52 protein-coding genes and 1 riboswitch (2 of these 53 running past the window's edge) are annotated in these 56,275 nt (G+C 71.5%); of the genes, 31 read left to right on the top strand and 21 right to left on the bottom strand.

Going from position 1 to position 56,275, the window contains the following annotated elements; all coding sequences use genetic code 11:
• Both AC6H2I_RS11620 and AC6H2I_RS11615 read left to right on the top strand, forming a co-directional pair.
• On the top strand, positions 1-490 hold the 3' portion of the coding sequence (locus tag AC6H2I_RS11620) for a hypothetical protein (protein WP_497500792.1). It extends 1,004 nt beyond the left edge of the window; 490 of the gene's 1,494 nt are visible here — the last part of the coding sequence; the start codon falls outside the window, past its left edge; it ends in the stop codon at positions 488-490.
• A gap of 236 nt (positions 491-726) precedes the next feature.
• A complete protein-coding gene (locus AC6H2I_RS11615) occupies positions 727-900 on the top strand; it encodes a DUF1328 domain-containing protein (protein WP_497500791.1) in 174 nt (57 codons plus the stop codon).
• A gap of 85 nt (positions 901-985) precedes the next feature.
• Here the strand turns inward: AC6H2I_RS11615 and AC6H2I_RS11610 are convergent, their stop codons facing one another.
• A complete protein-coding gene (locus AC6H2I_RS11610) occupies positions 986-1,771 on the bottom strand; it encodes an alpha/beta fold hydrolase (RefSeq protein ID WP_497500790.1) in 786 nt (261 codons plus the stop codon).
• A gap of 266 nt (positions 1,772-2,037) precedes the next feature.
• Here AC6H2I_RS11610 and murJ point away from each other — a divergent pair, with 266 nt between their 5' ends.
• The 4 genes from murJ (at position 2,038) to AC6H2I_RS11590 (ending at position 6,796) form a co-directional block, all read left to right on the top strand.
• A complete protein-coding gene (gene murJ / locus AC6H2I_RS11605; protein ID WP_497500789.1) occupies positions 2,038-3,597 on the top strand; it encodes a murein biosynthesis integral membrane protein MurJ in 1,560 nt (519 codons plus the stop codon).
• Positions 3,598-3,694: 97 nt separating this feature from the next.
• Positions 3,695-3,997, top strand: a complete 303-nt coding sequence (gene fliN, locus AC6H2I_RS11600; protein WP_497500788.1) for a flagellar motor switch protein FliN — start codon at positions 3,695-3,697, stop codon at positions 3,995-3,997.
• A gap of 109 nt (positions 3,998-4,106) precedes the next feature.
• Positions 4,107-5,261, top strand: a complete 1,155-nt coding sequence (locus AC6H2I_RS11595; protein ID WP_497500787.1) for a hypothetical protein — start codon at positions 4,107-4,109, stop codon at positions 5,259-5,261.
• Positions 5,258-6,796 carry an ATP-binding cassette domain-containing protein gene (locus AC6H2I_RS11590; RefSeq protein WP_497500786.1) on the top strand — a complete coding sequence of 513 codons (1,539 nt, stop codon included), beginning with the start codon at positions 5,258-5,260 and terminating at the stop codon, positions 6,794-6,796. The genes AC6H2I_RS11595 and AC6H2I_RS11590 overlap by 4 nt, the downstream gene beginning before the upstream one ends.
• Positions 6,797-6,799: 3 nt before the next feature.
• On the opposite strand, the gene AC6H2I_RS11585 is transcribed toward AC6H2I_RS11590, so the two are convergent.
• Positions 6,800-7,477, bottom strand: a complete 678-nt coding sequence (locus AC6H2I_RS11585) for a septal ring lytic transglycosylase RlpA family protein (protein ID WP_497500785.1) — start codon at positions 7,475-7,477, stop codon at positions 6,800-6,802.
• A 147-nt stretch (positions 7,478-7,624) separates the two neighbouring features.
• On the bottom strand, positions 7,625-7,927 hold the full coding sequence (locus AC6H2I_RS11580) for a hypothetical protein (RefSeq protein ID WP_497500784.1): 303 nt from the start codon (positions 7,925-7,927) through the stop codon (positions 7,625-7,627).
• A gap of 229 nt (positions 7,928-8,156) precedes the next feature.
• Here AC6H2I_RS11580 and AC6H2I_RS11575 point away from each other — a divergent pair, with 229 nt between their 5' ends.
• From AC6H2I_RS11575 to AC6H2I_RS11565, 3 genes are read left to right on the top strand one after another with little or no spacing between them, the layout of a single operon-like run.
• Positions 8,157-8,441: an FAD assembly factor SdhE gene (locus AC6H2I_RS11575; RefSeq protein ID WP_497500783.1), complete on the top strand. Its 285-nt coding sequence runs from the start codon at positions 8,157-8,159 to the stop codon at positions 8,439-8,441.
• A 14-nt stretch (positions 8,442-8,455) separates the two neighbouring features.
• Positions 8,456-12,085 (top strand): transcription-repair coupling factor, encoded by a 3,630-nt coding sequence (mfd, locus tag AC6H2I_RS11570; RefSeq protein WP_497500782.1) that lies wholly within the window; start codon positions 8,456-8,458, stop codon positions 12,083-12,085.
• On the top strand, positions 12,082-13,032 hold the full coding sequence (locus tag AC6H2I_RS11565; protein ID WP_497500781.1) for an ACT domain-containing protein: 951 nt from the start codon (positions 12,082-12,084) through the stop codon (positions 13,030-13,032). The genes mfd and AC6H2I_RS11565 overlap by 4 nt, the downstream gene beginning before the upstream one ends.
• Positions 13,033-13,075: 43 nt before the next feature.
• On the opposite strand, the gene AC6H2I_RS11560 is transcribed toward AC6H2I_RS11565, so the two are convergent.
• A complete protein-coding gene (locus tag AC6H2I_RS11560; protein WP_497500780.1) occupies positions 13,076-13,624 on the bottom strand; it encodes a peptidylprolyl isomerase in 549 nt (182 codons plus the stop codon).
• A 167-nt stretch (positions 13,625-13,791) separates the two neighbouring features.
• Here AC6H2I_RS11560 and AC6H2I_RS11555 point away from each other — a divergent pair, with 167 nt between their 5' ends.
• The 5 genes from AC6H2I_RS11555 (at position 13,792) to AC6H2I_RS11535 (ending at position 18,981) form a co-directional block, all read left to right on the top strand.
• A complete protein-coding gene (locus AC6H2I_RS11555) occupies positions 13,792-15,831 on the top strand; it encodes an intermembrane phospholipid transport YdbH family protein (RefSeq protein ID WP_497500779.1) in 2,040 nt (679 codons plus the stop codon).
• A 7-nt stretch (positions 15,832-15,838) separates the two neighbouring features.
• On the top strand, positions 15,839-16,111 hold the full coding sequence (locus AC6H2I_RS11550; RefSeq protein WP_497500778.1) for a YnbE family lipoprotein: 273 nt from the start codon (positions 15,839-15,841) through the stop codon (positions 16,109-16,111).
• Positions 16,108-16,446: a YdbL family probable chaperone protein gene (locus tag AC6H2I_RS11545; protein ID WP_497500777.1), complete on the top strand. Its 339-nt coding sequence runs from the start codon at positions 16,108-16,110 to the stop codon at positions 16,444-16,446. Before AC6H2I_RS11550 ends, AC6H2I_RS11545 begins: the two co-directional genes overlap by 4 nt.
• A 20-nt stretch (positions 16,447-16,466) precedes the next feature.
• A complete protein-coding gene (locus AC6H2I_RS11540; protein ID WP_497500776.1) occupies positions 16,467-18,506 on the top strand; it encodes an O-linked N-acetylglucosamine transferase, SPINDLY family protein in 2,040 nt (679 codons plus the stop codon).
• Between the two features lie 82 nt (positions 18,507-18,588).
• On the top strand, positions 18,589-18,981 hold the full coding sequence (locus tag AC6H2I_RS11535; RefSeq protein ID WP_497500775.1) for a GFA family protein: 393 nt from the start codon (positions 18,589-18,591) through the stop codon (positions 18,979-18,981).
• A 16-nt stretch (positions 18,982-18,997) separates the two neighbouring features.
• Here the strand turns inward: AC6H2I_RS11535 and AC6H2I_RS11530 are convergent, their stop codons facing one another.
• On the bottom strand, positions 18,998-19,723 hold the full coding sequence (locus AC6H2I_RS11530; protein WP_497500774.1) for a hypothetical protein: 726 nt from the start codon (positions 19,721-19,723) through the stop codon (positions 18,998-19,000).
• 174 nt (positions 19,724-19,897) lie between these two features.
• Here AC6H2I_RS11530 and AC6H2I_RS11525 point away from each other — a divergent pair, with 174 nt between their 5' ends.
• Positions 19,898-20,437 (top strand): D-glycero-alpha-D-manno-heptose-1,7-bisphosphate 7-phosphatase, encoded by a 540-nt coding sequence (locus AC6H2I_RS11525; RefSeq protein ID WP_497500773.1) that lies wholly within the window; start codon positions 19,898-19,900, stop codon positions 20,435-20,437.
• Between the two features lie 42 nt (positions 20,438-20,479).
• Here the strand turns inward: AC6H2I_RS11525 and AC6H2I_RS11520 are convergent, their stop codons facing one another.
• The 9 genes from AC6H2I_RS11520 to AC6H2I_RS11480 all read right to left on the bottom strand — a co-directional run bounded on the left by AC6H2I_RS11520 (position 20,480) and on the right by AC6H2I_RS11480 (position 29,131).
• Complete coding sequence (locus AC6H2I_RS11520) at positions 20,480-20,929, bottom strand: type II toxin-antitoxin system RatA family toxin (RefSeq protein ID WP_497500772.1); 450 nt, start codon at positions 20,927-20,929, stop codon at positions 20,480-20,482.
• Between the two features lie 16 nt (positions 20,930-20,945).
• The gene (gene lipA / locus AC6H2I_RS11515; protein WP_497500771.1) at positions 20,946-21,929 is read right to left on the bottom strand and encodes a lipoyl synthase; all 984 of its coding nucleotides are present in this window, start codon (positions 21,927-21,929) and stop codon (positions 20,946-20,948) included.
• 63 nt (positions 21,930-21,992) lie between these two features.
• On the bottom strand, positions 21,993-22,478 hold the full coding sequence (locus AC6H2I_RS11510; RefSeq protein ID WP_497500770.1) for a DUF29 domain-containing protein: 486 nt from the start codon (positions 22,476-22,478) through the stop codon (positions 21,993-21,995).
• Between the two features lie 35 nt (positions 22,479-22,513).
• The gene (gene lpdA / locus AC6H2I_RS11505) at positions 22,514-23,911 is read right to left on the bottom strand and encodes a dihydrolipoyl dehydrogenase (protein WP_497500769.1); all 1,398 of its coding nucleotides are present in this window, start codon (positions 23,909-23,911) and stop codon (positions 22,514-22,516) included.
• A gap of 45 nt (positions 23,912-23,956) precedes the next feature.
• Positions 23,957-25,288: a pyruvate dehydrogenase complex dihydrolipoamide acetyltransferase gene (locus AC6H2I_RS11500; RefSeq protein ID WP_497500768.1), complete on the bottom strand. Its 1,332-nt coding sequence runs from the start codon at positions 25,286-25,288 to the stop codon at positions 23,957-23,959.
• A gap of 10 nt (positions 25,289-25,298) precedes the next feature.
• The gene (locus tag AC6H2I_RS11495) at positions 25,299-26,690 is read right to left on the bottom strand and encodes a pyruvate dehydrogenase complex E1 component subunit beta (RefSeq protein WP_497500767.1); all 1,392 of its coding nucleotides are present in this window, start codon (positions 26,688-26,690) and stop codon (positions 25,299-25,301) included.
• An 82-nt stretch (positions 26,691-26,772) separates the two neighbouring features.
• Complete coding sequence (gene pdhA, locus AC6H2I_RS11490) at positions 26,773-27,798, bottom strand: pyruvate dehydrogenase (acetyl-transferring) E1 component subunit alpha (RefSeq protein WP_497500766.1); 1,026 nt, start codon at positions 27,796-27,798, stop codon at positions 26,773-26,775.
• A 418-nt stretch (positions 27,799-28,216) separates the two neighbouring features.
• Complete coding sequence (locus tag AC6H2I_RS11485; RefSeq protein ID WP_497500765.1) at positions 28,217-28,609, bottom strand: FtsB family cell division protein; 393 nt, start codon at positions 28,607-28,609, stop codon at positions 28,217-28,219.
• Positions 28,610-28,720: 111 nt separating this feature from the next.
• The gene (locus AC6H2I_RS11480) at positions 28,721-29,131 is read right to left on the bottom strand and encodes an acyl-CoA thioesterase (RefSeq protein ID WP_497500764.1); all 411 of its coding nucleotides are present in this window, start codon (positions 29,129-29,131) and stop codon (positions 28,721-28,723) included.
• A 123-nt stretch (positions 29,132-29,254) separates the two neighbouring features.
• On the opposite strand from AC6H2I_RS11480, the gene parE reads away from it, so the two are divergent.
• Positions 29,255-31,243, top strand: coding sequence for a DNA topoisomerase IV subunit B (parE, locus tag AC6H2I_RS11475; protein WP_497500763.1), 1,989 nt, complete (start codon positions 29,255-29,257; stop codon positions 31,241-31,243).
• Positions 31,244-31,268: 25 nt separating this feature from the next.
• On the opposite strand, the gene bluB is transcribed toward parE, so the two are convergent.
• Both bluB and AC6H2I_RS11465 read right to left on the bottom strand, forming a co-directional pair.
• Complete coding sequence (gene bluB, locus AC6H2I_RS11470) at positions 31,269-32,000, bottom strand: 5,6-dimethylbenzimidazole synthase (protein ID WP_497500762.1); 732 nt, start codon at positions 31,998-32,000, stop codon at positions 31,269-31,271.
• A 61-nt stretch (positions 32,001-32,061) separates the two neighbouring features.
• A riboswitch (cobalamin riboswitch) is annotated at positions 32,062-32,213 on the bottom strand.
• 55 nt (positions 32,214-32,268) lie between these two features.
• Entirely contained in the window at positions 32,269-32,925 is a 657-nt protein-coding gene (locus AC6H2I_RS11465) for a DUF6134 family protein (RefSeq protein WP_497500761.1), read from the bottom strand.
• Positions 32,926-33,076: 151 nt separating this feature from the next.
• Here AC6H2I_RS11465 and AC6H2I_RS11460 point away from each other — a divergent pair, with 151 nt between their 5' ends.
• Positions 33,077-33,652 (top strand): hypothetical protein, encoded by a 576-nt coding sequence (locus AC6H2I_RS11460; protein WP_497500760.1) that lies wholly within the window; start codon positions 33,077-33,079, stop codon positions 33,650-33,652.
• A 28-nt stretch (positions 33,653-33,680) separates the two neighbouring features.
• Here AC6H2I_RS11460 and AC6H2I_RS11455 read toward each other — a convergent pair whose 3' ends face one another.
• Both AC6H2I_RS11455 and AC6H2I_RS11450 read right to left on the bottom strand, forming a co-directional pair.
• Complete coding sequence (locus AC6H2I_RS11455) at positions 33,681-34,382, bottom strand: alpha/beta fold hydrolase (protein ID WP_497500759.1); 702 nt, start codon at positions 34,380-34,382, stop codon at positions 33,681-33,683.
• Between the two features lie 22 nt (positions 34,383-34,404).
• On the bottom strand, positions 34,405-34,947 hold the full coding sequence (locus AC6H2I_RS11450) for a hydrolase (RefSeq protein ID WP_497500758.1): 543 nt from the start codon (positions 34,945-34,947) through the stop codon (positions 34,405-34,407).
• 246 nt (positions 34,948-35,193) lie between these two features.
• On the opposite strand from AC6H2I_RS11450, the gene AC6H2I_RS11445 reads away from it, so the two are divergent.
• From AC6H2I_RS11445 to AC6H2I_RS11435, 3 genes are all read left to right on the top strand, one after another.
• Positions 35,194-36,894: a DEAD/DEAH box helicase gene (locus tag AC6H2I_RS11445; RefSeq protein ID WP_497500757.1), complete on the top strand. Its 1,701-nt coding sequence runs from the start codon at positions 35,194-35,196 to the stop codon at positions 36,892-36,894.
• Positions 36,895-36,898: 4 nt separating this feature from the next.
• Complete coding sequence (locus AC6H2I_RS11440) at positions 36,899-37,141, top strand: Lrp/AsnC ligand binding domain-containing protein (protein WP_497500756.1); 243 nt, start codon at positions 36,899-36,901, stop codon at positions 37,139-37,141.
• Between the two features lie 163 nt (positions 37,142-37,304).
• On the top strand, positions 37,305-39,527 hold the full coding sequence (locus tag AC6H2I_RS11435; protein WP_497500755.1) for an LPS-assembly protein LptD: 2,223 nt from the start codon (positions 37,305-37,307) through the stop codon (positions 39,525-39,527).
• Positions 39,528-39,542: 15 nt separating this feature from the next.
• On the opposite strand, the gene AC6H2I_RS11430 is transcribed toward AC6H2I_RS11435, so the two are convergent.
• Both AC6H2I_RS11430 and AC6H2I_RS11425 read right to left on the bottom strand, forming a co-directional pair.
• Complete coding sequence (locus AC6H2I_RS11430) at positions 39,543-40,046, bottom strand: CinA family protein (protein ID WP_497500754.1); 504 nt, start codon at positions 40,044-40,046, stop codon at positions 39,543-39,545.
• 10 nt (positions 40,047-40,056) lie between these two features.
• On the bottom strand, positions 40,057-41,211 hold the full coding sequence (locus AC6H2I_RS11425) for a bifunctional 2-C-methyl-D-erythritol 4-phosphate cytidylyltransferase/2-C-methyl-D-erythritol 2,4-cyclodiphosphate synthase (protein ID WP_497500753.1): 1,155 nt from the start codon (positions 41,209-41,211) through the stop codon (positions 40,057-40,059).
• Between the two features lie 173 nt (positions 41,212-41,384).
• On the opposite strand from AC6H2I_RS11425, the gene AC6H2I_RS11420 reads away from it, so the two are divergent.
• The 6 genes from AC6H2I_RS11420 to ntrX all read left to right on the top strand — a co-directional run bounded on the left by AC6H2I_RS11420 (position 41,385) and on the right by ntrX (position 49,915).
• On the top strand, positions 41,385-42,194 hold the full coding sequence (locus AC6H2I_RS11420; RefSeq protein ID WP_497500752.1) for a cytochrome C assembly family protein: 810 nt from the start codon (positions 41,385-41,387) through the stop codon (positions 42,192-42,194).
• A 253-nt stretch (positions 42,195-42,447) separates the two neighbouring features.
• Entirely contained in the window at positions 42,448-43,434 is a 987-nt protein-coding gene (gene dusB, locus AC6H2I_RS11415) for a tRNA dihydrouridine synthase DusB (RefSeq protein WP_497500751.1), read from the top strand.
• Positions 43,434-44,612: a two-component system sensor histidine kinase NtrB gene (locus AC6H2I_RS11410; RefSeq protein WP_497500750.1), complete on the top strand. Its 1,179-nt coding sequence runs from the start codon at positions 43,434-43,436 to the stop codon at positions 44,610-44,612. Before dusB ends, AC6H2I_RS11410 begins: the two co-directional genes overlap by 1 nt.
• Entirely contained in the window at positions 44,609-46,054 is a 1,446-nt protein-coding gene (gene ntrC / locus AC6H2I_RS11405) for a nitrogen regulation protein NR(I) (protein ID WP_497500749.1), read from the top strand. Before AC6H2I_RS11410 ends, ntrC begins: the two co-directional genes overlap by 4 nt.
• A gap of 155 nt (positions 46,055-46,209) precedes the next feature.
• Positions 46,210-48,525, top strand: coding sequence for a sensor histidine kinase NtrY-like (locus AC6H2I_RS11400; protein ID WP_497500748.1), 2,316 nt, complete (start codon positions 46,210-46,212; stop codon positions 48,523-48,525).
• Complete coding sequence (gene ntrX / locus AC6H2I_RS11395) at positions 48,515-49,915, top strand: nitrogen assimilation response regulator NtrX (protein ID WP_497500747.1); 1,401 nt, start codon at positions 48,515-48,517, stop codon at positions 49,913-49,915. The genes AC6H2I_RS11400 and ntrX overlap by 11 nt, the downstream gene beginning before the upstream one ends.
• Positions 49,916-49,933: 18 nt before the next feature.
• Here the strand turns inward: ntrX and AC6H2I_RS11390 are convergent, their stop codons facing one another.
• Complete coding sequence (locus tag AC6H2I_RS11390; protein WP_497500746.1) at positions 49,934-50,272, bottom strand: hypothetical protein; 339 nt, start codon at positions 50,270-50,272, stop codon at positions 49,934-49,936.
• 717 nt (positions 50,273-50,989) lie between these two features.
• Between AC6H2I_RS11390 and AC6H2I_RS11385 the strand changes: the two genes are divergently transcribed.
• The 5 genes from AC6H2I_RS11385 to frr form a co-directional block, all read left to right on the top strand.
• Positions 50,990-52,684, top strand: coding sequence for a methyl-accepting chemotaxis protein (locus AC6H2I_RS11385; RefSeq protein WP_497500745.1), 1,695 nt, complete (start codon positions 50,990-50,992; stop codon positions 52,682-52,684).
• A 296-nt stretch (positions 52,685-52,980) separates the two neighbouring features.
• Positions 52,981-53,799 carry a 30S ribosomal protein S2 gene (gene rpsB / locus AC6H2I_RS11380; protein WP_497500744.1) on the top strand — a complete coding sequence of 273 codons (819 nt, stop codon included), beginning with the start codon at positions 52,981-52,983 and terminating at the stop codon, positions 53,797-53,799.
• 187 nt (positions 53,800-53,986) lie between these two features.
• Complete coding sequence (gene tsf, locus AC6H2I_RS11375; protein ID WP_497500743.1) at positions 53,987-54,919, top strand: translation elongation factor Ts; 933 nt, start codon at positions 53,987-53,989, stop codon at positions 54,917-54,919.
• Positions 54,920-55,012: 93 nt separating this feature from the next.
• A complete protein-coding gene (gene pyrH, locus AC6H2I_RS11370; RefSeq protein WP_497500742.1) occupies positions 55,013-55,768 on the top strand; it encodes a UMP kinase in 756 nt (251 codons plus the stop codon).
• Positions 55,769-55,771: 3 nt separating this feature from the next.
• Positions 55,772-56,275, top strand: partial view of a ribosome recycling factor gene (gene frr / locus AC6H2I_RS11365; RefSeq protein ID WP_497500741.1) — the 5' portion only. Its footprint extends 54 nt past the window's final position; 504 of the gene's 558 nt are visible here — the first part of the coding sequence; it begins with the start codon at positions 55,772-55,774; its stop codon lies off the right edge, out of view.

The raw sequence follows: 56,275 nt of genomic DNA, 5'->3' as shown, positions 1-56,275 counted from the left end.
GGAAGTGTCCGGCTTCGACTACTACGTCGGCGACGGCGAGCGGCTGACCTTCATGGTGCCGGTGACCGTCGATCTGGCGTCCCTGTCGACCGGCATGACCACGCTCGACCGCATCGCCACCATCGCCCCGCGGGCCAAGCGCGTGCTGGTGGAGAACGGGGTGTCCGGTCCGTTCAGCCAACTCGACGACAGCCAGTATGGCCGGCGCAAGGCCGAGCTGATGGAGCGGGAAGGGGTGCAGGTGCTGTCGATGCCGCCCTGCACCGCGCCGGCCTGGGCCCGCCTCACCGGCCATCGCCTCGACGAGGTGGCCCAGATGACCCGCGAGGACCTGGCCAAGCTCGGCATGACACCGCCGGTCGCGTCGCGCTCGCTGATCGTCATCCACGAGTGGCTGCGGACCATGCGCCAGGCGCTCGCACCCTATCTGGTCGACACGTTCCGCCAGACGCCGTCGGTGTCGGGCAAGTCGCCGACCCCGGCGCGCTGACCGGTCCGCAAAGGTCGTGAGAGACGGCGGGCCGACGGCCCGCCGTCGTCGTTTCGGGGCCGGCCCGCCGTCGTCGTTTCGGGGCCGCCCGGCCCATGACCGGGCCGGCCGGCCCGGTCTGCCAAAGCCGGGGGCCGACCGGCCTCCCGGCGATCGTGTGATGGAACGCCCATCGCGATCCCGCGTTCTCCGCAGGCAAGGCGTCGCCGCCGCCTTGGGCCAATGTGGAGTTCACCATGCTGAAATGGGCGTTGATTTTCTTTGTCGTTTCGCTGATCGCCGGCGCGCTCGGCTTCACGCGCGTGTCCTCGGCCGCCGGGGGCATCGCGAAAATCCTGTTCTGGATCTTCCTGATTGTTTTCGTCGTCTTCGTCATCCTGGCCTTGATGGCCGGCGAGGTGGTGTTCTAACCGCCGGGCCCGGACAGACGGTTCCCGTCGCGAACCGTCTGTCCGGTGACCGCGGCGGCACCCACCGGCGCACCCGGGGGCGTGGTCACACGAAGCCCTCGACCAGCGCGGTGAAGGCATCGGGCTGTTCGGCGTGCACCCAGTGGCCGGCGCCGGCCATCATCTCGGTGCGGGCGGCGGGGAAGGCTTCGGCGATCGCCGAAGCCTGCTCCCGGGTCACGTAATCGGAGCGCGTGCCGCCGATGAACAAGGCCGGGCCGGGGTAGCGGGCGCCCGCCACGTCCGGGAAGCCGATCAGGGCGTCCATTCCCGCGGCGATGGCCTCCAGGTTGATGCGCCAGCGGAAGCGGCCGTGCTCCTGCACCAGGTTCTGCATCAGGAAGGCGCGCAGCGACGCCTCGGGGACCGCGTCGGCGAGCTGTGCGTCGACCTCCGACCGCCGCGTGCAGCCGGCCAGGTCGGCCGCCCGCATCGCCGCGACGATGGGGGCATGGGTGTGGGTGTACGCCACCGGCGCGATGTCGACCACCACCAGCCGCTCGACCCGGTCGGGGTGGTGCAGGGCCAGGGCCATGGCCATGGCCGCCTTGCCGCCCATGCTGTGGCCGACCACGGCGGCGCGGGCGTAGCCGCGGTCGTCGAGGAAGCGCAGCAGGTCGGCGGCCATCTCCGGGTAGGTCATGCTGTCGGCCCAGGGCGACCCGCCGTGGTTGCGCAGGTCGAGGGCGTAGACGTGGCGCCGCTCGCCCAGCCGCCGGGCGATGGTCTGCCAGTTGCGCGCCGAGCCGAACAGCCCGTGCAGCACCAGAAGCGGCGTGCCGCCGACGCTCTCGCCGGCTTCGAGATAGGTGAGGGGAAGGCCCTGGGGCATGGCGTGGTCCGCGTGTCCGTTGTCGTGGTGCCACGACGATCCTACGCCGGTTTCACCGGATCGGGCCACCGGCCCGGCCCGGCGACACCCGCGGACGTCGTGGTGTTGCAGGCTGTCCGAGCCCGCCCATGGCTGGGCGGCGTTGGGAAACCCTGCTTGACAATGGTACAGGCCGGCCGGGTCGGCCATGCCCTCACGCCGCCCTGGCGGGCGCCGGAGCGCCGCCGTAGGATGCGCGCCGCTCGTCCTACCGGGGCCGCTCGACCGTGATCCGCAACATCCTGTCCGTCGGCGGCCTGACTCTGGCGAGCCGTGCCCTGGGCTTCGTGCGCGACATCCTCATGGCGGCACTGCTCGGCGCCGGGCCGGTGGCCGACGCGTTCTTCGTGGCGTTCCGCCTGCCGAACCATTTCCGCGCCCTGTTCGCGGAAGGGGCGTTCGCCGCCGCCTTCGTGCCCCTGTTCTCGCAGACGCTGGTCGGCGACGGGCCGGCGGCGGCGCGCCGCTTCGCCGAGCGGGTGATGGCGCTGCTGCTGGCGGTCCAGGGGGTGCTGCTGGTGGCCTTCCTCGCCGTCATGCCGTGGTTCATGGTGCTGTTCGCCCCCGGCTTCGCCGGCGACCCCGAACGGTTCGATCTGGCGGTGCTGTTCACCCGGATCACCTTTCCCTACCTGCTGTTCATGTCGCTGGAGTCGCTGCTCGGCGGCGTGCTCAACGGGCTCGGCCGCTTCGGGGCGGCGGCGGCGGCACCCATTCTCCTCAACCTGTGCCTGATCGCCGCGCTGCTGGCCGCGGCGCCGCTGCTGCCGACGGTCGGCCACGCCCTGGCGTGGGGGGTGTTCGCGGCCGGCGTCGCGCAATTCCTCTACCTCGCCTGGGCCGCCGGGCGCGCCGGCATGGGGCTGCGCCTGGTGGCGCCGCGCTGGACCGCCGACGTGCGGCGCTTCCTGGCGGTGCTCGGGCCGGCGGCGCTGGGCGCGGGGGTGGTGCAGATCAACCTGTTCGTTGACACCCTGATTGCCTCGCTGCTGCCGACCGGCGCGGTGTCGTACCTCTACTATGCGGACCGCCTGAACCAGCTGCCGCTGGGGGTGGTCGGCATCGCGGTGGGCACCGTGCTGCTGCCGGAGATGGCGCGCCGCATCAAGGGCGGCGACGCTGCGGGCGCGGTGGCGAGCCAGAACCGCGCCATCGAGCTGGCCCTGGGGCTGACCCTGCCGGCGGCGGCGGCGTTCCTGGCCGCCGGGCTGCCGCTGGTGAGCGTGCTGTTCCAGCACGGCCGGTTCGCCGCCGCCGATGCGGCGGCCGCGGCGGCCGTGCTGCAGGCCTACGCCCTGGGCCTTCCGGCGTTCGTGACCATCCGCAGCCTGGTCGCCGGCTTCCACGCGCGCCAGGACACGCTCACGCCGGTCCGCCTCGCCGTCGTCGCCATGGTCGTGAACGTCGCGCTGAAGGTCGCCCTGACGGGGCCGCTGGGGGTGGTCGGGCTGGCCCTGGCGACCTCCGCATCGGCCTGGGTCAACGCCGGGCTGCTGGTCTGGGCGCTGCGCCGGCGCGGCCTGTTCGCCGCCGACGCCCGGCTGCGCCGCCTCCTGCCGCGCATGGCCGCCGCCGCGCTCGGCACGGGCGCCGCGCTGTGGGCGGCCCAGGCGGCGCTGGCACCGTGGCTGTTCGCCGGCGGCCTGGCGGCGCGGGGCGGCGCGCTGGCGGCGCTGGTGGCCACGGGCCTGCTCGCCTACGCGGCGCTGGCGGTGGCGCTGGGGGTGGTCGGGCGCGCCGATGTCGCCCGCCTGCGGGGGTGGGGCGGCGGCGCGCGAAAGGGCTAACCGGCGATTGTCCCACGCCGCGCGGCCGGGAAACATTGCCGCAGGCGGCGCCGAAGGGTTACATCTTAGGGCAGGCACGGAAAACCGACGGCGTCCCATGGCCAACATCGACGATCTGCTGGGCTCCCGCAGCTCCAACTCCGACGAACCGGACCAGTTCGCCATCGGCGACGCGCCGGTCGAGATCAAGGTGGTCATCGGCACGGCCATGCTGCGGGTGCGCGACCTGCTGAAACTCGGCCGTGGTGCGGTGGTGGAATTGGACCGTCATCTCAAGGACCCCACCGACGTGTACGTCGAAGGGGTTCTGGTCGCCCGCGGCGAGGTGGTGATCGTCGATGACAAGATCGGTGTCACGCTGACCGACTTCATCAAATCCAGCCGCGAGTGGAAGCGCTGAACGGGCGCGCCGCGCCGCGTTTTCCCTGGACAGGAGTCGAGGGCTTCGCTTTCCTCTGCGGCGTTGTGCACTGCCCCCCAGCCAGCCTGGACCGACGGACGGAGATCCCGTGACCTTTTCGGCGCTGCTTCGGTTTGCCCGTTCCCGGCTCGCGGCCTTCGCCGCCGCCGCCCTCCTCCTCATCGCCTTCGGCGCCGCCGGGGCCTCGGTGTTTCCCTTCGCCACCGGGCTTCCCGACGCGTCCGTGGCCTACCGCGCGCCGGAGCCGGTGGCCGGCCTGCTGCCGGACAAGGGCATTCCCGTCTACGACCTGATCGGCGACGTGCGCACGCGGCGCAGCGGCATCGCCACCATGAACGCGGACGGCCTGATCCAGGTGGCGCGCTACGACGCGGTCGACGCCGTCGACAGCCGCACCGAGGCGGTGCTGCTGGCCGCCAACGTGCGCACCTTGTGGGTGCTGGCCACCGAGGGCGACCGCGCCGAGCTGCGCGACACCGCCGCGGAGTTCGTGGTTGCCGCGCGCGAGGCGATCGAGGGGGCGCTGAAGTCGCCGGTGTTCCTGCGCGAGTACAAGCCGGTTCTGGAGACGGCGGTGAGCGAGGCCTTCGCCGGGGCCTGGAAGGCGCCGGCCACCCAGGACGCCGCGGCCGCGGTGCTGCGGATCGGTCAGCCCATGTTCCGTGGCGTCGTCGCCGATGATCTGCGTCCGGCGCTGCTGGAGCGTCTGACCCCGGCGGTGTGGAAGGCCGCGCGCAGCAGCGCCGCCAACCTGCTCGACGTCTTCTCCGAGGGCTTCGCCATGGACCTGGCCCCCCTGGAGGAAGCGGTGGCGGGAGCCCTGACGGACGAACGGGTGCGCGAGGGCACGGCCCGGGCGGTCGCCGAGATCGCGGCGACTCCCCAGGTGCAGCATCTGGCCGAGGTCATGGCGACGGAGTTGATCCTGCGCCTGCGCGCCGACGACCGGTTCACCGGCACCTTGAGCGACCTGTTCGGCGACAGCCGTTTTTCCGCCTATCTCGCGCCCGTCGGCCCGCCAGCGCTGCAGCTCATGCGCGCCGCGCCCCGGACCCTCGCCCGGCTCGAGGAGAAGGCCGACCTCAACTCGCTCGCCGCCGACATCTTCAAGTCCCAGGCGCGCGGACTCAGCGGATATGTGATCATCTACATGACCCCCGACCAGCGCGACCGCATCGCCGCCATCGATCCCCTCGCCCCGGTGACCCTCGGCCGCACCGGCGCGGCCGGAGCCCGGTCGTGAGCGCCGTCGCCGCCGTGGAGGCCGCCGCCGCCGTCCCGCCCGAGCCGACCCTCGCGATCCGCGCCCTCACCATCACCGCACCCGGCGGCGCGGTGCTGGTGGAGGATGCCAGCTTCGACATCGGCCCCGGCGAGATCGTCGTGGTGGTCGGGCCGTCGGGCTCCGGCAAGACCACGATGATCAACCTGCTGAGCGGTCTGCCCGACGCCCTGTCCGGCGGCTGGCGGGTCACCGGCACCATGGTCTGCGCGGGCCGGACCTTCGACCTGTCCCGCGACCGCAGCGAGATCGGCGGTCTGGTGTTCCAGCAGAACGCGCTGTTCGACGACCTCAGCACCGGCGAGAACCTGCGCATCGCCGCCGACCACGCGCCGGAGACGGACGCCGCGCTGCAGGACTGCGCGGTGTCGCTGCTGCCCGACGTGGCGGCCGACAAGCTGGTCAGCGCGTGCAGCGGCGGCCAGCGCCAGCGCGTCGCCATCGCCCGCACGCTCCTGGCCAACCGCCCCGTGCTGTTTCTCGACGAGCCGAACTCGGGCCTCGACATCCGGTCCTCGCGGGCGTTGGCCAGCATGGTCCGCGACATCTGCCGGCGCATGGGCAAGCCGGCCGTGATCGTCGCCCACCATGTGGAGGACCTGCTCCCCATGGCCGATCGCGTGCTGCTGCTGGACACCCGCACGCGCAGCCTGCGCTCGGTCGCCCCCGACCTGGAGGTCATCGAGCGCGAGATGATGGGGCTGGCGCCGGGCGCCGCCCGCTCCGTGGCCGAAGGCGAGGTGGAGCCCGAGGGCAGTTGGGCCGGTCGGCTGCCGCGGGCCAGCGGCGCCCATTGGTTCGCCCGGTATTTCGCCGAGTATTTCTGGGTGCTCTGCGCCTCGCCGCTGATGCTGCTCTACGTCGCCCTGGGCGGGGCGATCGTCGGCTTCGTCGAGATCTGGTTCGGCTTCAACTATCACTCCTTCGGCGGATACCTGAAGTCGCTGCTGCACGACGAGACCCTGGTCGGGCTCGGCTTCATCCAGGTGACCGTGGCGGTGCCCCTGATCACCTCGATCCTGGTGGTGGCGCGCAACAACGCGATCATCGCCGCCGATCTCGGCAACCGGGTGCTGTCCAGCCAGTTCAAGGCGATGCACAACCTGCGCATCCCCGCCAACCTCTACCTGATCGGCTCGATCCTGCTGAACATGGTGCTGGGCTCGGTGGTGCTGATGGCGGTGGCCATGGCCACCGCCGGCTGGGCCTCGCTCCAGACCTGGCACCTGCTGTTCCCCGGCCAGGCGGCCGAGCTGTGGCAGGAGAACTTCTTCCGCACCTTCCTCTCCGGCGAGGCCCATGTCTGGAGGGACCTGGGCTACGTGGTCGTCAAGACCATGGTGAGCGCCGCCCTGGCCGGGCTGGTGGGGGTCTTCATCGGCCTGCGCAAGAAGGCCTCGGTGGTGGCGATCAACTACGCCATCGCCGAGTCCATCGTCGCCGGCGTGTCGATCACCCTGTTCGTTCACGCCGTGGTCGGCGTCGCCCAGTTCTGACGATCACGGCAGGGCCGGCGTCGGCGGCTCCTCCGTGGCCATGTCGTCCCCGGCCGCGTCGGCGTCGCGGTCCGGCGCGGGATCGGTCGGGGCCGCCTCGGGCGGCGTCTGCACGGGCGGCGTCTGCGCCACCAGCACCGGTGCGCGGACGGGAACCGGCGCCGGGTCGGGATCGGCGCCGACCAGGGCCGCCGGCAGAGCGTCGTTGTCGGCGATGACGACCCGCGGCTCGCCCACGACGTAGACCCGCACCGCGGTGATTCCCTCCTCGCGCATGTCGAGCTTCGCGGCGGCGCCGCGCGACAGGTCGATCACCCGGCCGTCGATGAACGGCCCGCGGTCGTTGATCGCCACCCGCACCGACCGCCCGTCATCGATGCGCACCACCCGCACCTCGGTGCCGAGCGGCAGGGTGCGGTGGGCCGCGGTCATCGCGTTCTGGTCGAACACCGCGCCGCTGGCCGTGCGCCGGCCGTGGAATCCGGGCCCGTACCACGAGGCGACACCGGTGTCGATGAAGGGCCGGACGTCGGCAGGGCACCCCTCGGCGGTGGTGCGGCAATCCCCGTCTACGAACGAACCGGCCCCGTCAACGAACGAACTGGCGCCCAAGGGGCCGGAACTCATCAACATCACCAATCCCGCAATCCCGGCCATCTCCGTGAGCACCCGCGTCGCCATGTTCCCTCCTTCGGCTTTGTGTGGAAGCAGACGGGGGTCGCAACACGATCGTCTGGGCATGGTTCCGCGTTCCTGCCCGCCCGACATAGGCCGCGGGGACGATCATCCACGAAAGCCAAAGGGGGGCAGGGGGCACGCCGGGCCGAGTCAGCCCGCTGCCGGCCCGGCCGGACGGACCCGCGCCGACTCGTCGAGCGCCGACTCGTCGAGCACCGGGCCGGGGAGCGCCGGGCCGGGGAGGGAGAGCAGCCAGCGCTCGACGCGCAGCAGCAGGATCCGCGCCTCCACATCCCCGGCCGCGCGGCTCAAGGCCCGGGCCGTCAGGATGGCGCGGCAGGTGGTGCAGGGCGTGCGCGGGCGGCATCGGGCGGGTGCCGGGGTCCGGATGGCGGGAGCGGCCTCCGGACACGCACCCGTCCCGCCGCCCCAGCCACGCTTGCCGCTGTCCAACACTGCTCCTGCCCCTCGGTGCCGCGCGGGAAGCCGCGACTATGCCAAAGCTCATAATACGTAAGTTGGATAACGCGGGGCAAGCGGAAAGGGGGAACGGCGCCGGCGACGAGCAACCGGCGCAAGCCGCGGCGCGCAGTCCGCGCCGGCCGTGCCGCCGGCCCTTGCCGGACGGGGGCGCCATGGGGTACCTCTCGCCGATCGGCCACGTCTGGCGGGGAGCAGGGGATTGGGCACCTCCACGGAGACCATCGAGGTGCGGCGCCGGCGGCTGCGCTTTCGCGCCTGGCACCGCGGCACGCGGGAGATGGACCTGCTGCTGGGCAGCTTCGCCGACGCCCATGTGGCGGATTTCGACACGCGCGGGCTCGACCGCTTCGAGGCGCTCCTGGAACTCGGCGATCCCGATCTCTATAACTGGATGACGGGCCGCGAGCCGGTGCCGGCCGAGCACGACACCGAGGTGATGCGCCTCTTCACCCAGTTCCGCTACACGCCCCGTCAGGGCTCCTGAGCCGCCGTACCACCTTGATCAAATTCGAACTTCAGCCCGGCCGCCCGGCCCGCCTCCTGGTCGGCGGCGCTCCCGAGGGGCATGACGCCCGTGTCGTCGCGGAGCTGGCGCGCCGCGCCGGCCCCGCCGGCGTGCTGCACGTGGCCCTCGACGACACCCGCACCGCGCGCCTGGCCGAGGCCCTGGCCTTCTTCGCGCCGGCTCTCGACGTGTTGACCTTTCCCGCCTGGGATTGCCTTCCCTACGACCGGGTGTCCCCCAACGGCGAGATCATCGCCCGGCGCATCGACACCCTGACCCGGCTGCTCGAGCGCCGGGACGGCGGCGCGCCGCTGGTGGTGATCACCACCGTCAACGCCCTGCTCCAGAAGGTGCCGGGCCGCGGCGCCTTCCGCCACGCCACCTTCGCGGCGCGGATCGGCGACCGCATCGATCTCGACCCGCTGCAGCGCTACCTCGCGCAGAACGGCTACACCCGCGCCCAGACGGTGCGGGAGCCCGGCGAGTTCGCCATCCGCGGCGGCATCATCGACCTGTTCCCGCCGGGCACCGAGGAGCCGCTGCGCCTCGACCTGTTCGGCGACGAGCTGGACGGCGTGCGCGCCTTCGACCCGATGACCCAGCGCACCACCGAGAAGCGCGACGGCGTGGTGCTCAAGCCGGTGTCGGAGGTGTTCCTAGACGAGCCGGCGATCGCGCGCTTCCGCTCCGGCTATCGCGAGTTGTTCGGGGCGGTCACCGACGACGACCCGCTCTACGAGGCGATCAGCGCCGGGCGCAAGTTCGGCGGCATGGAGCACTGGCTGCCCCTGTTCCACGAGGGGCTGGACAGCCTGCTGGCCTATCTGCCCAAGGCCCTGATCTCCCTCGACCACCAGGCCGAGGAGTCGCGCGACGCCCGTCTCGCCCAGATCGAGGACTTCCATTCCGCCCGCGCCACCATGGCGTCGGTGGAGAAGAAGGCGGGCCAGCCGGTCTACAAGCCGATCCCGCCTGGCCTCCTGTTCCTCGACCGCGCGCAGTGGGACGCGGCGCTCGGCGGGCACGGGGTGGTCCGGCTCCAGCCCTTCGCCACGCCGCCCGGGGTGATGGGCACCATGGATGCCGGCGGCCGCCGCGGCCACGATTTCGCCGAGGAGCGGGCGCGGCCCGACGTCAACGTGTTCGACGCGGTGCGCGACCACATCCAGCGCCTGCGCGCCGACGGCCGGCGGGTGCTGGTGGCCGGCTACTCCGCGGGGTCGCGCGACCGCCTGATGGCGGTGCTGGCCGACCACGGCATCGCCGGGCTGGAGCCGGCGGAGAGCGTGGAGGACGCCCGGCGTTTCGACCGCCACGTCACCGGCATGATGGTGCTGGGGATCGAGCACGGCTTCACCGCGCCCGACCTGGCGGTGATCACCGAGCAGGACATCCTCGGCGACCGCCTGGTCCGCCCCGCCGGCAAGCGCAAGCGCAAGGCCGCCAACTTCATCGCCGAGTACTCCGCCCTCAACGAGGGCGACCTGGTGGTCCACATGGACCACGGCATCGGCCGCTACGACGGGCTGGAGACCCTGACCGTCTCCGGCGCCCCGCACGACTGCCTGCGCCTGGTCTACGAGGGCGGCGACAAGCTCTACGTGCCGGTGGAGAACATCGAGGTGCTGACCCGCTACGGCAGCGAGGAGGCCGGCGGCCAGCTCGACAAGCTGGGCGGGGCGGGCTGGCAGGGCCGCAAGGCGCGGGTCAAGAAGCGCCTGAAGGACATGGCCGAAGCGCTTCTGAAGATCGCTGCGGAGCGCGAGCTGCGGCGTGCCGAGGCGGTCGACGCGCCCGAGGGTCTCTATCAGGAATTCGCCGCGCGCTTCCCCTTCCCGGAGACCGACGACCAGTTGAAGGCGATCGAGGAGGTGTTCACCGACCTCGGCTCCGGCCGGCCCATGGACCGCCTGGTGTGCGGCGACGTCGGCTTCGGCAAGACCGAGGTGGCGCTGCGCGCCGCCTTCGCCGTGGCGATGAGCGGCCGCCAGGTCGCGGTGGTGGTGCCGACGACGCTGCTGGCGCGCCAGCACCACAAGACCTTCGCCACCCGCTTCGCCGGGCTGCCCCTGCGCATCGTCCAGCTCTCGCGGATGGTGACCGCCAAGGACGCCACCCGGGTCAAGAAGGAGATCACCGAGGGCACCGCCGACATCGTCATCGGCACCCACGCCCTGCTCGGCAAGGGCGTCGATTTCAAGCGCCTGGGCATGGTGATCGTCGACGAGGAGCAGCATTTCGGCGTGAAGCAGAAGGAGCGCCTGAAGGAGCTGCGCGCCGACGTGCACGTGCTGACCCTGACGGCGACGCCGATCCCGCGCACCTTGCAGATGGCGCTGTCGGGGGTGCGCGAGCTGTCGCTGATCGCCACCCCGCCGGTCGACCGGCTGGCCGTGCGCACCTTCGTGCTGCCCTACGACCCCGTGGTCATCCGCGAGGCGATCCTGCGCGAGCATTACCGCGGCGGCCAGACCTTCTATGTCTGCCCGCGGCTGGAGGACCTGCCGAAGGTGGCGGAGCGGCTGCGCGAGCTGGTGCCGGAGGTGAAGGTCACCACCGCCCACGGCCAGATGGCCGCGTCGGAGCTGGAAGACGTGATGACCGCCTTCGACGAGGGCAAGTTCGAGGTGCTGCTGGCCACCAACATCATCGAGAGCGGCCTCGACATCCCCACCGCCAACACGATGATCGTCCACCGCGCCGACCTGTTCGGGCTGGCCCAGCTCTACCAGATCCGCGGCCGTGTCGGCCGCTCCAAGGTGCGTGGCTACGCCTATCTGACCTACACCCCCAACAAGCAGCTCACCGCCACGGCGCAGCAGCGCCTGCACGTGATCGAGACGCTGGACAGCCTCGGCGCCGGCTTTCAGCTCGCCAGCCATGACATGGACATCCGCGGTGCCGGCAACCTGCTGGGCGAGGAGCAGTCCGGCCACGTCAAGGAGGTCGGCGTCGAGCTCTACCAGCACATGCTGGAGGAGGCGGTGGCCAACGCCCGCGCCGGGCTGGGCCAGGACGGCGGCGGCGCCGAGGCGGCGGGCTGGACGCCGCAGATCAACCTGGGCACGCCGGTGTTGATCCCGGAGACCTACGTCACCGATCTCACGGTCCGTCTGACCCTGTACCGGCGCATCGCCGAGCTGGTGGACCGTCCGGAGGTCGAGGGGTTCGCCGCCGAACTGATCGACCGCTTCGGCCCGTTGCCGGCGGAGGTCGAGAACCTTCTGGACGTGGTCACCGTCAAGCAGCTCTGCCGCCAGGCGGGGGTCGAGCGGGTCGACGCCGGGCCCAAGGGCGCCGTGCTGACCTTCCACGGCAACAGCTTCGCCCGCCCCGACAAGCTGCTCGCCTACATCGCCGGGCAGGGTGGGTTGATGAAGCTGCGGCCCGACCACAAGCTGGTCCACACCCGGGTGTGGGACGACGCGGGCCTGCGCGTCGCCGGCGTGAAGCGCCTGATGAAGGACCTTGCCGACATGGCCGCCGGGGCCGACGTGAAGGGCGAGCCGCCGCCCCCGCCGCCCCCGCCGCCACCGCCACGCCCCTCCGCGCTGAAGGCCGGCTCCAAGTTCGGCCGGAACATTCCCGGGCGTCCGCCGCCGGGCCGGACCGGCCGTCGATGACCGGGCTGGCCGGGCGGCTGGTCCGTGGCGACCGCCGCCCGGACGGCGCCACGGCCTCGGTCGCCGACGCCGTGGCCGCGAAGCCGGTCCTGGCGGCGGAACTGGTCGACTGCCTGTTCCACCCGGATGCGCGGGTGCGCATGCGCGCCGCCGCGAGCCTGGAGCGGGTGAGCCGCAACGCGCCGCACGCCGTCGACCCCTTCGTCGACCGCCTGCTCGGCGAGGCGGCGCAGCTCGACCAGGCCGAGGTGCGCTGGCATCTCGCGCGGCTGCTGCCGCGCCTGACCCTCGACGAGGCGCGCCGCTGGCGCGCCGCCGCCCTGATGACCCAGTGGTTCGGGGCCACGGAAAGCCGCATCGTGCGCACCGCGGCGCTGCAGGCCATGGTCGACCTGGCCGAGGGCTACGGGCCGCTGCGCGACGTGGCGGCGGAGATGATGCGGCGCGCCCTGGATTCCGGCGTGTCCTCGCTGGCGGAGCGGGCGCGGCGCATCCTCAATCCGCTCCAGGTCGACCGGCGCATGCTGGACGCGGTGATGAAGCCGGCCGAACCGGCGGCCCCCCTGGTGCTGACCCTGATGGCGGGTGCCTTCGCCGTGTGTCGCCTGCCCCCCGAGGACGGGGTGCCCGGGTGGGTCGCGTGGGACGGTCCGCTGGTGGCGGTGACCCGCACCGCGGACGAGGTCTCGGTCGTGTGCGCCGACGGCGCGGTGCCGGAGGGGGTGCGGGCGGAACGCGACTGGCGGGCGTTCCGGGTCGAGGGTCCGCTGGACGTCGCGCTGACCGGCATCCTGGCCCGGCTGACGGCGGCCCTGGCGGAGGCGGCGATCCCGGTCTTCGCCCTGTCGACCTACGACACCGATTATCTGCTGGTGCGCGCGGCACTGGCCGACCCTGCGGCGGTGGCGCTGGCCGGCGTCGCCCGGGTGCGGCGGGACCCGGCGTGATCGCGTCCTCCCCCGGGGCGGGCCCGGGGGAGGACGCCGACGCTCACTTCGCGTCGGCGGCGACCTGCATCTTGATGATCTTGTCGGGGTCGCTGACCTGGCCGTTGCGGCTGGAGCTGCCCTTCTTGATCATGTCGACGAACTCCATGCCCTCGACCACCTTGCCCCAGGCCGTGTACTGGCCGTTGAGGTGCGGGGCGTCGTCGAAGACGATGAAGAACTGGCTGTCGGCGCTGTTGGGGTCCATGGCGCGGGCCATGGACAGCGTGCCGCGCACGTGCGGCTCCGCCGAGAACTCGGCCTTCAGCTTCTTGCCCGAGCCGCCGGTGCCGGTGCCGGTGGGATCGCCGGTCTGGGCCATGAAGCCGTCGATGACCCGGTGGAACACGACGCCGTCGTAGAAGCCCTCCCGGGTCAACTCCTTGATGCGGGCGACATGCGTCGGCGCCAGGTCGGGGCGCAGCTCGATGACGACGCGGCCGTCCTTGAGGTCGAGGTAAAGGGTGTTTTCCGGATCCAAGGCCAATGCCTCCCCTATGAAGAACAGGGCGCCGAGCAGCGCCATCATGGCAACGCGGGCAAACCGCAACATTCGAAGTGCTCCGATGTGTCGACTCCGCAAGGGCCGACCATAGGCGAAACGGGCGCCGATGCAAACCGGACCCTGCACCGGGACGGCGGCGGCGGCCGCGCTTTTTGCACTGTGGACCGGCCGGCCGGGGGCGCTACCCTGGGACCGGTCGAACGGGGAGGGATGGTGTGCGGCGCCTGGCGATCTGGCTGGCGATTCTCGTGGTGGCGGCGGGCGCCATGGCCCTGGCCTGGGCCGACCTGCTGGAGGCGGGGCTGACCCTGGCGCTGCGGCGCGCCGGCTTCGCCGACGCACGGGTGACCGTGGTGCGGGCGGGCGTGGACTGGAGCCGGGCGGCCGTCGCCCTGGGCGAGGGGCGGCGGCTGGGCACCGTCACCGTGCTTCATCCCTGGCGCGACCTGCTGGACGGCCGCGTCGCCCGCGTCGTGGTGGCGGGCGCGGACCTCGGCGTCGAGGTGGACGGGCGCGGGCGACTCCGCGTCGCCGGCATGGCCCTGCCGGTCGCCGCCGCCGGCGATGGGGGGGACGGCGGGGACGGGGATTGGCCGGCCCTGCCCGTCGCGGTGGCGGTGCAGGACAGCACGGTGCGGGTGGCGTGGCCGGGCGGTGCGGCGACCCTGCCGCTGTCACTGACGGTGGGCGCCGGTGCCGCGCCGGCGGTGCGCCTCGCGGTGGCGGCCGAGGATTTCGGGCTGACGCTCGAGCTGGACGGCCGGTTGGTCGCCGGGCGGCGCTTTGCCGCCACCGTCTCGGTGGCGGCCCACGACCTCGCCCGGCTCGGCGGTCCGGCCGGAGGGGGCACGGTGGCGGGGCGGGTGTCGGGGCGGCTGGCCACCGACGCCGTCGCGCTGGTCCTGGACGGGTGTCTGACGCTCACCACCGACGGCCTGGTCCTGGCCGGACACCGGGTGGAGCTGCCGGAGGGGGCGTGCATCGCCGGTCCCGACGACGGCCCCGCCGCCGGCCCCGCCGCCGTCGTGCCGCTGGACGGCGGCGCGCCTTCCCTGCGGCTCACCACCCGCGTGCCGCACCTTGCCATCCCCGATGCCGACCTCCGGGTGGAGGGGCTGCGGCTCGCCACGACGGTGGCGGACGGGCGCCTGGTCAGCGACGCCACGGCCGGGCGTGTGCTCAGCACCGCGCGCCCCGCGCCGTTCGCCCCGGTCGCGCTGTCGGCCCGGGCCGAGGGGCCGCTGGACGGCGAGCTCGCCCTGTCGGCGACGGTCGACGGCCCATCGGGCGTGCGTGTCCAGGCGTCGGGTCGCCACGGCCTCGCCAGCGGGGAGGGGCGGCTGGAGGTCCGTCTCCAGCCGGTGGTCTTCCATCCCGACGGGCTGCAGCCGGCCGCTCTGTCGCCGCTGGCCGGGGCGATGGCGCGCGCGGTCGCGGGAACGGTGGCCGCGCGTGGCGCCCTGGCATGGGGTGCCAAGGGGGTGGGCACGTCGGGCCGGCTGCTGCTGACCGATGTGGCCGCCGCCGCCGGGCCGGTGTCGGTCGCCGGCGTCAACGGCGTGGTCACTCTGTCCTCCCTGATGCCGCCGACCGTCCCGGCCGGGCAGGTGCTGGCCGTGAAGCGCCTTGATGTCGGGCTGCCGCTCACCGACGGCGTGCTGCGCTTCGGGCTCGACCGCCGGGCCGTCGTCGCCGTCGACGAGGCGGAATGGCACTGGGCCGGCGGCACGGTCCGGGCCCGGCCGTTCCGTCTCCCGCTCGCCGCGCCCGAAGGCCGGATCGAGCTGGAGGCGGTCGGCCTGGATCTCGGCGCCGTGCTCGACCTCGTGACGGTCGAGGGGCTGGCGGCGACGGGGCGCCTGGACGGGGTGATGCCGGTCTGGGTCGAGGGAGAGACCGTGCGAATCGACGGCGCCACGCTGTCCGCCCGCGACGGTGGCATCCTGCGTTACGACCCGGCCGAGCCGCCGTCCTTCCTGACCGAGGGCGAGCCGGGCAGCCCGACCGCTCTGCTGATGGGGGCGTTGACCGACTTCCGCTACGACAGTCTGGCCATGACCATCAACGGGGTGGCCGGGGGCGAGCTGGTGGTGGGGCTGTCGATCCGCGGGTCCAACCCCGAATTCTATGATGGCTATCCCGTCGCCCTTAATCTTAATGTGAGCGGCGCGCTCGACCGCATCCTGCGCCAAAGCCTCGACGCCTACCGCATCCCCGATGCGGTGCGCGACCGCATGTTGGAGTTCCAACAATAGGAGCACCATGGACGTCCCGACCTTGCGCCGCCCGGCGGCCGCCTTGGCGGCGGTGGCGGTGGGAACCGCCCTGGCGGTCACCGCCTGCGCCCCGACGGTGAAGCTCGAAGCGCCGGAGCGGCCGATCGAGATCAACCTCAACATCAGGATCGAACAGGAGGTGCGGGTGAAGGTCGAACGCGACCTCGAGAGGGCGATCCTCGACGACCCCGACCTGTTCGGCCTGCCGCCGGCGACCGACGGCGCGCCGGCGGGCACCACCAAGGGAGGCGCCTCATGATCCGGTTCCTGTCGATTGTCGCGCTGGCGCTGGTCCTGCTGGGCGGCGCGCCGGCGCCGGCGCCGGCCCAGGAGGCGCTGTCCGCGGCCAAGGCGGCGGGGCAGGTGGGCGAGCGGCCGGACGGGCTGGTGGGCGCGCTGCCCGGCGCCCCCGGCGACGTTCAGGCCCTGGTCCAGCAGGTCAACGCGCAGCGTCTCGCCCGCTACCGGCAGATCGCCCAGGGCAACGGCACCTCGGTCGACAAGGTCCAGGCCATCGCCGGGCAGGAGTTGATCCAGCGCACGCCCTCCGGCCAGTTCGTCATGACCGCCGGCGGGGCCTGGGCCCGCAAATAGGCGCTGGCGCGGTGGCGTCCGTGGCCGACCTCCTGGCGCAGGCCGACGCCGAGCGCCGCGCCGGCCGGCCCGACGCGGCGCTGGCGGCGTTTCGCCGCGCCCTGGCGCTGGCGCCGGGCGACACCGCCGCCCTGGCCGGGCTGTTCGCCACCCTCGACGCTCTCGGCCGCCCCGGCACGCCGGAGGAGGCCGTCGCCCGTTCAAACCTCGGCGAGGCGTTGCGCCGCGCCGGCCGGCTTGACGCGGCGGAGGCGGCCCACCGCGCCGCCGTGGCGTGGCTGCCGGGGTTCGGCGGCGTCCAGTTCAATTGGGGGGTGTTCCTCCAGGCCCGCGGGCGCACCGCCGAGGCGGCGGTCGCCTATGGCGAGGCGGCCCGGCTGATGCCCGATTTCGCCCCGGCCCACAGCAACCACGGGGCGTTGCTGCGCAGCCTGGGCCGCGCCGCCGCGGCCGAGGAGGCGCTGCGGACGGCGGTGCGTCTCGCCCCCGATCTGGCGGCCGCCCAGCTCAACCTGGGCGGCGTGTTGCGCCAGCGTGGCGCCGAGGACGAGGCGGCCCGGCGGTTCCGCATCGCCGTGGTGCTGGAGCCCGGCCGCGCCGAGGCCCACGCCAACCTCGCCCTGACCCTGAAGGACGCCGGCGCCGTCGCCGCGGCGGTGCCCGTGCTCACCCGCGCCCTGGCCGTCGGGTTGCCCGACGCCGGCGGCGTGCTGTCCCAGCTGGTCCAGGCGCACCGCCACCTGTGCCGGTGGCAGGGGCTGGAGGCCCTGTCGACCCGGTTGGTGGCGCTGGTGCGCGACGGCGCCACCGTCCAGGCCAACCCGTGGATCTTCCTGGGGGAGGACGCCGGGCCGGCGTTGGAGCGCCGCTGCGCCGAGCGCTACGCGGCGTGGCGCATGGCCGGCATCACCCCCCTGCCGCCGGCCGCGCCGCGCGCCGGCGGCGGTCCGGTGCGGGTCGGCTACCTCTCCGCCGATTTCCAGGAGCACGCCACGGCGGTGCTCATCGCCGAGCTGGTGGAGCGGCACGACCGGCGGGCGGTCGAGGTGATCGCCTATTCCTACGGCGCCGACGACGGCGGGGCGATGCGCGCCCGCCTGCGGCGCGGCGTCGACCGCTTCACCGACCTTGCCGGGGCCGATCACGCGGCCGCCGCCGACCGCATCCGCGGCGACGGCATCGATGTCCTGGTGGACCTGAAGGGCCACACCCAGGGGGCGCGGCCCGAGATCGTGGCGCGCCGCCCGGCACCGGTGCAGGCCCAGTGGCTGGGCTATCCCGGCACCCTGGGCAGCGGCGCCGTCGACTATGTCATCGCCGACCCGGTGGTGGCCCCGGCCGATCACCAGCCGTGGTATGCGGAGCGCATCGTCCACCTGCCGGTCTGCTACCAGCCCAACGACCGCTCCCGCCCGGTGGCGGCGGACACGCCGACGCGCGCCGCCTGCGGCCTGCCGGAGCGGGGGCTGGTGGTCTGCTGCTTCAACAGCGCCTACAAGATCACGCCGGCGGTGTTCGCGGTGTGGATGCGCCTGCTGGCCGCGCGGCCGGGCAGCGTTCTGTGGCTGCTGGAGGGGGCGGGCGAGGCCATGGCCAATCTGCGCCGCGCCGCCGTGGCCCATGGCGTCGATCCCGACCGGCTGGTGTTCGCGCCGCGCGCCCCGCTGCCGGCGCATCTGGCGCGCCACCGCTTGGCCGACCTGTTCCTCGACACCGCCCCCGTTGGCGCCCACACCACCGCCAGCGACGCCCTGTGGGCGGGTCTGCCGGTGCTCACCCTGTGCGGCCGGGCCTTCGCCGGGCGGGTGGGGGCGAGCCTGCTGCGCGCCGTCGGCCTGCCGGAGCTGGTCGCCCCGACCCTGGAGGCCTACGAGGCGCTGGCCCTGCGCCTGACGGCCGATCCCGCGGCGCTGGCCGACCTGCGCGGGCGGCTGGAGGCGGGCCGGGCGGCCGCACCTCTGTTCGACACCGATGGCCTGACGCGGGCGCTGGAGCGCGCGTTCGCGACAATGCGGGCGATCCACGCCGCCGGCGGCGTGCCGCGCCCCTTTGCCGTCTAGGCCGGCCCGGCGCCGATTGGCGGCGCCGGGCGTTCCCCCCTCTGTCACTGCACCGTTTCCTGACCAGGAAGGGAGTCCGATCATGGAGCGTGTCACCGGCGGCTGCCTGTGTGGCGCCGTGCGCGTCACGGCGGTGGGACCGCCCTACCGCGTCGGCCTGTGCCACTGCCTGGATTGCCGCAAGCACCATGGCGCCCTGTTCCACGCCTCCGCCATCTATCCCGCGGACGCGGTGACGGTGGACGGCGAGACGGCGTCCTACGCCGGCCGGCACTTCTGCCCGCGCTGCGGCTCGCCCGTCTTCGGGCGAAGCGCCGACGAGGTCGAGGTCAACCTCGGCGCCCTGGATGCCCCCGACCAGTTCCGGCCGACCTACGAGCTGTGGACGGTCCGCCGCGAGGCCTGGCTGCCGCCCTTCCCGCTGGCGCGGCGCTACGAGCGCGACCGGGACCCCACCCACCGCCACGAGGGGTAGCCCGCGGCCGCGCCGGTCAGGGGAACGGGCAGCGGTCGGCCGTCACCTCGACGAAGGAGCGGGGACCGGCGGCCACCGTGAAGCGGTGCTCGGTCTGGTCGATGACCACGGAGTGGTGCAGGGGAAGCAGCCCCGTGACCACCTCCTCCTCGCCGCCATGGGCGGTGATGCGGATGCTCACCGGCTCGGTCGGGTCGTACCAGGCTTCGGGCTGGCCCTGGCCGTTGCGGGCCGATGCGCCGTCGCCGGTCATCGTCACCGCGCCGTTGGCGAAGGAGGCGGAGCGGGCGCCCGACTTGACCAGCGGCGTCGACAGCACGAAGCGCTTGCTCTCCGGCGGCTGGCAGGCGCGTGGGTTCTGGGCGTTCTCGATGACGAAGCCCAGCCGCTTCGGTTCCAGCCCGTCGGACAGCCGCGCCCGCACCAGGTCGGTGAGCGTGGCGAGGTCGCCGGTCGGCACCTCGCTGGCGAGGCGGGATTCCAGGTCCTGCACGCGGGCTTCCGCGGCGCGGGCGGCGTGCTGCATCTGTCCCGCCAGCAGTTCCAGCTCCGCCTTCTGCTGCGACAGGCTGGCGACCTCCTCGCGCAGCGCCTTGTCCCGGCCCTTCAGCTGCTCGATGCCCATTTGGTACGCGAACAGCCCAGAGCCCAGCAGGATCAGGGCGAAGAACGCCAGTTTCCCGAAACCGCTCCAGAAGCGGCGTCGGTAGCGGCGGTCGTAATCGTAGTGTCCCAGGCCCATGGCGATGCGGTCGGCTTCTCGTTTCGTCCGGTCGGGTGGTGCGGCCGCGCGGCGGGGGGACGGGGGGGTGCGCGCGGCTGGGGTAATGGCTAGCGGGATCGCCCGCCGGTTTCAACCCCTCGCGGCCAACGGTCGTGATACCAAGGCGTGGCCATTTGATGACGGGGGACCTCCATGCCGGCCAAGGGCCTCTTGCTCGACCGCGACGGCGTCGTCAACCTCGACCACGGTTACGTGTGCAGCGTCGACCGCTTCGAGTTCGTGGACGGCGTCTTCGCCCTGGCCCGGCGCGCCGTCGACCTGGGCTACCGGATCGCGGTGATCACCAACCAGTCCGGAATCGCCCGCGGCTTCTACGGCGAGGAGGAGTTCGGCGCCCTGTCCGCCTGGATGGGCGAGGCCTTCGCCGCGCGCGGCGCGCCGCTGGCGGCCGTGCTCCACTGCCCCTACCACCGCGCCGGCACGGTGGCGCGCTACGCCCGCGACAGCTTCTGGCGCAAGCCCAACCCCGGCATGATCCTGGAGGCGCAGCGCCGGCTCGACCTGGACCTTGCCCGCTCGCTGATGGTCGGCGACCAGCCCACCGACATGGCGGCGGCGCGGGCGGCCGGCGTCGGCCGCTCCGTCCTGCTGGCGCCACCGGGGACGCCGACGGGCGCCGCCAGCCGGGTGGTGGCGCGACTGGCCGAGGTGGAGGCGCTGCTGCGGCCCTGAAGGGGCGGCCTCAGGCGCCGGCGGGCTCAGGCGCCGGCGGGCTCAGGCACCGGCGGTCTGGCCGCCGTAGAGTTGGTGGGCCCGGGTCTCGAACGCCTGGACCATGCGGCGCACCGCCTCGTTGAACAGAACTCCCATGATCTTCTGCAGCATCTTCGAGCGGAACTCGAAATCCACGTAGAAGTCGACGCAGGTGCCGCGCTCGTGGGGCAGGAAGATCCAGTGATTGTTCAGGTAGTGGAACGGGCCGTCGGTGTACTGCACGTCGATGCGGCACTGCGGCTCGTTCATCTCGACGCGCGAGGTGAAGCGCTCGCGGACCATCTTGAAGCCGATGACCAGATCGGCGAACAGAACATGTCCCTCGCGCCGACGCACGCGGGCGGCGAGGCACCAGGGCAGAAACTCCGGGTATCGCTCGACGTCGGCGACCAGAGCGTACATCTGCTGGGGCGAGTAGGGCAGGACCTTCTGCTCGGCGTGGGTGGGCATGCGCGCTGCGTCTCCGTCACTCGGCCGCGTGCTTGGCGGCGCGGGCGGCGCGCAGCTTGACGAAGTCCGACCCGGCATGGTGGGACGACCGGGTCAGGGGGGAGGCCGACACCATGAGGAAGCCCTTGGCGCGGGCCATGCGCGTGTAGGCCTCGAACTCCTCCGGCGTGACGAAGCGGTCGACCGCCACGTGCTTGGGCGTCGGCTGCAGGTACTGGCCGATGGTGATGAAGTCGACGTCGGCGGCGCGCATGTCGTCCATCACCTGGGCCACCTCCTCCTTGGTCTCGCCCAGCCCGACCATGATGCCGGATTTGGTGAACATGGTCGGATCGACCTCCTTGACCCGGGCCAGGAGCTGGAGCGAGGCGAAGTAGCGCGCGCCGGGGCGGATCGTCGGGTAGAGCCGCGGCACGGTCTCCAGGTTGTGGTTGAAGACGTCGGGGCGGGCGGCCACCACCGTCTCCAGCGCACCCCGCTTCTTCTGGAAGTCGGGGGTCAGCACCTCGATGGTGGTCGCCGGCGTCGCCGCGCGGATCGCCCGGATGGTGCGGGCGAAATGCTCGGCCCCGCCGTCGTCCAGGTCGTCGCGGTCGACCGAGGTGACCACCACATGGCTGAGCTGGAGGTGCGCCGTCGCCTCCGCCACGTTGTCCGGCTCGTGCGGGTCGAGCGTGTCGGGCCGCCCGGTCTGCACGTTGCAGAAGGCGCAGCCGCGGGTGCAGATGGCGCCCAGGATCATGAAGGTGGCGTGGCGGTGCTTCCAGCACTCCCCGATGTTGGGGCAGGCCGCCTCCTCGCACACGGTGTGGAGCTTGAGGCCGCGCATCAGCTTGCGGGTCTCGTGGTACTCCGGGCTCATCGGCGCCTTGACGCGCAGCCACGCGGGCTTGTTGCGCTGCACCGGGTTGTCGGGCCGGTGGGCCTTCTCCGGGTGGCGCAGCTTGTCGGCGGCGGGCACGTCGGTCGTGGCGACGTCGTTCGCGGGGGCGTCGGTCATGGCGTCAGCAACTCCCACCGGCGCGCCGCGACGCGGCCGCACCGGTCAATGGGCCGGCGGCGCTCACACGCGCCATTCCGGCGGAAACAGTTGGGCCGGATAGGCCGGATCCAGCGCCTGGTCAAGGGTGAAGGGCGGCTCGGCGGGAAAGCGCTCCTGGTCGACCTCGGCCTCGTCGGCCGCGCCGAGGCGCGCCTGTGCATAGAGCTCTCCGAACTCCGAGACCACGACCGGCCGCAGGCTCGGGCTTTGCTTCAGGCGTTTGCCCACCATCCGGCGCTGTTCGCGGATGGTGGCGCGCCAGCCGCGCTCGCACCGTTCATGGAGCTCCGGGCAATACAGCCATTTCAGCAGGTGAAGCAGAAGAACCGTCAAGCGGCTGTCGATCTCGCTCCACTCGCTGCGGCCCATGCTCTCGATCTCCTCCGCGACGTTCTCCCAGTCGACCGGGGCGTTGTTGCGGGCCGCGCCGGCACGACGCAACTCCGCCGCCTGGGATTGGGTCCAGGCGTAGAAGTCCTCGTCGTAGGCGGCGCTGGCTCGGCTCATCGGTCGACCGGGAGATGTCACATCGGATAGGCTCGTTAAAAATGGACCGCCCGGCCGTAGGCATCAAGGACGGACTCGTGCATCATCTCCGACAGGGTGGGGTGCGGGAAGACGGTGTGCATGAGTTCGGCCTCGGTGGTCTCCATGGTCTTGGCGACCGTGTAGCCCTGGATCAGCTCCGTCACTTCGGCGCCGATCATGTGGGCGCCCAGCAACTCGCCGGTCTTGGCGTCGAAGACCGTCTTGACCAGGCCCTCGGGCTCGCCCAGGGCGATGGCCTTGCCGTTGCCGATGAAGGGGAACCGGCCGACCTTGACCTGGTAGCCCTTCTCCTTGGCCTTGGCCTCGCTGAGGCCCACCGAGGCGATCTGCGGGTGCGAGTAGGTGCAGCCCGGGATCATCCGGACGTCCAGCGCGTGGGGGTGCTTGCCGGCGATGTGCTCGGCGACGATCACCCCCTCATGGCTGGCCTTGTGGGCCAGCCACGGCGCCCCGGTGACGTCGCCGATGGCGTAGACGCCGGGTTCGTCGGTCTGGCACATCGGGTTGGTGAGGATGTGACCGCGGTCCATCTTCACCTTGGTGTTCTCCAGGCCGAGGTTCTCGGTGTTGGGCGAGATGCCGACGGCGACGATGACCCGGTCGACGGTGATGTCCTCGGACTTGCCCTTGGCCTCCACCGCCACCGTGACGCTGTCGGCCGCCTTGCGCAGGTTGCCGGCCTTGGCCCCGGTGATGATCCGCATGCCCTGCTTCTCGAAGGCCTTGCGGGCGAGGCCGGAGATCTCCTCGTCCTCCACGGGGAGGATGCGGTCCATCACCTCCACCACCGTGACCTTGGAGCCCAGCGCGTTGTAGAAGCTGGCGAACTCGATGCCGATGGCGCCCGAGCCGATGACCAGCAGCGACGTCGGGAAGGCCTCCGGCGTCATCGCCTTCTTGTAGGTCCACACCAGCTTGCCGTCGTCCTCGAGGCCCGGCAGGGTGCGGGCCCGCGCGCCCGTGGCGATGATGATGTTCTTCGCCCCGAAGGTGCCGACCGGCGCACCGCCCTTGGTGACGGCCACTTGGCCCTTGCCGGCCAGCTTGCCCTCGCCGTCGATGACGGTGACCTTGTTCTTCTTCAGCAGGTGCTTGACGCCGCCGTTGAGCTGGCCGGCGATCTTGCGCGACCGCTCCACCACCTTGGCAAGATCGAAGTCCACGTCCTTGACGGACAAGCCGAAATCCGACGCGTGCTTGGCCAGGTGCATGACCTCGGCCGTGCGCAGCAGGGCCTTGGTGGGGATGCAGCCCCAGTTCAGGCAGATGCCGCCGAGGTGCTCGCGTTCCACCACCGCCGTGTGCAGGCCGAGCTGGGCGGCGCGGATCGCCGCCACGTAGCCGCCCGGACCGCCGCCGATGACGATGACGTCGTAGTTCATGTCGGCCATGAGAACAGCCTCCTAAAATCTTGATACGTCAACGCAATCGGCCGCTCAGAGCAGCATGCTCAGAGGGTCTTCGATGAGCTTCTTGAACACCGAAAGGAACTGGGCTCCGACGGCGCCGTCGGCGACGCGGTGGTCGACCGAGATGGTGCAGCTCATCACCGTGGCGATGGCCAGCGCGCCGTCCTTGACCACCGGGCGCTGCTCGCTGACGCCGACCGCCAGGATGGCGCCCTGGGGCGGGTTGATCAGCGCCTCGAACTGCTTGATCCCGAACATGCCGAGGTTGGAGATCGAGAAGGTGCCGCCCTGGTACTCCTCGGGCTTCAGCGCGCCCTCGCGGGCCCGCTTGGCGAGGTCCTTCATCTCCGCCGAGATCTCGGCCAGGCCCTTGCGGTCGGCGTTCTTGATGATCGGCGTGATGAGCCCGGTCGGCGTGGCGGCGGCGACGGAGATGTCGACGTTCTCGTACTCGAGCATCGCCTCGTCGGTCCAGGCGGCGTTCAGCACCGGCATCTTCTTCAGGGCCAGGGCGGAGGCGCGGATGACGAAGTCGTTGACCGACAGCTTGTAGGCGTCGGACCGGCCGTTGAGGTCGGCGCGCACCTTCAGCAGGTCGTCGATGATGCAGTCCACGGTGAGGTGGTACTGCGGGATGGTCTGCTGCCCCTCGGTGAGACGCCGCGAGATGGTCTTGCGCATCGAGCTGTTGGGCACCGCCTTGTAGCGCATGCCGAGCTTGTCGGAATACGCCTTGGCGTCGATGCCCGTGGACAGCTTGGGCGCTGCGGCCGGGGCGGCGGCCGGCGCCGCCGGAGCGGCGGAGGGCTGGGCGGCAGGAGCGGCGGACGGCACGCGCGGGGCGGCCTTGGCGGCCTCCACGTCGGCCTTCACGATGCGGCCGTTGGGGCCGGTGCCCTTGACCGTCGTCAGGTCGAGGCCGGCCTGCTCGGCCAGGCGCCGCGCCAGCGGGCTGGCGAACACCCGGCCGCCGGTGCCGGCCGGGGCCGGGGTCGGGGGCGCGGCCTTGGGAGCCTCCGGCGCCGCAGCGGTTTGGGGGGCGGTTTGGGGAGCCGGCTGGGCGGCGGGGGCGGCCGCCGGGGCGGCAGCGGCACCGGCCAGCGCGCTGGCGTCCTCGCCCTCCTCCAGGAGGATGGCGATGGGGGTGTTCACCGCGACGCCCTGGGAGCCGCCCTCGACGAGGATCTTGCCGAGCACCCCCTCGTCGACGGCCTCGACCTCCATGGTCGCCTTGTCGGTCTCGATCTCCGCCAGCACGTCGCCGGCCTTGACCTCGTCGCCTTCCTTCTTCAGCCACTTCGCGAGGTTGCCCTCGGTCATCGTGGGCGAGAGGGCGGGCATCAGGATCGGAATGGTCATGGTGCCCTCCTCAGCGATAGCAGACCTGCTTGGCCGCGGCCACGACGGCGTCGGGCTGCGGCAAAGCGAGCTTTTCCAGGTTGGCGGCGTAGGGCATCGGCACGTCGACGCCGGCCACCCGCACCACCGGCGCGTCGAGGAAATCGAAGGCGTGCTCCATCATCAGCGCCGACAGCTCGGAGCCGATGCCGCACACCGGCCAGCCCTCTTCCACGGACACCAGCCGGTTGGTCTTCTTGACGCTCTCGACGATGGTGTGGACGTCCAGGGGGCGGATGGTGCGCAGGTCGATGACCTCGGCCTCGATGCCCTCGCCGGCCAGCGTCTCGGCGGCGGCGAGCGCGTGGGCCACCATCAGCGAGTAGGCGACGATGGTGACGTCCTTGCCCTGGCGCAGCACCTTGGCCCGGCCGATCGGCACCGTGAAGTCCTCGCTCTCCGGCACCTCGAAGCTGTGGCCGTAGAGGATTTCGTTCTCCAGGAAGATCACCGGGTTGGGATCGCGGATGGCGGACTTCAGCAGACCCTTGAAGTCGGAGGCCGAGTAGGGGGCCACCACCTTGAGGCCCGGGCAGTGGGCGTACCAGGACGCGTAGTCCTGGGAGTGCTGGGCGGCGACCCGCGCCGCCGCGCCGTTGGGGCCGCGGAAGACGATGGGGCAGCCCATCTGCCCGCCCGACATGTACAAGGTCTTGGCGGCCGAGTTGACGATCTGGTCGATCGCCTGCATGGCGAAGTTGAAGGTCATGAACTCGACGATCGGCCGCAGCCCCTTGAAGGCGGCGCCGACGGCGAGGCCGCCGAAGCCGTGCTCGGTGATCGGCGTGTCGATGACGCGGTCCGGGCCGAACTCCTGCAGCAGGTTCTGCGACACCTTGTAGGCGCCCTGGTACTGGGCGACCTCCTCGCCCATCAGGAAGACGTTGGCGTCGCGCCGCATCTCCTCGGCCATGGCGTCGCGCAGCGCCTCGCGCACCGTCCTCTTGACGGTCTTGTCGAAGAAGCGGTCCTCGTCGGACGGCGGCGGGGCCGCCGGACCCTTGACCTGGGCCGGGGTCGGCAGGGTGGCCGCGGCCGGCGCCTCGCCGGCCGGGGCCGGGGCGGCGGCGGTCTTGGGCGTGCTCTCCTCCGCGGTCGCCAGGGCGGCGTCGGCGGATTCACCCTCCTCCAGCAGGATGGCGATGGGGGTGTTCACGGCGACGTTGTCGGTGCCCTCGGCCACCAGCAGCTTGCCGATCCGGCCCTCGTCGACGGCCTCGACCTCCATGGTCGCCTTGTCGGTCTCGATCTCGGCCAGCACGTCGCCGGACTTGACCGCGTCCCCTTCCTTCTTCAGCCATTTCGCCAGCTTGCCCTCGGTCATGGTGGGCGACAGCGCCGGCATCAGCACTTCGATCGGCATACCTTCCCTCCGCGTCCGCGCGCGTGCCCCGACCGGTCGTGCCGGACGGGTGCCGCGCCGCGGCTCCGCCATTGGTTTCGCGTCAGCTTGCGACGAGGACGTCCGTGTAGAGCTCGGACGGGTCCGGCTCCGGGCTCTGCTGCGAGAACTCCGCCGCCTCGGAGACCACCGCCTTCACCGCGCGGTCGATCTCCTTCAGCTTGTCCTCGTCGGCGACGCCCTTGTCGAGCAGGAGCTTCTTCATCTGGTCGATGGGATCGGATTCCGTCCGCATCTTCTCGACCTCCTCCTTCGTCCGGTACTTCGCGGGATCGGACATGGAGTGGCCGCGGTAGCGGTAGGTCTTCAGCTCGAGGATCACCGGGCCGTTGCCGTCGCGCACCCAGGGGATCCATTCGTCGGCCGCCGCCTTGACGTCCAGCACGTTCATGCCGTTGACCTGGTGGCCGGGGATGCCGTAGGAGGCGCCGCGCTGGTGCAGTTCGCCGGCCGAGGCGCGCTCCTGCGCCGTGCCCATGGCGTACTTGTTGTTCTCGATGACGTAGACCACCGGGAGCTTCCACAGGGCGGCCATGTTGAAGCTCTCGTAGACCTGGCCCTGGTTGATGGCGCCGTCGCCGAGATAGCACGTGCACACGCCGCCGTCCTTGGCGTACTTGTGCGCGAAGGCCAACCCGGTGCCCAGGGGGACCTGGGCGCCGACGATGCCGTGGCCGCCGTAGAAGTGCTTCTCGCGGCTGAACATGTGCATCGAGCCGCCCTTGCCCTTGGAGTAGCCGCCGCGCCGCCCCGTCAGTTCCGCCATGACGCCCTTGGGGTCCATGCCGCAGGCCAGCATGTGGCCGTGGTCGCGGTAGCTGGTGATGACGCTGTCGCCGTCCTTCAGCGCCGCCTGGATGCCCACCACCACGGCCTCCTGGCCGATGTAGAGGTGGCAGAAGCCGCCGATCAGGCCCATGCCGTAGAGCTGCCCGGCCTTCTCCTCGAAGCGGCGGATCTGCAGCATCTCGCGGTAGTAGTGCAGGAGTTCCTCGGGCGAGGCGCCCGCGGTGGTGTTGGACGGTGCGGACTCGGAAGGCGCCTTCGTCCGGCGTCGTGGCGCAGCCATGTATCCTCCCCTGGCGTTGACAGGACCGGCCGTTGCGGGAGCCCGTGCCGCCGGTCGTTGTGACATTCATAGCGCCCGATCCCGGCCCGGGCAAGGGCGGGCTCGGCAACCGGTTGATTTCACTTGAAAAAGACAGCATTAACCGCGATGAGGTTAATGTGCTGATTTCCGACCGCTTCCCCTTGCCGGCCGATCCTGCTGCGGCGTGCCGCGGGTGTGTTTTGCAAACCGGGCGGACCAACAACGCAACTTTCGACTCGGCCGGGCGGGCGCCGGCGGCGCGTCCGGTGCCTCCGCGTCTTCAGCGCCGCCCGACCCTAGCACCGGAACGGCCCGAGGGGCCATGCCCAACCCGGCCGCTATGCCGAAGGGCCAGCAGGGCGGGGCGGAGCAGGGCGGGGTCGGGAGGACGGGGCGGTCAGCGCAGCGGTGCGGGGAGGTCCGGATCCGGCAACGGCGGCAGGGTGCCCGCGGCGGGGGCGCGGGGCAGGACGACCTCGTTTGGGTGCGAGAGGTTGAGCATGGAGCGCGCCCGCTCGTCGAGCATGTCGAGATCGAGGTTGTCGGCGCGCAGCAGGTTGGCGCGCTTCTCCATGGTCATGCGTTCGGCCCGCACCTCGGCGAGCACGCGCTCGGCGGTGGCGATCTCGCCGCGCAGGCTCTTCAGCGCGATCAGGCCGCGGTCGCCCTGGACCGCGTAGTAGACGAAGTAGCCAACGACACACGCGCCGATCGCCGGCCCGATGACCTGACGCAGGGCGTTCCTGGCCGCGCGGGCTACCGCGTCCGCAATGTTATCCACCATCGACATCGCGCGATGGAATCATGGCCGAATCGGGGCGTCAAACGGAAAGCCGGGCGGCCCTCACGAACCGGCGGGGGTGCGTTCCCGCGGCCACACCATGGCACGGCTGCGACACCGTCAGGCGGCGGGCGGCACCGGGCGGGGCTGGCCGTCGTCGGCGATGGCGACGTAGGTGAACACCCCCTCGGTCACCTTGACCGCCTCGCCGCTGCGGAAGCGGGTGACCCAGGTGTCGATGCGCACCCGCATCGAGGTCCGTCCGACCCGCTCCACGGTGGCGAAGCAACTGACCTCGTCGCCGACGTAGACCGGCTTGTGGAAGGTCATCGCCTCCACGCCGACCGTGGCCACCCGGCCCTGGGCGCGGCGGACCGCGACGACGCCGCCCGCCAGATCCATCTGGGCCAGCAGCCAGCCGCCGAAGATGTCGCCGTTGGGGTTGGTGTCGCCGGGCATGGCGATGGTGCGCAGGGCGGGGCCGCGGGTGAGGTCGGCGGGCGCCTGCTGGGCCGGATTCGTGTCGTCCATGGAACCTCCGCTGCGGGGTGGTCCGCCGTCGGAAAAAAGGCGGAACCAGATCTTGTGCGCCTGCTATAGTGCGGCCACAGCATGCGCTTGCGCACCCCAGACGAAATTCCTATGGTCGCCGGCATGAGTGATCTCTTCGCGAACACGGCCCGCAAGGCCGAGACCTACTCCGCCCAGGACATCGAGGTTCTGGAGGGGCTGGAGCCGGTGCGCCGGCGTCCCGGCATGTACATCGGCGGCACCGACGAGCGGGCGCTCCACCACCTCGTCGCCGAGGTTCTGGACAACGCGATGGACGAGGCGGTGGCCGGGCACGCCACCCGCATCGACCTGGAGCTGGCGGCGGACGGCACCGTCACGGTGCGCGACAACGGCCGCGGCATTCCCGTCGACGAGCACCCGAAATACCCGGGCAAATCGGCGCTGGAGGTGATCCTCACCACGCTCCACTCCGGCGGCAAGTTCTCCAACAAGGTGTACGAGACCTCGGGCGGCCTGCACGGCGTCGGCCTGTCCGTGGTCAACGCCCTGACCGACCGGCTGCGGGTCGAGGTGGCGCGCGACCGCCAGCTCTACGTCCAGGATTATTGCCGCGGCGTGCCCCAGGGCCCCCTGGCCTGCCAGGGGGCGGTCAACCGGCGCGGCACCACCATTCGCTTTCACGTCGACGCCGAGATCTTCGGGGAGGCCGCCCGTTTCGAGCCGCACCGCCTCTACCGGATGGCGCGCTCCAAGGCCTACCTGTTCCGCGGGGTCGAAATCCGCTGGAGCTGCGAGGCCTCCCTGCTGGCTCCCGACAGCACCACCCCGGCCCAGGAGACCCTGCATTTTCCCGGCGGCCTGCTGGACTACCTGCACGGCGCGCTGAAGGAGCGCAGGACGCTGACGCCGACCCCGTTCTCCGGACAGGTGGAGTTCCCCAACGGCCAGGGGCGGGGGGAATGGGCGGTGGCCTGGCCGGAGGACGAGGACGGCTTCTCGCACACCTACTGCAACACCGTCCCCACCCCCCAGGGCGGCACCCACGAGGCCGGCCTGCGCGCGGCGCTGGTGCGCGGGCTGAAGGGCTATGGCGAGCTGACCAGCAACAAGCGCGCCGGTCAGATCGCCGCCGAGGACGTGATGGGCGAGGCCTGCATCCTGCTGTCGGTGTTCATCCGCGAGCCGCAGTTCCAGGGCCAGACCAAGGACAAGCTGGCGACGCCGGAGGCGCAGCGCCTGGTCGAGGCGGCGGTCAAGGACCACTTCGACCACTGGCTGTCGGGCGACCCCTCGGCCTCCAACGCCCTGCTGGAGCGCCTGATCGAGAAGGCCGAGGACCGCGCCAAGCGCCGCCAGAGCAAGGAGATGGCCCGCAAGAGCGCGACCCGCCGGCTGCGGCTGCCGGGCAAGCTCGCGGACTGCTCGCGCAACTCCCCGGACGGCACGGAGATTTTCCTGGTCGAGGGCGATTCCGCCGGCGGCTCGGCCAAGCAGGCGCGCAACCGCGAGACCCAGGCGATCCTGCCCCTGCGCGGCAAGATCCTCAACGTGGCCAGCGCGACCACCGACAAGATGCGCGCGAACCAGGAGCTGAACGATCTGGTCCAGGCGCTCGGCTGCGGTCTCGGCAGGGACTTCTCGGTCGACAAGCTGCGCTACGAGCGGGTCATCATCATGACCGACGCCGACGTCGACGGCGCCCACATCGCCTCGCTGCTGATGACCTTCTTCTACCGCGAGATGGCCGGGCTGATCCAGCAGGGCCACCTCTACCTGGCGATGCCGCCGCTCTACCGCATCAGCGCCGGCACCAAGTCCCTCTACGCCCGCGACGACGCCCACAAGGAGGAGCTGATGGGGCGTGAGTTCAAGGGCCGCAAGACCGAGATCAGCCGGTTCAAGGGCCTCGGCGAGATGATGCCGGCCCAGCTGCGGGAAACCACCATGGACCCGACCCGGCGCACCCTGCTGCGGGTCGTCGTGCCCAACGCCGCCGACCCGCTGGAGGAGGACGAGGCCGCGATGACCCGCGGCCTCGTGGAGAGCCTGATGGGGCGGCGTCCGGAGCTGCGCTTCCGCTACATCCAGGAGCACGCCAGGTTCGTGCAGGCCGACGACATCGACGTGTAGGGACGCGCGGGGCGCGACCGCCGCCTCACCGCAGGTGGTCGAGCAACGGATCGTCCTCGGCCGGGCCCCGCCACCGGTCGAACCAGACGACGTCGCGCAACGGCGTGCGCTCCTGCCAGCCGGCGCTTTCCAGCTCCGGCCGGTCGTGGAAATGGGAGACGCGGCCGACGCAGAGATAGGCGATCGGCCGGATCGCCGGCGGGATGCCCAGGGCCTCGCGCAGGTCGTCGGGGCGCAGGATGCTGACCCAGCCCACCCCGATGTTCTCGGCCCGCGCCGCCAGCCAGAGGTTCTGCACCGCGCACACCGCGCTGTAGAGGTCCATCTCCGGCTGGTGGGTGCGGCCCAGGACCACGGCGCCCCGGCGGTCGCGGTCGCAGGTGACGCAGATCCCCACCGGCGCCTCGACGATGCCCTGCAGCTTCAGGGCGCGGTAGCGCCGCTGCCGCTCCCCCTCGAAGAGGTCGGCGGCCTCGCCGTTGGCGCGATCGAAGGCGTCCTTCACCCGGGCCCGCACCGCCGGGTCGCGCACCACGATGAAGTCCCAGGGCTGCATGAACCCGACCGACGGGGCGTGGTGGGCGGCGGCGAGGATGCGGGCCAGCGCGTCGTCGGGGATGGGATCGGGCTGGAACTGGCCGCGGACGTCGCGGCGGCGGTGGATGCATTTGTAGACGGCGTCGCGCTCGGCCGCTGAGAACGCGTCGTCCGGCACCTCGTCGTCGGACCGGGTGCCGGTGGTGGAGCGGGCGTCCATGGTGTCCCCTTCCTGGAGGCAAAAGGGGCCGCCGCCTGTCCGGGGCGGGGCCCTGATGCGTCCAGGCCGGTCTTCTGACTGAGGATCGTCCCGTCCGGACGCCTTCCCGGCCGCTGGCCAGTGGCGCGTGTCCGGACGGTCCCCATCACAGCGTTGGGCACGTGGCGGATTCCCACCGCCTTCCCGATTCTCCCGCAAGCCGCGGGCACCTGGCGCGGCGCCATGGTGGCACGGGACGCCCGGCGGCGCCAGAGGCCGCCGCGACCGCTCACGCGGTGCGCCGGTATTCCACGGCGTGGCCCCGCTTGTCGAAGTCGGCGCGCAGCCACCGGCCGTCCGCGGCGTACCAGATGGTTCCATCCAGGAAGTTGTCGACGGCGTAGGCGGTGGCGGCGATCCGGCGGCCGTCCAGGGTGACCGGGTCGCGGCCGCGGCGGCGCACCGACTGCGTCACCACCGTGCCCTTCACCGGGTCGATCACCCGCGGGCTGTCGAGCACGCCCGGGTTCCAGAAGCTGGCCGGCATCACGCCGGCCGCGACCGGCCGGCCGTTCAGCAGGACGCCGTCCGCGGTGTTGCGGGCCTCGACCCGATAGGCGTCGCCGTTCTCCTCGCCGCTGCTGCGGTAGCGCACCCAGCGCCCACCCACCCAGCGCTCCTCGGTCTCCTGGGAGAAGCGGTAGGCGGTGATGAACGCCACCTTCACCCGGATCCGGGTGGAGCCCAGCGCATCGAAGCCGTCGGCGGTGGGGACGAACCGCAGCGTGTGGTGGCCGGCCTCGTCGCCGTTGACGCGGATGGCGAAGCGGAGCGGTCCGGCGGGCGGCATCGTCCCGCCCTGGGCCCACCCCCGTCCGAGGCCGCCGGCCAGGATGGTGGCGCCGGTCGCCCCGGCGAGCAGCGCCCGACGGTCCAGCGTCAGCATGGCCCTCTCCCTCGTGGCGGTTGGATCGACCCTCAACAGCGGGGCCGCCGGTTCGTCCCATCATCACGCGTCGCGCGGGCTGGGCCTTGCCGTGCGGCCGGCCCGGCACCATGCTTGCGGCGACGGCCACGCCAACCGAGGGGGACACGCCATGCCGAACCGTTCCGTTTGCCGGCTACACGCCCTGGCGGTCCTGGCGCTGTCCACCGCCCCGCTGGTCGGCTGCAGCGGCGGGCGCGTGGTCGCCGACGCGCCGCTCGGCGCCTACACCCGCGGCGAGGTGCGCTACGCGGCGTCCGGCCGTGACCTGAGGGTCGTCATCCACGGCGCGCCCGCCGGCGCCGACCGGGAGCGGCTGGAGGCCGCGGTGATCGAGGCCATGGACGGGCACATCATGGGGATCGACACCCGTTTCACCACGACGCCGGGGGAGTCGGCACGCCCGGACTACAAGGTGGTGTTCGCGTTCGATCCCGCGCCGCCGGTGATGCCCTCCGCGCTGTGCCGGGAGGGGCCGGTGCCGACCCAGCCGCGCACCAGCGGCGACATGATGGTGGAGGCGGCGTTCTGCCGCGGCGGGGCCTTGACCTCGGCCACGGGATGGCTGGCGACGCCGGTCGCGGTCGACAGCGCCGCCTTCGACAGCCTGGTCGGCGATCTGACCTTCGCGCTGTTCCCGCCGGAGGAGCGCGACGACAACGATCGCTGCTTCCTCGGCGGCTGCTGAGGAAGCAGGCCGCGGCAGGCGGCGGACGTCAGCCGTGGAGCAGCCACAGCCGCAGCAGCGCCGTCACGGCGACCGGCTGCTCCATGGCCGAGAGATGGCCGCAGTGCTCCACCACCGCCAGCCGCGCCCCGGGGATCAGGGCGGCCATCTCGGTGTGCACCGCGACCCCCGACAGGGCATCCTCACGGCCGCACACCACCAGGGCCGGACAGCGCACGGCGGCCAGGGAGTCCCGGCTGTCGGGGCGGCCGATGATCGCCTCCTGCTGGCGCGCGTAGGCCTCGGCACCCAGACGGTCGGCCTGGGCGAGCACGGAGTCGACCAAGGCGCGGTCCCCGAGGTGGTCGGGGTGCAGCAACTTTGGCAGGCTGGCGGTGACCACCTGGCGCAGCCGGCCGCCGCGCGCCAGCCCGACCGCGGCGCGGCGGTTGGCGCTCTGCTCCGCGGAGTCGGCGTGGGGGTTGGTGTCGAGCAGGGCGACCCGGGCGACGCGGTCCGGCGCGCGCCGCAGGATCTCCATGGCCACGTAGCCGCCCAGGGAAAGCCCGGCCAGCGCGAACCGAGGCGGCGCGGCGGCCAGCACGGCGTCGGCCAGCGCGGCCATGGAGTCGGCGCCGCCGAGGTCGCCGACGCGGACGTCCGCCACATCGGCGAGGTGCCGGGTCTGGTGGTCCCACAGCGCCCCGTCCAGGGGCATTCCGGGCAACAGGATCAGGGGCGGGCGGTCCAAGGGGCGGGCTCCACGGGGCGGGTCAGCGGATCAGGGGAAGCAGGGACTTGAAGGCCGGGGTGTCGCCGCGGCCGGCCCACTCGAACACCACCATCTCGGTGGCCACGGCGGTCACGCCGGCGCCGCGCAAGCGGGCCACCGCCAGGTCGGCGTTGCGCGGGTCGCGCGATCCCGTGGCGTCGGCGACGACGAACACCGCGTAGCCGAGCGCGGCCAGCGAGAGCGCGGTCTGGAGCACGCAGACGTGGGCCTCGGCCCCGGCGATCACCACCTGGCGGCGACCCAGGGCCGCCAGGCGCTCGGGGAATCCGGGCTCGCGGCCGCACGCGAAATGGATCTTCCCGACCACGCAGCCATCGGGCAGCCGCTGCCGCAGCTCCGGCACGGTGCGGCCCAGCCCGGCCGGGTAGTGCTCGCTCACCAGAACCGGCACGTCGAGCGCGCGGGCGGCGTCGAGCAGCACCGCGGCGTTGCGCACAATCGCGTCGGCGCCGTGCACGGCCGGCACCAGCCGCTCCTGGACGTCGACGACGAGGAGCACGGAGTCGGCGGCGGACATCAGCATGGCGTGGCGTCTCCCGGCAATCCTCCGCCGCACCCTAGCGCACCGGGGCCGCCACCGCCACCAACACCGCCACTCCCACCGCCAGGGACGCGGTCGCCTCGGCAACACGTCCGCGGGGAAAACGCAGCGATTTCACTCCAAACGTCAATGGTGTGTTGACACCGAGCTTTGACTTCATATTCTGCGGACCCATCTAAAGGCGGACCATGGGGTCGGCTTTTCGTTCTCAGAACAGAAACAATCTGGATGCTATTCTCGGAAATCGGGCTCGGACCTGACGTCCTGCGCGCCATCGAAGACAAGGGCTACACCCAGCCGACGCCCATTCAGGAGCAGGCCATTCCCTGGGTCCTGCAGGGCCGCGACGTGCTGGGCTGTGCGCAGACCGGCACCGGCAAGACGGCGTCGTTCACCCTGCCGATGATCGACATCCTCGCCGCTGGCCGGGCCCGGGCGCGCATGCCGCGCTCGCTGATCCTGGAGCCGACGCGCGAGCTGGCCGCCCAGGTGGCGGAGAGCTTCGAAACCTACGGCCGCTACCACAAGCTGAGCATGGCGCTGCTGATCGGCGGCGAGACCTTCACCGAGCAGGTGAAGCGCCTCGACCGCGGCGTCGACGTGCTGATCGCCACGCCGGGCCGGCTCCTCGACCTGTTCGAGCGCGGCAACATCATGTTGAGCGACATCAAGGTCTTCGTGATCGACGAGGCGGACCGGATGCTCGACATGGGGTTCATCCCCGACATCGAGCGCATCGTCTCGAAGCTGCCGAAGATCCGCCAGACCCTGTTCTTCTCGGCGACGATGCCGCCGGAGATCCGCCGTCTCGCCGACAGCTTCCTGCTGAACCCCAAGGAGGTCACGGTGGCCCCGCCGGCCTCGCTGTCGGCGACGGTGACCCAGGCCCTGTGCGTCGTCGAGCATGTCGACAAGCGCAAGGCGCTGCGCCACCTGCTGCGCACCGAGGACGTGAAGAACGCCTTCATCTTCTGCAACCGCAAGCGCGACATCGCCGTGCTGCAGAAGTCGCTGGAGAGCCATGGCTTCAACGCCGGCGCCCTGCACGGCGACATGGTGCAGTCCAAGCGCACCGAGACGCTCGAGGCGTTTAAGCAGGGCAACATCACCCTGCTGGTGTGCTCCGACGTGGCGGCCCGCGGCCTTGATGTTCAGGGCTTGAGCCACGTCTTCAATTTCGACGTGCCGATCAACGCCGAGGACTACGTCCACCGGATCGGCCGGACCGGCCGTGCCGGGCGCAGCGGGCGCGCCTTCACCATCGCCTGCCCGGACGACGGCAAGGCGGTGGCGGCCATCACCCGGCTGATCGGTCGTGAGATCCCGGTGATCGCCATCGACGGGCTGGACAACCCGGGCTTCGACGACGAGGAGACGGTGCGCAGCCGCCGCGGCCGTGGCCGCGGGCGGGGCGCCAAGGAGGAGCCTCGCGAGTCGCAGCACCCCGCCCGTGGCCGGGAGGCCGTCCGCGAACGGCCCGAACGCCCGGAACGGGAGCGGACCACCGAGCGTGACCGGCCCGAGCGGGTGGCCGAGCGGGACCGACCCGAGAAGGTCATCGAGCGGGATCGCCCGGAGCGGCCCGAACGCGAGCGGCCCGAACGCGAGCGGCCCGAGCGCGAGCGGCCCGAGCGCGAGCGGGTCGAGCGGGATCGTCCGGAACGGACGGAGCGGGATCGTCCGGAACGGACGGAGCGGGAGCGGGTCGAGCGGGAGCGGGCGGAGCGGGAGCGGCCGGAGGCCGAGACCGCCCTGCCGCCGCGCGCCGAGGGGCCGGTGCGGCGGGACCGCGACCGCCGCCGCCGCCGCGACGAGGACGAGGACGACGAGTCGCCGGTGGTCGGGTTCGGCGATCACCTGCCGGCCTTCATGCTCGCCCCCACCCGCCGCCGCGTGATGCCGGAGCCGGACCCGAGCCAGGAGGGCTGAGGCGATGCAGACCATCTTCGTCATGGTCAAATGCGACCTCGGCAAGGCGTACGACGTGGCCGACGCGGCGGTGCAGGGCATCGAGCAGGTGTCGGAGGTCCACTCGACCTCCGGCCAGTACGATCTGCTGATGAAATGCTATCTCGCCCAGGATTCCGACATCGGGCGATTCGTCACGGACAGCATCCAGACGCTTCCCGGAGTCCGCGACACCTTCACGCTGATCGCCTTCAAGGCCTTCGCCTGAGGCACGGGAGCCGCACCCGGCAGCCCGCGGAAGGGTTCCGGGTGCGAAACCGTTGACTTGCCGCCGGGGTTACCCCAAACGTTCGGGGATGCCACAGAACTTCCCGCGACATGCCCGTCCGCGCCGCCAGGGGCGCAGCAGGGCGACACGCTCCCCCCGGACCTTGGCCCTGCGCAGCGGGCTGATCGCCCTCACGGTCGCCGCCAGCGTCGCCGCGGCGGCGCCATCGAACGCCCAGGCGCCGACCCGCGACGACCAGCCGGTGCTGCTGGCCGCGGATCAGGTGACCTTCGACGAGGGCCAGGACGTGGTCACCGCGTCGGGCAACGTGGAGCTGTCGCAGGGGCTGCGCACCGTGCGCGCCGACACCATCGTCTACAACCGCCGCACCAGGGTGGTCACCGCCACCGGGAACATCCGGCTGGTCGAGCCGTCGGGCGACATCGTGTTCGCCGACTACGCCGAACTGACCGACGACATGCGCGACGCCTTCATCGACAACATCCGCGTGTTGATGACGGATGACGGGCGGATCGCCGGCACCGAGGCGGAGCGGCGGGGCGGCGTGCTGACCCGGGTCAACCGCGGCGTGTACAGCCCTTGCGAGCTGTGCGCCGAGGACCGCACCCGGCCGCCGCTGTGGCAGATCCGCGCCGTGCGGGTCGTCCACGACTCCGAGGAGAAGGAGATCCGCTACAAGGACGCGGTGCTGGAACTGTTCGGTGTGCCGGTGGCCTACACGCCGTACCTGTCGCACCCGGACCCCACGGTGGACCGCAAGTCCGGTTTCCTCGCGCCGAGCTTCGGCAACAGCTCCGACCTCGGGCTGTTCCTGCGGGGGCGCTACTACATCGACATCGCCCCGGACCAGGACGCCACCGTCGAGGTGGGCGCCTTCTCGGAGCAGGGGCTGCTGCTGGGCGGCGAGTACCGGAAGCGGTTCGAGAACGGCTCGCTGCAGCTCAACGCCAGCGTCGCCCGCGGCGAGCAGCCCGGCGTCGACCCCGCCGACAGCAACGAGGACACCTGGCGCGGTCACATCGCCGCCAAGGGCCTGTTCGAGGTGGACGAGACGTGGCGCTGGGGCTTCGACGTCAACCGCGCCAGCGACGAGACCTACCTGCGCCGCTACTACGACGTCACCGACGACTTCCTCACCAGCCGTGCCTTTGTCGAGGGGTTCCGCGGGCGCAACTACGCCGCCCTCAACGCCTACGCCTTCCAGGACCTGCGCTACGGCAACACCGTTGAGGAACCGCTGGTGCTGCCGCTGGCGCAGTACAGCGCGCTCGGCCAGCCCAACAGCCTGTGGGGCGGCCGGTGGTCGCTCGACGCCAACGTGCTCGGCGTCTACCGCGAGGACGGCCGCTCGACCCAGCGCCTGGCGGTGCGGCCGGGATGGCGGCGCGAGATCGTGTCGGGCTTCGGCCTGGTGACGACGCTGGACGCCGGGGTGCTCGCCGCCGGCTACAGCGCCCAGGACCGCAACCTCGCGCCCGACTACTACGCGGGCGGCGATTCGCAGAGCGAGTTCCGCTTCTTCCCGCAGGCCCAGGCCCAGTTCCGGTATCCCGTGGTGCGCTATGGCGAGCGCTCCAGCCAACTGGTCGAGCCGATGGTGGCGTTCACCGCCGCCCCCAACATCGACAACGACGACATCCCCAACGAGGACAGCCGCGACGTCGAGTTCGACGAGAGCATCCTGTTCCGGCCCAGCCGGTTCACCGGCATCGACCGGCTCGAAGGCGGATCGCGCATCACCTACGGCCTGAAGACGGGCATCTACGGCTACTCCAGCGGCCGGGCGACCCTGTTCGTCGGCCAGAGCTACCGGCTCACCGACGAGGCGGACTTCGCCGAGGGCTCGGGCCTGGAGGAGCGGATGTCCGACTACGTCGGCCGGCTCGACCTGACGCCCGCACCCTGGCTCGACGTCAACTACGGGTTCCGGCTCGACCAGGGATCGCTCAGCCCGCGGCGCCATTCGCTGACCGCCTCGGCCGGCGTGCCGGAGCTGCGCATCGGCACCTCCTACACCTATGTGGACCAGACCACCGACCGTTACGCGGTGCAGCGCGACGAGATCGAGCAGGCGACCTTCACGCTGGGCTCGCGCCTGTCGGCGCTGTGGTCGCTCAACGCCGCCTACGTCCAGGCCTACGCGCCCGATCCCGGGCCGCGCGCCGCGGCGCTGGTGCTGACCTATCAGGACGAGTGCTTCACCTTCCAGACCGTGGCGCGGCGCGACTTCACGGACGTGCCGGGCGACGACATCGAGGAGGGCACCTCGCTGCTGTTCCGGCTGGTGTTCAAGAACATCGGCGAGTTCACCTCGCCCGACATCGGCGGCAGCCTGTTCGGCGGCGGCGGCTCCGGCAACAGCTGACGCCGGGCCGCAGCGTCAGCGCTGGCCGGCCCGTGGCCGGGCGGCGCGCAGCCGCTCCAGGGCCGTTTCCACCGTCGCCATGCGCACGGCGTCGCGGTCGCCGGCGAAGGTGTACTCCTTGTGGGCGGCCGGGCCGCGGCGCACGGCGGTGGCGACGTAGACCCGCCCCACCGGCTTGGTGGCGGTGCCGCCGCCGGGGCCGGCCACGCCGGTGACGGCCACCGCCACGTCCGCCTTGGAGTGGTTGAGGGCGCCCACCGCCATGGCCACCGCCACCTCCGCGCTGACCGCGCCGTGGGCGTGGATCAGGCTGGGCGGCACCCCCAGCATGTCCGACTTGGCGACATTGGCGTAGGTCACGAAGCCGCGCTCGACCACCCGGGACGAGCCGGGGATCTCGGTCAGGGCGGCCGCGATCAGGCCGCCGGTGCAGGACTCCGCGGTCGCCACGGTGTAGCCGGCGGCGTCGTACTCGGCCAGGACGGCGGTGGCGAGGGTGCGGATGGCGTCGGGGAACATGGGGCCTCCCTTAGACGGGCAGACGGAGGGTGGCCACCGCCTGGGCGGCGATGCCCTCGCCGCGTCCGGTGAAGCCCAGCCGTTCGGTGGTGGTCGCCTTGACGCTGACCCGTGCCGGGTCGATGCCGAGGATCGCGGCGACCCGGGCGACCATGGCCGGCCGGTGCGGGCCGATCTTGGGGCGTTCGCACACCAGGGTGACGTCGACGTGGGCGATGCGCCCGCCGGCGGCGGCGACCAGACCGGCGGCGTGGTGCAGGAAGCGGGCGCTGTCGGCGCCCCGCCAGCGCGGGTCGGACGGCGGGAAGTGGCTGCCGATGTCGCCGGCGCCGAGCGCGCCGAGGATGGCGTCGGTCAGGGCGTGGAGGCCGACGTCGGCGTCGGAATGCCCCTCCAGCGTCTGCCCGTGGGGCACCGCGACGCCGCAGAGCATGGCGTGGTCGCCCGGGGCGAAGCGGTGGACGTCGAAGCCGAACCCGGTGCGCACGTCGCCCAGGCGGGCGTCGAGCAGCCGTTCGGCGCGCACCAGATCGTCGGTGGTGGTCACCTTGAAGTTCTCCTCGCGGCCGGGCACCAGGGCGATCGCCAGGCCGGCGCGCTCGGCCACGGCGGTGTCGTCGGTGAGGTCATCGCCGGCGGCCGCGCGGTGCGCGCCGAGGATGGCGGGAAAGCGGAACCCCTGGGGGGTCTGGGCCCGCCACAGGCCGGCCCGATCCACCGTGCCGGCGCTGAGCCGGCCGTCGCCGCGCTTCAGCGTGTCGGTCACCGGCACCGCGACGACGCATCCCGGGGCCTCGTCCAGGGCGGCCACCGCCGCCCCGATGGTGGCGGCGTCGACCAGCGGCCGGGCCGCGTCGTGGATCAGCACGCGGTCGGGCGGGCAGGCGGCCAGCCGTTCCAGCCCATTGGCCACCGAACGCTGGCGCGTGGCGCCGCCGGCCACCGGCTCGGGCAGGGGAAGCCCGGCGACCGCCGCGTCGTAGAGCGCACGGTGCGTCGGATCGATCACCACCAGGACCGCGTCGACCGCGGGGTGGTCGAGGAACGCCTGGACGGTGCGTCGGAGAATCGGTGCGCCGGCGAGATCATGGTATTGTTTGGGCCGCTCGGCGCCGAAGCGCCGTCCGTTTCCGGCCGCGACGATCAGGGCGGTGCAGGTGGGCATGGCGAAGGCGGCGGTCCGTCCATAGGTGATGGCGATGCATGGGGCTTGACGCCGATGCGCAGCAGCCTAGCCTGTCGGCGGTGCGGCGCCAAGGGCTAGCCGGTGGCGTTGCCGGGCCTGCGGGCGGATGCCCAGCGGGGCGGTTGGCGGTGGAGAGGCGCGGTCGTTCGGACATGACACAGAACATGATGTTCAGCCTGTCGGCGCTGGTGGCGCTGCTCCCGGCATCGCTGTTCCCCTACCGGCTGGTCGGGGCGCCGGGGCGGCGGAGCGTCGCCTATTGGGGGGCCCTGGGCCTGGCCGTGCTGGGCTCCGCGGCGGCGGCGGCGGCCCACGTGTCCGGCGGCTGGCACACCGGGTTGCCGAGCACGCTGTGGGTGACCATCGCCATGTGCATGGCGCTGTTCACGGTGCTGTGCGCGTCCACCAGCAACGGCTGGCGCCTGTCGCCGCTGCTGCTGCCCTATCTGCTGGTCATGGCGGCGCTGGCCACCCTGGCCCAGGGCACCGACGAGCCGCCGCTGCGCGGCGGGGCGCCGCCGGCGTGGATCCAGCTCCACATCGCGGTGTCGGTGGTCACCTACGCCCTGCTGACCCTGGCCGCGGTGGCCTCGCTGGCGGCCTTCCTGCAGGAGCGGGCGCTGAAGGCCAAGCGGCCGACGCCGCTGACCCGGTTCCTGCCCCCCGCGGCGGTGAGCGAACGGTTCCAGGTGCGCCTGCTCGCCGGCTCGGAGCTGGTGCTGGGCGCGGGGCTGGCGACCGGGATGGCGGTCCTCTACTACGAACAGGGGGCACCGCTGCGTTTCGATCACAAGATCTTGTTTTCCCTGGCGACCTTCCTGGTCATCGGCGGGCTCCTGCTGGCCCATGTGCGGACCGGGGTGCGGGGGCGGGCGGCGGCGCAGCTCGTGTTGATTGCCTATCTTTTACTCACTCTTGCGTACCCCGGTGTAAAGTTCGTCTCTGACGTGCTTCTTGGTTAGGCGAACTGCTTCATCCGCTGCCCAAACGGACGATTAGTGGACCTTGCGGCGCGCCAGCGCGCTGTGATAGCGTGCCCAAAATGGCAGCACGAACCGAACGTGCGCAAAAAATAGTCAACAACGCCGGCTGGGAAGCGGCAGGGGGCGGCAACCGGGCCGGGGACAGGCGCGCACAGCGTCGCGCCCCGGGCGCGGGTGTGCGGGCCGACCTGCGTCCGGTCCGGGCGTGAGCGTCGAAGGCACCAAGCGCCTCATGAGCATCCAGATCGGACCCATAACCCTGTCGGCCCCGGTGGTCCTGGCGCCCATGTCCGGTGTCACGGACCTGCCGTTCCGCCGGCTGGTGACCCGCATGGGCTGCGGCCTGGTGGTGTCGGAGATGATCGCCAGCCAGGCGATGATCCGGGAGAACCGGCAGACGCTGCGCATGGCCGACACCGTGCCGGAGGAGTTTCCGATGGCGGTCCAGCTCGCCGGCTGCGAACCCACGGTGATGGCGGAGGCGGCGAAGCTGAACGCCGACCGCGGCGCCGCCATCGTCGACATCAATTTCGGGTGCCCCGTGAAGAAGGTGGTCAACGGATTCGCGGGATCGGCGCTGATGCGCGACGAGGCGCTGGCCGGACGGATCATGGAGGCGACGGTGGCGGCGGTGCCGATCCCGGTCACCATGAAGACGCGCATGGGCTGGGACCACGACAGCCTGAACGCGCCGCGGCTGGCCCGCATCGCCGAAGCGTGCGGGGTGCGCATGATCACCATCCACGGCCGCACGCGTCAGCAGATGTACACCGGGACCGCGGACTGGGCCTTCGTGCGCCGGGTCAAGGAGGCGGTGTCCATCCCGGTGGTCGTCAACGGCGACATCCAGAGCCTGGAGGACGCCGACGCGGCGCTGCGCCTGTCCGGCGCCGACGGCGTGATGATCGGCCGGGGCGCCTGCGGGCGGCCCTGGTTCCCCGCCCAGGTCATGCATTTCCTGCGCACCGGGGAGCGCCTGCCGGACCCGCCGCTGGCGGACCAGCTGGCCACCCTGCTGGAGCATCTCGACGCCATGCTGGCCCAGTACGGCCGCCTGCCCGGCGTCCGGGTCGCCCGCAAGCACATCGCCTGGTACTCCAAGGGCCTGCCCGGCTCGGCGGAGTTCCGCGAGGCGATCAACCGCATCGACGACGCCGACGCCGTGCGCCGGCGGATCGTCGCCTTCTACACCCCCGAGATCGAAAGGTGGGCCGCCTGATGCCCCGTACCGCCATGCCGCTGTCCTCGCGGCGGTCGCCGCGGCCGCCGATCCGCGTCCCGGTGATCGATCCGATGGCCGTGCTCAACGCATTGCCCGACCCGGTGCTGGTGATCGACGCCGCCGCGGTGATCCGCTTCGTCAATCTGGAGGCGCAGGAGTTCTTCGATCTCGGCGCCGCCGCCATGGAGGGGATGGCGCTGACGGCGCTGCTGCCGTCGGACAGCCCGCTGATGGGCCTGATCGACCAGGTCCGCCGCGGCAGCCGCAGCGTCTCCCAGGAAGGGGTCAGCATCGACACCCCGCGCACCGGGCCGCACTTCGTGACGGTGCAGGTGGCCGGCATGGGGGACGGCTCCGACCAGATCCTGGTCACCCTGCACGAGCGCTCGATCGCGCGGAAGATCGCCAACACCCTGACCCACCGCCACGCCGCCCGCTCGGTCACGGCCATGGCGGCGATGCTGGCCCACGAGGTCAAGAACCCGCTGTCGGGCATCCGCGGCGCCGCCCAGCTGCTGGAGGAGTCCGCGTCCGAGGACGACCGCGTGCTGACACGCCTGATCTGCGACGAGGCCGACCGCATCGTCGCCCTGGTCAACCGGATGGAGGTGTTCTCCGACAAGCGGCCGCTGGAGCGCGGCCCGGTGAACATCCACGGCGTGCTCGAACACGTGCGCAAGGTGGCCCAGAGCGGCTTCGCCCGGCCCATCCGCTTCGTCGAGCGGTACGACCCGTCGCTTCCCCCGGTGTGGGGAAACCGCGATCAACTTGTGCAGGTGTTTCTGAACCTGGTCAAAAACGCGGCAGAGGCTGCCCCCGAATCGGGCGGTGAGATCGTTCTCTCCACCGCCTATCAACACGGGGTGCGCATCGCCCTGCCGGGTGGCGACAAGCGCGTCCATCTGCCGCTGCTGGTGTCGGTGCAGGACAATGGCGAAGGCATCCCCGAGGATCTTCGGGGGCACCTCTTCGACGCCTTCGTCACCACCAAGGTGAACGGGACTGGCCTTGGTCTTGCATTGGTGGCGAAGATCATCGGCGATCACGGTGGCGTCATCGAATACGACGGCCAGCCGCGCCGTACCGTCTTCAAGGTGTCGCTGCCCATGTACGATGAAGCGCAGGATGTGGGGACCAAGGACCCGGCCACCCGTGGCGGGAGGCCGCGCGGATGAGCGGAGCGACGATTCTCATCGCCGATGACGATCGGGCCATCCGGACGGTCCTGACCCAGGCGCTGGCCCGGCTCGGTCACGACGTGCGCACCACCGGCAACGCCTCCACCTTGTGGCGCTGGGTGGCGGACGGGCAGGGCGACCTCGTCATCACCGACGTGGTGATGCCCGACGAGAACGGCCTCGACCTGGTGCCGCGGATCAAGAAGATCCGCCCCGATCTGCGCATCGTGGTGATGAGCGCCCAGAACACCCTGATCACGGCGGTCAAGGCGGCGGAGCGGGGCGCCTTCGAGTATCTGCCCAAACCGTTCGACCTGAAGGAGCTGGTGTCGGTCGTCGAGCGCGCCCTGAACTCCCGCCAGCAGGCGCCGGTGTTGCCGGCCGACATGGCCGAGAGCGACGAGCAGCTGCCGCTCATCGGCCGCTCGCCGGCGATGCAGGAGATCTACCGGGTGCTCGCCCGGCTGATGGGCACCGACCTGACGGTGATGATCACCGGCGAATCCGGCACCGGCAAGGAGCTGGTGGCACGGGCCCTGCACGATTACGGCAAGCGCCGCAGCGGCCCCTTCGTCGCCATCAACATGGCGGCGATCCCGCGCGAGCTGATCGAGTCCGAGCTGTTCGGCCACGAGAAGGGGGCGTTCACCGGGGCCACCAACCGCTCCCAGGGGCGGTTCGAGCAGGCCCAGGGCGGCACGCTGTTCCTCGACGAGATCGGCGACATGCCCCTGGAGGCGCAGACCCGCCTGCTGCGCGTTCTCCAGGAGGGGGAGTACACCACGGTCGGCGGGCGTACGCCCATCAAGACCGACGTACGGATCATCGCCGCCACCCACCGCGACCTGCGCACGCTGATCCGCCAGGGCCTGTTCCGCGAGGATCTGTTCTACCGCCTCTGCGTCGTCCCCATCCGGCTGCCCCCGCTGCGCGAGCGCACCGAGGACGTCGCCCTGCTGGTCCGCCACTTCCTGAACCAGACGGTGGCCCAGGGCCTGCCGGCCAAGAGCATCGACCAGGCCGCGATGGACCGGCTGAAGCGCTACCGCTGGCCGGGCAACGTGCGCGAGCTGGAGAACCTGGTGCGCCGGCTCGCCGCCCTGTACTCCCAGGAGGTGATCGGCGTCGACGTCATCGAGGCCGAACTGGCCGACGCCCAGCCCGCGGCCCAGCCGGTCGAGGAGACCCAGAGCGAGGGCCTGTCCTCCGCGGTCGAGCGTCACCTCAAGGACTACTTCGCCGCCCACAAGGACGGCATGCCGTCGAACGGCCTGTACGACCGCGTCCTGCGGGAGATCGAGCGGCCGCTGATCTCGCTCAGCCTCTCGGCGACGCGGGGGAACCAGATCAAGGCGGCGCAGCTGCTGGGGCTGAATCGCAACACCCTGCGCAAGAAAATTCGCGACCTCGACATCCAAGTGGTCCGGGGTTTGAAATAAAATCGAAGGAATTTGTGTCATTCTCGCGACACATTTCCCCTCGTTGCCACATTCCCGCGGGCGTTGCCTCGGTCCGTTGACTAATTTTCCGTTACCGCTTGGCAATGCCGCAACAGCGGTGTATCTTTCCGGCAACATCCCCACGGCCGGATTCCATGTCGCCCACGACGCCCGAGACCGCCTCGACCCTGTGGCGCCAGCTTCTGTACTGGGCGGCACGCCTTCGGCTCGCCAAGCGGCTCGCGTTCGCGCTCAGCCTCGCCGCGATCGCCGCGGGGGTGGCGACCTACGCCGCCCTGACCGACGCGCCGCCGTTCGGCGAGAGCGACCCGGCCACGGTGACCCTGCTGCTCACCCTCGACCTGGTGCTGCTGCTGCTGCTGGGGGCGCTGGTCGCGCGGCGCATCGTGCAGCTCTGGATCGTCCGCCGCCGCGGCCAGGCGGGCTCGCAGCTGCACGTCCGGCTGGTCGCCATGTTCAGCGTTCTGGCGGTGGCGCCGGCGATCATCATGGCCGCCTTCGCCGCGGTCTTCTTCTACCTCGGCATCCAGTCCTGGTTCAGCGAGCGGGTGCGCACGGCGATCCATGAGTCTCTGGAGGTGGCGACGGCCTACCTCCACGAGCACCAGCAGAACATCCGCGCCGACGCCCTGGCCATGGCCAACGACCTCAACCAGGACTCCGCCCGCCTGGTCGGCGACCTCGACCGCTTCGAGCAGGTGGTGGCGACCCAGGCGATGCTCCGCGCGCTGTCCGAGGCGGTGGTGTTCAACGGCACCAACGGCCGCATCCTGGCCCGCTCCGGCTTCACCTTCACCCTGCAGTTCGACCCGATCCCCGATTCCGCGCTGGAGGAGGCGCGCAGCGGGGAGGTCGCGGTGATGACCAACGAGAGCGACGACCGGGTGCGCGCCCTCGTCCGACTCGACCGGTTCGTCGACACATACCTCTACGTCGGCCGGCTGGTGGAGCCGCGGGTGCTCGCCCACATGGAGGCGGCGCAAGGCGCGGCCACCCAGTACGCGGCCCTGGAGGGCGAGCGCGGCAGCCTGCAGATCACCTTCACCATGATCTTCGTGGTGGTGGCGCTGCTGCTTCTGCTGGCCGCGGTGTGGGCCGGCCTCCACTTCGCGACCCGCATGGCGCGTCCCATCTCGGCGCTGATCGGCGCGGCGGAGCGGGTGCGGGCCGGCGACCTCACGGTGCGGGTGGAGGAGCCGCCGGGCGAGGACGAGCTGGGGCTGCTGTCGCGCGCCTTCAACCGGATGACGACGGAGATCGCCACCCAGCGGCGCGAGTTGCTGAACGCGAACCGCCAGGTCGACCAACGCCGCCGCTTCATCGAAACGGTGCTGTCCGGCGTGTCGGCCGGAGTCATCGGCCTGGACGGGGAGGGCGTGGTCAACCTGCCCAATCTGTCGGCGGCGCGCCTGCTCGGGGTCGAGCAGCCGGAGTCGCTGGTCGGACTGCCGCTGACCCGGTTGTTGCCCGAGGTCGCCGGGCTGCTGGAACAGGCGCCGCGCCGGCCGGGCCGGGCCGTCCACGACCAGGTCCAGGTGCGCCGCCCCGGCCAACCGCCGCTGACCCTGCTGGTGCGGATCGTCGCGGAGGGGCTGCCCGACAGGGTGCGCGGCTACGTGGTGACGTTCGACGACATCACCGAGCTGGTGTCGGCCCAGCGCAAGGCGGCCTGGGCCGACGTGGCCCGCCGCATCGCCCACGAGATCAAGAACCCGCTCACCCCCATCCAGCTCTCGGCCGAGCGGCTGCGCCGCAAGTACCTGAAGCAGGTGCCGCCCGACGACACCGAGGTGTTCACCCTGTGCACCGACACCATCGTGCGCCAGGTCGACGACATCCGGCGCATGGTCGACGAGTTCTCCGCCTTCGCGCGGATGCCGCAGCCGGTGATGAAGCCGGTGAACCTGAACGATCTGGTGCGGCAGTCCGTGTTCCTGCAGTCGAGCGCCCACCACGGCACGGTGCGCTTCGACATGCAGCTGCCGCCCGGCCCGCTCACCGTGCCGGTGGACGGGCGGCAGATCTCCCAGGCCCTCACGAACCTGCTGCAGAACGCGGTGGACGCCATAGAGGGGCGCCCCACGCCGCCCGACGGCGGCGCGCTGCCGCCCGGCCGGGTGGCGGTGCGCATCGAGGAGGACGCCGAACGCGTCGTCCTGGCGGTCGAGGACAACGGCAGAGGCCTGCCCACCGACGAGGCGCGGCACCGCCTGACGGAACCCTACGTCACCACGCGGACCAAGGGCACCGGCCTTGGCCTCGCGATCGTCAAGAAGATCATGGAGGACCACAGCGGCACGCTGACGCTCGACGATGGCGGCGACGGCGGGGCGCGGGTCTGCCTGATCTTCCCGCGGGAAACCATGGCGGCGGCCGGAAACGGCGCCGGAACCGACAACCGTCCGGCCGGGGCCGGCGGCGAAGAGAGGCAACGAGCCCATGGCGCATGACATTCTGATCGTCGACGACGAAGCGGACATCCGGATGCTCATTGCCGGCATCCTCAACGACGAGGGCATGAAGACCCGCGAGGCGGGCGATGCCGACCAGGCCTTCGCCCAGGTGGCGGCGCGGCGCCCCAACCTGGTGGTGCTCGACATCTGGCTGCAGGGCAGCAAGCTGGACGGCCTGCAGATCCTGGAGCGGCTGATCCACGACCACCCCAACCTGCCGGTCATCATGATTTCCGGCCACGGCACCATCGAGACGGCGGTCGGCGCCATCAAGATGGGCGCCTATGACTTCATCGAGAAACCCTTCAAGGCCGACCGCCTGCTGCTGATGGTGGACCGCGCCATCGAGGCGGCGCGGCTGAAGCGCGAGAACCAGGAGCTGAAGCTGCGCGCCGGCGGCGAGATCGAGCTGATCGGCCGCTCCACGGCCATCAGCCAGGTCCGCCAGGCGATCGACAAGGTCGCCCCGACCGGCAGCCGGGTGCTGATCACCGGCCCCGCCGGCTCCGGCAAGGAGGTGGTGGCCCGGCTCATCCACGCCCGCTCGCGCCGCACCGGCGGGCCGTTCGTCGGCCTGAACTGCGCCACCATGCGGCCGGACCGCCTGGAGATGGAGCTGTTCGGCACCGAGATCGGGGTCGACGGGACGGGGCGCAAGACCGGGACGTTCGAGCAGGCCCACACCGGCACCCTGCTGCTCGACGAGGTGGCCGACATGCCGCTGGAGACCCAGGGCAAGATCGTGCGCGCCCTCCAGGAGCAGACCTTCGAGCGGGTCGGCGGCGGCCACCGGGTCGAGGTGGACGTCCGCGTGATCGCCACCTCCAACCGCGACCTGCAGGCCGAGATCGAGCAGGGGCGGTTCCGCCAGGACCTGTTCTATCGCCTGGCCGTCGTGCCGATCCGGGTCCCCTCGTTGGCCGAGCGCCGGGAGGACATCCCGCTGCTGGCCCGCCACTTCATGCTGCGCTCGGCCGAGGCGGCCGGCCTGCCGGCGCGCGAGTTCGGCGAGGATTCCATGGCCGCGCTCCAGGCCTATGACTGGCCCGGCAACGTGCGCCAGCTCCGCAACGTGGTGGACTGGCTGCTGATCATGGCCCAGGGCGATCCCAAGGAGGCGATCCGCGCGGACATGCTGCCGCCGGAGATCGGCGCCATCACCCCCACCGTGCTCAAGTGGGACAAGGGCGGCGAGATCATGGGCCTGCCGCTGCGCGACGCCCGCGAGGTGTTCGAGCGCGAGTACCTTCTGGCCCAGGTCACCCGCTTCGGCGGGAACATCTCGCGCACCGCCTCCTTCGTCGGCATGGAGCGCTCGGCCCTGCACCGCAAGCTGAAGTCGCTGGGCGTCCACGGCAACGACAAGGGCAAGCCGTTCCTGGAGTGAGGGACGCCGCAGCCGGGTTCAGCCGGCGAGATGGACGATGTCCACCAGGTCGGGATCGGACGCGACGTCGAAGGGATGGCCGGCTTCGCACAGCGCCGCCGGGATCGGCGCGCCCTGGCCGTGGAGTTCGGCCCGGCGGCGCGCCAGCATGCGATAGAGCAGAACCACCAGCCGGGCGCGGTCCGCCGGTGCGGGATCGAGCCCTTCGCGCAGGCGGTAGACCTCCAGCCCGTGGACCACGTTCAACAGCAGGGCCTCGTCGATCCGTTCCACCGGCCGGCGGTTTGGGGCGGGCTGTGCCGGTTCGGCGGCCTCCTCGCGCATCATCGGCCCGGTCCCGGTGGCGACCCAGTCCATTGACACACCCTTCGAGGCGCACAGCCGCGACACCGTGTCGAAGAATGGTCGGTTCAGGCCCTTGAGCTGACGGGCGAGCTGGTCTGTCGAAATGTTTGCGGCCTTTGCCGCGGCGGTCCGAGATGCATAGAGTGCAACGACCGCAGCCATGCGGTTGGTCACGCCGGCCGCGGCGTCGCGGTCCGTCATGTTCGCCTCGCCCGTCGCCTGCCGGACGCCGTTCTCCATTTGATATCACTCACTTCTTTGCGTTTTTGCCGCCAGCAAATGGTCGCCCGGAGCGGGGGTCTGCACCAGACCGAAAGTTTGCATTGACACCCGTATGTATTACGACTTACGGTTCGTAGACGAAGCAAGTAGGCGGCATCTCTGCATATATAAACCGCATGAATGACGTCTTGGGGTGGCAGGCCTCTCGCGGAGTCGCGGCGGGCCCCGTGCCCGGGACTCAACCGAATGACACCCTCGTGCACGGAATCCGCTTGCGCAGCGCGGGTCATTGGAGACGCATTGGCTGAGCTGTGGGGTCTCCAGCGCTCCGTCTGGAGACCCGGTCCACGCATACTTGCAGGTTATACGTCGATGGCGCGGCAATCGATGATCGAGTTGCCGCAAGGATAACGTCCCGGCGGGCGCGGGCCGCCGCATGTGGGCCGTCTCGCCGATCGAACGGCAAATCGGTCGCTCCCGGGAATTGGCGGAAAGGAACATCACTCCATGACGTTCAGCAATGTGCCGATTTCGGGCAAAATTCTATCGATCGTGGCGCTCCTCGGGCTGATCTCGGTGGCCATCGCCGGCGTCGGCATCGCGGGGCTGGGCAGTCTGAGCAGGGCGACCGACCGCATCGAGACCGCCGGCCTCCTTGCCGCCGAAGGCGCCCGGTTGAACCGGAACCTGATGGAGCTCAGCCGCAGCGAATATTACCTCGCGGCGAATCCGGCGAGCCTCGGCCGCATGGAACGGGAGATCGAGAGCCGCCGTGAGGCGGTGAACCGGCGCCTGTCCGAATCGCAAGCCGACGCGGACGCGACGCAGCGCCAGATGCTCGACGAAATCCGCGAGCTGTTCGCCGTTTATGACGCCAACCTCGACGCGACGATGGCGCTGGCGAAGCAGCACCAGGCGGCGCCGGTCGGCGAGGCGCAACAGCAGATGCTGGCGCAGATCGGCGGGATCAGCGGCACGCTCGACACCCTCAACCACAAGGTTCGCGAATACACCACCTACGGCGACACCAAGGCCAGCCGGATCTCCCGGGAAGCCTCGGACACCGCCGCCCAGGCGCAACGCATGATGATGGCCACCGCCGCCGTCGGCATCGTGCTCGGCGCCATCGCCGGTTTCCTGATCGCGCGCCGCGGCGTCGTCAATCCTGTCCGGGCGGTCGTCCGCTCCCTGCGGTCGCTGGCCGACGGCGACCTCACCGTCGACATCTTCGGTGTCGGCAGGAAGGACGAGATCGGCGACATCGCCAAGACCATGGTGGTGTTCAAGGACAACGCCCTGGAGCGGCACCGCCTCACCGAGGAGCAGGCGCAGGCGCAGCGGGCCCGGGAGGAGAGGGCCCGGGCGGTCGACGCCATGGTCCGGGAGTTCGACGGCCGGATCAGCGAGGTGCTGGGAGTCGTGACCTCGGCCGCGGCCGAGCTGGAGGCGACCGCCCAGGCCATGACGGCGTCGGCCATGCAGACCAGCCAGCAGACCACCGACATGGCTGGCGCCACCGCCCAGGCGTCGGCCAACGTGCAGACGGTCGCCGCCGCGACGGACCAGATGAACAGCTCCATCCAGGAGGTCGCCCGTCAAATGGCCGACGCGCGGAAGGTGGCGGAACAGGCCTCGACCCAGGCCTCGCGCGCCGAGGAGCTGGTGCGGGGGCTGGGCGGTGTCGGGCAGCAGATCGGTGACATCGTCGGTCTGATCTCCGGCATTGCCGGCCAGACCAACCTCTTGGCGCTCAACGCCACCATCGAGGCGGCGCGGGCCGGCGAGGCGGGCAAGGGCTTCGCCGTGGTGGCGTCCGAGGTCAAGGCCCTCGCCAACCAGACGGGGCGCGCCACCGAGGACATCCGGGGCCAGGTCAACGCGATGCAGACGAGCATCGAGGGCGCGGCGGAGGTCATCGCCGGCGTCGCCGCCGTGGTCTACCGGCTGAACGAGATGGCCACGATCGTGGCATCCGCGGTCGAGGAGCAGAGCGCCGCGACCTCGGAAATCGGCCGCAACGCGTCCGAGGCGGCCCAGGTGACCGAGCGGGTCAGCGCCAACGTCGTCCACGTCCAGCAGGCGGCCGAGTCGTCTGCGTCCGGGTCGGCCCAGGTGCTGAGCTGTTCAAAGGAGCTGGCCAAGCGGGCCGTGAGCCTGAAGGAGGACATCGACTCCTTCATCGACGGGGTGCGCGCCGCCTGACCGCGCCGAGCGTGCCCGTGCCGCCGCGGGCCGGCACGGGCATGCCGCCGCCGAAGGCCGGCGGGGACCTCCGGTCAGCACAAGGTCGTTGGAACGCGGCGCCACCCCCGCCCAGAACGGCGCCTCCCATCCCTGTTGCCAAACCGAGTTCGGCGGGCTATGAAAGCGCCGTCGTCAAAACCTCACGCGGGCTGGCGGACCCTCGGCTTGACCACCGATGGCCCGCTCCGGTGTTTGCGCCCCCGACGGGGCCGGACAACGCCCGCGGCGGAGCAACCGGAAAAGGACCGTTACCCATGCCTATGCCGACCTTTACCATGCGCCAGCTCCTCGAAGCCGGCGTCCACTTCGGCCACCACACCCGCCGGTGGAACCCGAAGATGCAGCCGTTCCTGTTCGGCGTGCGCAACGGCGTGCACATCATCGACCTGGAGCAGACGGTGCCGATGCTGCACCGCGCCATGCAGGCGGTGCGCGACGTCGTCGCCGGCGGCGGCCGCGTCCTGTTCGTCGGCACCAAGCGCCAGGCCCAGGAGAAGGTGGCCGAGGCGGCGTCGCGCTGCGGCCAGTACTACGTGAACCATCGCTGGCTCGGCGGCATGCTGACCAACTGGAAGACCATCTCCCAGTCGATCAAGCGCCTGCGCGAGATGGAGGAGCGGCTGTCGGGCGACACCGGTGGCCTGACCAAGCGCGAGATCCTGCAGCTGACCCGCGAGCGCGACAAGCTGGAGCGCGCGCTGGGCGGCATCAAGGAGATGGGCGGCCTGCCGGACGTGCTGTTCATCATCGACACCAACAAGGAGTCGATCGCCGTCAAGGAAGCCAACAAGCTGGGCATCCCGGTGGTCGCCATCATCGACAGCAATTCCGATCCCGACGGGGTGGCGTTCCCGGTCCCGGGCAACGACGACGCCCTGCGCGCGATCGACACCTACTGCGAGCTGATGGCCAGTTCGGTGCTCGACGGTCTGCAGGCCGAGATGGTGGCCGCCGGCATCGACGTCGGCAACCGTGAGGATGCCACCGAGGAGGCCCTGCCCGAGGACGAGCCGGCCGAGGCCGCCGCCGAGGCGCCCGCCGCCGAGGCCGAGCCGGTCGCGCCTCAGGCCTGAGGCCAAGCCCGCCGACCGGCGGGCCCGGGTTGACCAGCGCAATGCCGCGACCCTGCCGGGTGCGGCATTGCGCGACTCCGGCCGACCCGCCATCGTGCGGGGACGCCGGTGACGATCGCCGCGGCACCGGGTCGACCGCGCGATGCATGGATTCGTTTGGACCGCTTCGACAAAGAGGACTTTAACCATGGCCGAGATTTCCGCCGCGCTCGTCAAGGAACTGCGCGAGAAGACCGGTGCCGGCATGATGGACTGCAAGAAGGCGCTGAGCGAGACCAGCGGCGACCTTGAGGGCGCGGTCGACTGGCTGCGCAAGAAGGGCCTCGCCGCCGCCGCCAAGAAGTCGGGCCGCGTGGCGGCCGAGGGTCTTGTCGCCATCGCCACCTCGGGCACCGCGGGCGCCGTGGCCGAGGTGAACGCCGAGACCGACTTCGTGGCCCGCAACGACACCTTCCAGGGCTTCGCCGCCAAGGTCGCCGAGATCGCGCTGGGCACCAGCGGCGAGGTCGAGGTGGTGCGCCAGGCCGCCTATCCCGGCACCGGCCACACCGTCCAGGACGAGCTGACCAGCCTGATCGCCACCATCGGCGAGAACATGAACCTGCGCCGCTCCGCCAAGCTGGCGGTGTCCGCCGGCGTCGTCTCGGCCTACATCCACTCCGCCACGGCGCCCGGGCTGGGCAAGATCGGCGTGCTCGTCGCCCTGGAGTCGACCGGCGACCAGGAGAAGCTGAACGAGCTGGGCCGCCAGGTCGCGATGCACGTCGCCGCCGCCCGCCCCGAGGCGCTGGACGTCGCCGATGTCGACACCTCCGCCCTGGAGCGCGAGCGCAACGTGCTGGCCGAGCAGGCCCGGGCGTCGGGCAAGCCGGAGAGCATCATCGAGAAGATGGTCGAAGGCCGCCTGCGCAAGTACTACGAGGAGGTCTGCCTGCTGGAGCAGACCTACGTCATCGACGGCGAGACCAAGGTCCGCAAGATCGTCGAGGACGCCGCCAAGACGGTCGGCGCCCCGGTGAAGGTCACCGGCTTCGTCCGCTTCGCGCTGGGCGAGGGCATCGAGAAGCAGGAGCAGGACTTCGCCGCCGAGGTGGCCGCCGCTGCCGGCACGAAGGCCTGATGTCGACCGGCGCCCGCCGGCGGCCGGGGGCCGCCGGCGGGCGCCGTCCGTTCGTATCCGATGTCGTCGAAGCCACTTACCGGGAGCCGGTCCATGGGCCAAACCAGCGGGGCACCCGTGCCCGACACAGGCACCCGCTTCAAGCGGGTCCTCTTGAAGGTGTCGGGCGAGGCGTTGATGGGGCAACGCGACTACGGCCTCGAACCGGAGGTGGTCAACCGTGTCGCCGACGAGGTGAAGGCGACCATCGCGCTCGGTGTCCAGGTCTGCCTGGTCATCGGCGGCGGCAACATCTTCCGCGGCGTCAAGGGGGCGGCGTCGGGCATGGAGCGGGCGAGCGCCGACTACATGGGCATGCTCGCCACCGTGATCAACGCGCTGTCCATGCAGAGCGCCCTGGAGCGCAAGGGCGTGCACACGCGGGTCCAGTCGGCCATCCCCATGTCGTCGGTGTGCGAGCCCTACATCCGCCGCCGGGCGATCCGCCACATGGAGAAGGGGCGGGTGGTGATCTTCGCCGCCGGCACCGGAAACCCGTTCTTCACCACCGACACCGCCGCGGCGCTGCGGGCCTCGGAGATGGGCTGCGACGCGCTGCTCAAGGGCACCCAGGTGGACGGCGTCTACACCGCCGACCCCAAGAAGGACGCCGCCGCCACCCGCTACGAGCGGCTGACCTACCTGGAGGTGCTGTCGCGCGATCTCCAGGTGATGGACGCCACCGCGATCTCCTTGGCGCGCGAAAGCCATATCCCCATTCTCGTGTTCTCGATCCACACCCCCGGGTCCTTCGCCGAGGCCATGGCCGGGCGTGGCAAGTTCACGATCATCACCGAAGAAAGGGAGTGAACCGTGGCCGATCCCGATATCAACGATCTCACGCGGCGCATGGACGGGGCGATCGAGGCCTTCCGCAAGGAGCTCGCCGGCCTGCGCACCGGACGTGCGTCGGCCAGCCTGCTGGAGCCGGTGACGGTTGAGGCCTATGGTTCGCGCATGCACCTGAAGGAGGTCGGCACGGTGTCGGTTCCCGAACCGCGCCTGATCACCGTGCAGGTGTGGGACCGCGGCATGGTGAAGGCCGTCGAGAAGGGCATCCGGGAGTCGGGCCTCGGCCTCAACCCGCAGACCGAGGGGCAGACGATCCGCGTGCCGATCCCCGATCTCAACCAGGAGCGCCGCAAGGAGCTCGCCAAGGTCGCCAACAAGTACGCCGAGCAGGCCCGCGTCGCCGTGCGCAACGTGCGCCGCGACGGCATGGACATGCTGAAGAAGATGGAAAAGGCCAACGAACTGACCCAGGACGAGCACAAGACCTGGGCCGACGAAGTGCAGGGCCTGACCGACCAGCACATC

The organism is Azospirillum sp. NS33 (assembly GCF_059703765.1).
Note: the sequence above shows the minus strand (reverse complement) of the source record. Positions and strands in the feature narration are given on the sequence as shown.

Coding starts and splice junctions, on each gene's coding strand:
- AC6H2I_RS11615 (WP_497500791.1), top strand. CDS start 727: ATGCTGAAATGGGCGTTGATTTTCTTTGTCGTTTCGCTGATCGCCGGC.
- AC6H2I_RS11610 (WP_497500790.1), bottom strand. CDS start 1,771: ATGCCCCAGGGCCTTCCCCTCACCTATCTCGAAGCCGGCGAGAGCGTC.
- fliN (WP_497500788.1), top strand. CDS start 3,695: ATGGCCAACATCGACGATCTGCTGGGCTCCCGCAGCTCCAACTCCGAC.
- AC6H2I_RS11585 (WP_497500785.1), bottom strand. CDS start 7,477: ATGGCGACGCGGGTGCTCACGGAGATGGCCGGGATTGCGGGATTGGTG.
- AC6H2I_RS11565 (WP_497500781.1), top strand. CDS start 12,082: ATGACCGGGCTGGCCGGGCGGCTGGTCCGTGGCGACCGCCGCCCGGAC.
- AC6H2I_RS11560 (WP_497500780.1), bottom strand. CDS start 13,624: ATGTTGCGGTTTGCCCGCGTTGCCATGATGGCGCTGCTCGGCGCCCTG.
- AC6H2I_RS11550 (WP_497500778.1), top strand. CDS start 15,839: ATGGACGTCCCGACCTTGCGCCGCCCGGCGGCCGCCTTGGCGGCGGTG.
- AC6H2I_RS11545 (WP_497500777.1), top strand. CDS start 16,108: ATGATCCGGTTCCTGTCGATTGTCGCGCTGGCGCTGGTCCTGCTGGGC.
- AC6H2I_RS11535 (WP_497500775.1), top strand. CDS start 18,589: ATGGAGCGTGTCACCGGCGGCTGCCTGTGTGGCGCCGTGCGCGTCACG.
- AC6H2I_RS11530 (WP_497500774.1), bottom strand. CDS start 19,723: ATGGGCCTGGGACACTACGATTACGACCGCCGCTACCGACGCCGCTTC.
- AC6H2I_RS11525 (WP_497500773.1), top strand. CDS start 19,898: ATGCCGGCCAAGGGCCTCTTGCTCGACCGCGACGGCGTCGTCAACCTC.
- AC6H2I_RS11520 (WP_497500772.1), bottom strand. CDS start 20,929: ATGCCCACCCACGCCGAGCAGAAGGTCCTGCCCTACTCGCCCCAGCAG.
- lipA (WP_497500771.1), bottom strand. CDS start 21,929: ATGACCGACGCCCCCGCGAACGACGTCGCCACGACCGACGTGCCCGCC.
- AC6H2I_RS11510 (WP_497500770.1), bottom strand. CDS start 22,478: ATGAGCCGAGCCAGCGCCGCCTACGACGAGGACTTCTACGCCTGGACC.
- lpdA (WP_497500769.1), bottom strand. CDS start 23,911: ATGGCCGACATGAACTACGACGTCATCGTCATCGGCGGCGGTCCGGGC.
- AC6H2I_RS11500 (WP_497500768.1), bottom strand. CDS start 25,288: ATGACCATTCCGATCCTGATGCCCGCCCTCTCGCCCACGATGACCGAG.
- AC6H2I_RS11495 (WP_497500767.1), bottom strand. CDS start 26,690: ATGCCGATCGAAGTGCTGATGCCGGCGCTGTCGCCCACCATGACCGAG.
- pdhA (WP_497500766.1), bottom strand. CDS start 27,798: ATGGCTGCGCCACGACGCCGGACGAAGGCGCCTTCCGAGTCCGCACCG.
- AC6H2I_RS11485 (WP_497500765.1), bottom strand. CDS start 28,609: ATGTCGATGGTGGATAACATTGCGGACGCGGTAGCCCGCGCGGCCAGG.
- AC6H2I_RS11480 (WP_497500764.1), bottom strand. CDS start 29,131: ATGGACGACACGAATCCGGCCCAGCAGGCGCCCGCCGACCTCACCCGC.
- parE (WP_497500763.1), top strand. CDS start 29,255: ATGAGTGATCTCTTCGCGAACACGGCCCGCAAGGCCGAGACCTACTCC.
- bluB (WP_497500762.1), bottom strand. CDS start 32,000: ATGGACGCCCGCTCCACCACCGGCACCCGGTCCGACGACGAGGTGCCG.
- AC6H2I_RS11465 (WP_497500761.1), bottom strand. CDS start 32,925: ATGCTGACGCTGGACCGTCGGGCGCTGCTCGCCGGGGCGACCGGCGCC.
- AC6H2I_RS11460 (WP_497500760.1), top strand. CDS start 33,077: ATGCCGAACCGTTCCGTTTGCCGGCTACACGCCCTGGCGGTCCTGGCG.
- AC6H2I_RS11450 (WP_497500758.1), bottom strand. CDS start 34,947: ATGCTGATGTCCGCCGCCGACTCCGTGCTCCTCGTCGTCGACGTCCAG.
- AC6H2I_RS11445 (WP_497500757.1), top strand. CDS start 35,194: ATGCTATTCTCGGAAATCGGGCTCGGACCTGACGTCCTGCGCGCCATC.
- AC6H2I_RS11440 (WP_497500756.1), top strand. CDS start 36,899: ATGCAGACCATCTTCGTCATGGTCAAATGCGACCTCGGCAAGGCGTAC.
- AC6H2I_RS11430 (WP_497500754.1), bottom strand. CDS start 40,046: ATGTTCCCCGACGCCATCCGCACCCTCGCCACCGCCGTCCTGGCCGAG.
- AC6H2I_RS11425 (WP_497500753.1), bottom strand. CDS start 41,211: ATGCCCACCTGCACCGCCCTGATCGTCGCGGCCGGAAACGGACGGCGC.
- AC6H2I_RS11420 (WP_497500752.1), top strand. CDS start 41,385: ATGACACAGAACATGATGTTCAGCCTGTCGGCGCTGGTGGCGCTGCTC.
- dusB (WP_497500751.1), top strand. CDS start 42,448: ATGAGCATCCAGATCGGACCCATAACCCTGTCGGCCCCGGTGGTCCTG.
- AC6H2I_RS11410 (WP_497500750.1), top strand. CDS start 43,434: ATGCCCCGTACCGCCATGCCGCTGTCCTCGCGGCGGTCGCCGCGGCCG.
- ntrC (WP_497500749.1), top strand. CDS start 44,609: ATGAGCGGAGCGACGATTCTCATCGCCGATGACGATCGGGCCATCCGG.
- AC6H2I_RS11400 (WP_497500748.1), top strand. CDS start 46,210: ATGTCGCCCACGACGCCCGAGACCGCCTCGACCCTGTGGCGCCAGCTT.
- ntrX (WP_497500747.1), top strand. CDS start 48,515: ATGGCGCATGACATTCTGATCGTCGACGACGAAGCGGACATCCGGATG.
- AC6H2I_RS11390 (WP_497500746.1), bottom strand. CDS start 50,272: ATGGACTGGGTCGCCACCGGGACCGGGCCGATGATGCGCGAGGAGGCC.
- AC6H2I_RS11385 (WP_497500745.1), top strand. CDS start 50,990: ATGACGTTCAGCAATGTGCCGATTTCGGGCAAAATTCTATCGATCGTG.
- rpsB (WP_497500744.1), top strand. CDS start 52,981: ATGCCTATGCCGACCTTTACCATGCGCCAGCTCCTCGAAGCCGGCGTC.
- tsf (WP_497500743.1), top strand. CDS start 53,987: ATGGCCGAGATTTCCGCCGCGCTCGTCAAGGAACTGCGCGAGAAGACC.
- pyrH (WP_497500742.1), top strand. CDS start 55,013: ATGGGCCAAACCAGCGGGGCACCCGTGCCCGACACAGGCACCCGCTTC.